This is a genomic window from Prevotella sp. kh1p2, assembly GCF_900111525.1.
In the GTDB taxonomy this organism is placed as follows: domain Bacteria; phylum Bacteroidota; class Bacteroidia; order Bacteroidales; family Bacteroidaceae; genus Prevotella.
Genome location: NZ_FOHY01000013.1, coordinates 57,672 through 110,206 on the forward strand (window position 1 = coordinate 57,672; position 52,535 = coordinate 110,206).

At 54.4% G+C, this 52,535-nt stretch carries 42 protein-coding genes; 29 read left to right on the forward strand and 13 right to left on the reverse strand.

Annotation, left to right across the window (positions count from 1 at the left end; all coding sequences use genetic code 11):
* Nucleotides 1–20: 20 nt before the first annotated feature.
* Nucleotides 21–644 carry a cytidylate kinase-like family protein gene (locus BMW31_RS08920; protein ID WP_091824451.1) on the reverse strand — a complete coding sequence of 208 codons (624 nt, stop codon included), beginning with the start codon at nt 642–644 and terminating at the stop codon, nt 21–23.
* Nucleotides 645–859: 215 nt separating this feature from the next.
* On the opposite strand from BMW31_RS08920, the gene BMW31_RS08925 reads away from it, so the two are divergent.
* A complete protein-coding gene (locus tag BMW31_RS08925; protein WP_091824458.1) occupies nt 860–1,744 on the forward strand; it encodes a KPN_02809 family neutral zinc metallopeptidase in 885 nt (294 codons plus the stop codon).
* A 659-nt stretch (nt 1,745–2,403) separates the two neighbouring features.
* Here BMW31_RS08925 and BMW31_RS08935 read toward each other — a convergent pair.
* A complete protein-coding gene (locus BMW31_RS08935) occupies nt 2,404–4,014 on the reverse strand; it encodes an NAD(P)/FAD-dependent oxidoreductase (protein WP_091824328.1) in 1,611 nt (536 codons plus the stop codon).
* Between the two features lie 235 nt (nt 4,015–4,249).
* Between BMW31_RS08935 and thrA the strand changes: the two genes are divergently transcribed.
* The 9 genes from thrA (at nt 4,250) to lpdA (ending at nt 16,258) form a co-directional block, all read left to right on the forward strand.
* Nucleotides 4,250–6,685 carry a bifunctional aspartate kinase/homoserine dehydrogenase I gene (gene thrA / locus BMW31_RS08940; RefSeq protein ID WP_091824331.1) on the forward strand — a complete coding sequence of 812 codons (2,436 nt, stop codon included), beginning with the start codon at nt 4,250–4,252 and terminating at the stop codon, nt 6,683–6,685.
* A 5-nt stretch (nt 6,686–6,690) separates the two neighbouring features.
* Entirely contained in the window at nt 6,691–7,929 is a 1,239-nt protein-coding gene (locus tag BMW31_RS08945) for a cofactor-independent phosphoglycerate mutase (protein ID WP_091824334.1), read from the forward strand.
* A 34-nt stretch (nt 7,930–7,963) separates the two neighbouring features.
* Nucleotides 7,964–9,283, forward strand: coding sequence for a threonine synthase (gene thrC / locus BMW31_RS08950; protein ID WP_091824337.1), 1,320 nt, complete (start codon nt 7,964–7,966; stop codon nt 9,281–9,283).
* Between the two features lie 371 nt (nt 9,284–9,654).
* Entirely contained in the window at nt 9,655–10,365 is a 711-nt protein-coding gene (locus tag BMW31_RS08955) for a lipoate--protein ligase family protein (RefSeq protein WP_091824340.1), read from the forward strand.
* A 25-nt stretch (nt 10,366–10,390) separates the two neighbouring features.
* On the forward strand, nt 10,391–11,479 hold the full coding sequence (gene gcvT, locus BMW31_RS08960) for a glycine cleavage system aminomethyltransferase GcvT (RefSeq protein ID WP_091824343.1): 1,089 nt from the start codon (nt 10,391–10,393) through the stop codon (nt 11,477–11,479).
* Between the two features lie 30 nt (nt 11,480–11,509).
* A complete protein-coding gene (gene gcvH, locus BMW31_RS08965; RefSeq protein ID WP_091824347.1) occupies nt 11,510–11,890 on the forward strand; it encodes a glycine cleavage system protein GcvH in 381 nt (126 codons plus the stop codon).
* Nucleotides 11,891–12,146: 256 nt separating this feature from the next.
* A complete protein-coding gene (gene gcvPA, locus BMW31_RS08970) occupies nt 12,147–13,469 on the forward strand; it encodes an aminomethyl-transferring glycine dehydrogenase subunit GcvPA (protein ID WP_091824350.1) in 1,323 nt (440 codons plus the stop codon).
* A gap of 13 nt (nt 13,470–13,482) precedes the next feature.
* Nucleotides 13,483–14,940, forward strand: coding sequence for an aminomethyl-transferring glycine dehydrogenase subunit GcvPB (gene gcvPB, locus BMW31_RS08975; RefSeq protein ID WP_091824353.1), 1,458 nt, complete (start codon nt 13,483–13,485; stop codon nt 14,938–14,940).
* A complete protein-coding gene (gene lpdA / locus BMW31_RS08980; protein ID WP_091824356.1) occupies nt 14,927–16,258 on the forward strand; it encodes a dihydrolipoyl dehydrogenase in 1,332 nt (443 codons plus the stop codon). Before gcvPB ends, lpdA begins: the two co-directional genes overlap by 14 nt.
* A gap of 95 nt (nt 16,259–16,353) precedes the next feature.
* Here lpdA and BMW31_RS08985 read toward each other — a convergent pair whose 3' ends face one another.
* Complete coding sequence (locus BMW31_RS08985; RefSeq protein ID WP_091824359.1) at nt 16,354–17,265, reverse strand: helix-turn-helix domain-containing protein; 912 nt, start codon at nt 17,263–17,265, stop codon at nt 16,354–16,356.
* Nucleotides 17,266–17,423: 158 nt separating this feature from the next.
* On the opposite strand from BMW31_RS08985, the gene BMW31_RS13475 reads away from it, so the two are divergent.
* Complete coding sequence (locus BMW31_RS13475) at nt 17,424–17,966, forward strand: cyclophilin-like fold protein (RefSeq protein ID WP_177166299.1); 543 nt, start codon at nt 17,424–17,426, stop codon at nt 17,964–17,966.
* Between the two features lie 417 nt (nt 17,967–18,383).
* Here BMW31_RS13475 and BMW31_RS13480 read toward each other — a convergent pair whose 3' ends face one another.
* Complete coding sequence (locus BMW31_RS13480) at nt 18,384–18,539, reverse strand: hypothetical protein (RefSeq protein ID WP_177166300.1); 156 nt, start codon at nt 18,537–18,539, stop codon at nt 18,384–18,386.
* A gap of 36 nt (nt 18,540–18,575) precedes the next feature.
* Complete coding sequence (locus BMW31_RS08995) at nt 18,576–19,487, reverse strand: RluA family pseudouridine synthase (protein WP_410524442.1); 912 nt, start codon at nt 19,485–19,487, stop codon at nt 18,576–18,578.
* A 212-nt stretch (nt 19,488–19,699) separates the two neighbouring features.
* Between BMW31_RS08995 and BMW31_RS09000 the strand changes: the two genes are divergently transcribed.
* From BMW31_RS09000 to BMW31_RS09055, 12 genes are all read left to right on the forward strand, one after another.
* Nucleotides 19,700–21,322, forward strand: a complete 1,623-nt coding sequence (locus BMW31_RS09000) for an ABC-F family ATP-binding cassette domain-containing protein (RefSeq protein ID WP_091824363.1) — start codon at nt 19,700–19,702, stop codon at nt 21,320–21,322.
* Nucleotides 21,323–21,457: 135 nt separating this feature from the next.
* On the forward strand, nt 21,458–22,093 hold the full coding sequence (locus BMW31_RS09005; RefSeq protein WP_091824468.1) for a nucleotide exchange factor GrpE: 636 nt from the start codon (nt 21,458–21,460) through the stop codon (nt 22,091–22,093).
* Between the two features lie 66 nt (nt 22,094–22,159).
* Complete coding sequence (dnaJ, locus tag BMW31_RS09010; RefSeq protein ID WP_091824367.1) at nt 22,160–23,329, forward strand: molecular chaperone DnaJ; 1,170 nt, start codon at nt 22,160–22,162, stop codon at nt 23,327–23,329.
* 226 nt (nt 23,330–23,555) lie between these two features.
* Nucleotides 23,556–24,842, forward strand: a complete 1,287-nt coding sequence (locus BMW31_RS09015) for a bifunctional folylpolyglutamate synthase/dihydrofolate synthase (RefSeq protein ID WP_091824371.1) — start codon at nt 23,556–23,558, stop codon at nt 24,840–24,842.
* Nucleotides 24,843–24,947: 105 nt separating this feature from the next.
* Entirely contained in the window at nt 24,948–26,039 is a 1,092-nt protein-coding gene (locus BMW31_RS09020; RefSeq protein WP_091824374.1) for an aldose epimerase family protein, read from the forward strand.
* 25 nt (nt 26,040–26,064) lie between these two features.
* The gene (locus BMW31_RS09025) at nt 26,065–27,384 is read left to right on the forward strand and encodes an MFS transporter (protein WP_091824377.1); all 1,320 of its coding nucleotides are present in this window, start codon (nt 26,065–26,067) and stop codon (nt 27,382–27,384) included.
* 25 nt (nt 27,385–27,409) lie between these two features.
* Nucleotides 27,410–28,570: a galactokinase gene (gene galK, locus BMW31_RS09030; RefSeq protein WP_091824382.1), complete on the forward strand. Its 1,161-nt coding sequence runs from the start codon at nt 27,410–27,412 to the stop codon at nt 28,568–28,570.
* Between the two features lie 496 nt (nt 28,571–29,066).
* On the forward strand, nt 29,067–30,218 hold the full coding sequence (locus BMW31_RS09035; RefSeq protein WP_091824385.1) for an aldose epimerase family protein: 1,152 nt from the start codon (nt 29,067–29,069) through the stop codon (nt 30,216–30,218).
* The gene (locus BMW31_RS09040) at nt 30,215–31,771 is read left to right on the forward strand and encodes an alpha-N-arabinofuranosidase (RefSeq protein ID WP_091824388.1); all 1,557 of its coding nucleotides are present in this window, start codon (nt 30,215–30,217) and stop codon (nt 31,769–31,771) included. Before BMW31_RS09035 ends, BMW31_RS09040 begins: the two co-directional genes overlap by 4 nt.
* 35 nt (nt 31,772–31,806) lie before the next feature.
* A complete protein-coding gene (locus BMW31_RS09045; RefSeq protein ID WP_091824391.1) occupies nt 31,807–33,825 on the forward strand; it encodes a transketolase family protein in 2,019 nt (672 codons plus the stop codon).
* 80 nt (nt 33,826–33,905) lie between these two features.
* Entirely contained in the window at nt 33,906–34,355 is a 450-nt protein-coding gene (gene rpiB / locus BMW31_RS09050; RefSeq protein ID WP_091824394.1) for a ribose 5-phosphate isomerase B, read from the forward strand.
* Nucleotides 34,356–34,474: 119 nt separating this feature from the next.
* Nucleotides 34,475–37,096, forward strand: coding sequence for a transglutaminase-like domain-containing protein (locus tag BMW31_RS09055; protein ID WP_091824397.1), 2,622 nt, complete (start codon nt 34,475–34,477; stop codon nt 37,094–37,096).
* Nucleotides 37,097–37,776: 680 nt separating this feature from the next.
* Here BMW31_RS09055 and pyk read toward each other — a convergent pair.
* The 3 genes from pyk to dinB all read right to left on the reverse strand — a co-directional run bounded on the left by pyk (nt 37,777) and on the right by dinB (nt 41,293).
* Entirely contained in the window at nt 37,777–39,237 is a 1,461-nt protein-coding gene (gene pyk, locus BMW31_RS09060; protein WP_091824400.1) for a pyruvate kinase, read from the reverse strand.
* 85 nt (nt 39,238–39,322) lie between these two features.
* Complete coding sequence (locus BMW31_RS09065; protein WP_091824403.1) at nt 39,323–40,072, reverse strand: nitroreductase family protein; 750 nt, start codon at nt 40,070–40,072, stop codon at nt 39,323–39,325.
* 141 nt (nt 40,073–40,213) lie between these two features.
* The gene (gene dinB, locus BMW31_RS09070; protein ID WP_091824406.1) at nt 40,214–41,293 is read right to left on the reverse strand and encodes a DNA polymerase IV; all 1,080 of its coding nucleotides are present in this window, start codon (nt 41,291–41,293) and stop codon (nt 40,214–40,216) included.
* A 218-nt stretch (nt 41,294–41,511) separates the two neighbouring features.
* Between dinB and BMW31_RS09075 the strand changes: the two genes are divergently transcribed.
* The 3 genes from BMW31_RS09075 (at nt 41,512) to BMW31_RS09090 (ending at nt 44,673) form a co-directional block, all read left to right on the forward strand.
* A complete protein-coding gene (locus tag BMW31_RS09075) occupies nt 41,512–41,919 on the forward strand; it encodes a DUF4332 domain-containing protein (protein ID WP_091824410.1) in 408 nt (135 codons plus the stop codon).
* A 596-nt stretch (nt 41,920–42,515) separates the two neighbouring features.
* A complete protein-coding gene (locus BMW31_RS09085; RefSeq protein WP_091824418.1) occupies nt 42,516–42,794 on the forward strand; it encodes an HU family DNA-binding protein in 279 nt (92 codons plus the stop codon).
* A 304-nt stretch (nt 42,795–43,098) separates the two neighbouring features.
* Nucleotides 43,099–44,673, forward strand: coding sequence for an Rne/Rng family ribonuclease (locus BMW31_RS09090; RefSeq protein WP_091824422.1), 1,575 nt, complete (start codon nt 43,099–43,101; stop codon nt 44,671–44,673).
* Between the two features lie 99 nt (nt 44,674–44,772).
* Here BMW31_RS09090 and BMW31_RS09095 read toward each other — a convergent pair whose 3' ends face one another.
* From BMW31_RS09095 to rpsF, 5 genes are all read right to left on the reverse strand, one after another.
* A complete protein-coding gene (locus BMW31_RS09095) occupies nt 44,773–46,911 on the reverse strand; it encodes an alpha-amylase family glycosyl hydrolase (protein ID WP_091824425.1) in 2,139 nt (712 codons plus the stop codon).
* Nucleotides 46,912–47,037: 126 nt separating this feature from the next.
* Nucleotides 47,038–47,925, reverse strand: coding sequence for an ACP S-malonyltransferase (fabD, locus tag BMW31_RS09100; protein WP_091824428.1), 888 nt, complete (start codon nt 47,923–47,925; stop codon nt 47,038–47,040).
* A 201-nt stretch (nt 47,926–48,126) separates the two neighbouring features.
* Entirely contained in the window at nt 48,127–48,666 is a 540-nt protein-coding gene (rplI, locus tag BMW31_RS09105; protein WP_091824431.1) for a 50S ribosomal protein L9, read from the reverse strand.
* Between the two features lie 17 nt (nt 48,667–48,683).
* Nucleotides 48,684–48,953 carry a 30S ribosomal protein S18 gene (gene rpsR, locus BMW31_RS09110; RefSeq protein ID WP_091824436.1) on the reverse strand — a complete coding sequence of 90 codons (270 nt, stop codon included), beginning with the start codon at nt 48,951–48,953 and terminating at the stop codon, nt 48,684–48,686.
* A 2-nt stretch (nt 48,954–48,955) separates the two neighbouring features.
* Nucleotides 48,956–49,300, reverse strand: a complete 345-nt coding sequence (rpsF, locus tag BMW31_RS09115; RefSeq protein ID WP_091824472.1) for a 30S ribosomal protein S6 — start codon at nt 49,298–49,300, stop codon at nt 48,956–48,958.
* A gap of 211 nt (nt 49,301–49,511) precedes the next feature.
* Here rpsF and BMW31_RS13485 point away from each other — a divergent pair, with 211 nt between their 5' ends.
* The 3 genes from BMW31_RS13485 to BMW31_RS09125 form a co-directional block, all read left to right on the forward strand.
* Nucleotides 49,512–49,688, forward strand: a complete 177-nt coding sequence (locus BMW31_RS13485) for a hypothetical protein (RefSeq protein WP_177166301.1) — start codon at nt 49,512–49,514, stop codon at nt 49,686–49,688.
* Nucleotides 49,689–50,129: 441 nt separating this feature from the next.
* Complete coding sequence (locus BMW31_RS09120; RefSeq protein ID WP_091824440.1) at nt 50,130–51,359, forward strand: site-specific integrase; 1,230 nt, start codon at nt 50,130–50,132, stop codon at nt 51,357–51,359.
* A gap of 12 nt (nt 51,360–51,371) precedes the next feature.
* Nucleotides 51,372–52,535, forward strand: a 1,164-nt coding sequence (locus BMW31_RS09125) for a site-specific integrase (protein WP_091824475.1), incomplete at its 3' end; no start/stop codon positions are given.

A 52,535-nucleotide genomic window follows, 5' to 3' on the forward strand; every position in this document is an offset into this window, starting at 1 on the left:
CAAGTACGGCCTCGCGCCGCTCATTCGTCAATGAACTTCATCAGGAAATCCACCGCACCGTTCACGCCAAAGCGCGTCACGTCGAGCGTGAGATCATAGTTGCGGGCGTCGTACCAGTCGTGATGCGTGAAGGTCTTGGTATAAACCTCGCGCGTATAGTCATTGTCCTCTATCAGCAGGCGGGCCTTCTCCTCGTCCACGTGGTAGCGCTGCATGATGCGGCGCACGCGCGTTTCGCGCTCCGAGTGCAGGAAGATGCGCAGCTTGTTGGGATAGTCGCGGAACACGTCGAACCCGCACCGGCCTATGACAATGCAGCTCTCCTGGGCTGCAATCTTCTTCATGGCGGCCGCCTGGGCAAAGAACAGCTGCCGCGATGTGATGTCGCGGGGCTTCACAGTGTACTCGTTGGCACTGATGAAGTTCTGGTAGAACTTCGAGAAGTCGTCCCACCACGCAGGCCGGCGGGCCTCCAACCGCTGGGCTTCCTCCTCGGTCAGGTTGAACTGTCCGGCCACTGCAGCCAGTATCTGCTTGTCTATCAGCTTCACGTCGAGGCGTCGGGCCATCTCGGCGCCTATCTCGTGGCCGCCCGTACCGAACTGGCGGTTGATGGTAATCACAAATTTTTCGTTCCTGTTCATGGCTTTGTGGGTTAAAGTTTCGTATATTCCCGATACCCGAAGCAAGTATCTTTACAGGGCAAATATAATAAAATTCCGGCAAAACGGCAAGCATTTCAAATTTAATTGTTATTTTTGTGCCATGATAGCGCGCTCTGTTGCACCGGTTCCTGTTTTCCGGCTGCCGCCTGGCTACAGCTAAATATCAAGAAAACCAAACAATAATATACAACGCTATGAAATTAGACGGTAGAAGAGAAAGTAACAACGTAGAAGACCGCCGCGGCATGAGCACCGGCGTAAAGGCCGGTATCGGCGGAGGTATAGGGGCCATTCTGGTAATGGCGGTCATGACACTGATGAGCGGCGGAAACCTCGGCGACGTGGTGGGTAATATCGTGCAGCAGCAGTTGCAGGCACAGGTACAGGAACAGCCCACCGGCAAAACCGAGTTTACAGAAGAGGAACAAGAGCTGGCCGACTTCTCTAAACGGATTCTGGCCGGCACGGAGGACGTGTGGACTGACCAGTTCCAACAGCACGGACTCAAGTATGAGTACCCCACTCTCGTGCTCTTTACCGGGGCCGTACAGACGGCTTGCGGCAACGGCTCGGCTGCCATGGGGCCCTTCTACTGCTCCGGCGACCAGAAGCTGTACCTCGACCTGAGCTTCTTTACCAGTATGCGCAGGCAGTTGGGCATACAGGCCAAGGGCGACCTCGACTTTGCCTATGCCTACGTGATAGCACATGAAGTGGGCCACCACATCGAGTACATGCGCGGCATCCTGCAGAAGTGCCACCAGAAGATGGCAGGAATGAGCCAGGCAAATGCCAACAAACTGAGCGTGAAACTGGAGCTCTTGGCCGATTACTACGCCGGATGCTGGGCTCACTACGACAACCAGAAGTACCAGAGCCTGACCGACGGCGACATTGAGGAGGCCATTGACTGCGCCGAGAAGATAGGCGACAACTACCTGCAGGAGAAAGCACGCGGCTATGCACAGCCCGAAACCTTTACCCACGGCACCAGTGAACAGCGCATGTTCTGGTTCAAGAAGGGACTGCAGACGGGTGACTGGGACACTACGACGTTTGCCGAAGGGGATTTGGATTAGGGGAACCTCCCCCCTGCCCCCTCCGAAGGAGGGGGTGAATGGAGACATACTACTATTCAAGATTAGGGGAACCTCCCCCTTGCCCCCTCCGAAGGAGGGGGTGAGTGGGGACATGCTACTATTCAAGATTAGGGGAACCTCCCCCTTGCCCCCTCCGAAGGAGGGGGTGTTTGGGGACATGCTATGAATTAGGATGAACAGAGATGCGGGATTGCGCGTCTCTGTTTTTTTGTTTACTGATGGTTTTCTTGCGGTAAATTGGAGGCTATTTTTGCTGACAAATACGTGCGCTGGTGTTGCGTGAGTTTTGTGTCAGTCCACGCGATGGGCAGAATTTGGGATTTTTCTTCGTTCCGGCAAGCTGCTGATTATCAGCCGTTTGTATTTTTATTGCTGTTTTCCGGGTTTCTTGGAGGTATCGTCCAACGGGCTTGAAGGTATGCTTCAAGGCTGTTGAAGCTATGCTTTAGGGGCATTAAAATGGGCAAACAGCATGCTTGAAAGTGTCCTTCTGAACGTAAAGTGCAGGTATTTCTGCCTCGCAGCCGATAGAAATTGCCTCTCCGCAGGTTGTTTTCTGTCCCGCTGTATGCTTTTTCTTATTTTCCTGCTCTTGCCACAGAGCACTACAAAACACCAAATATGCTGACAGTAACCGCCTACAGCCGCTTCATGTATTCTGCACACATCTCGGCACAACGCTCACCATCAATGCCCGCGGAGACGATGCCTCCGGCATAGCCGGCACCCTCTCCGCAGGGAAAAAGGCCCTCGAGGCGCACGTGCTGCAGCGTTTCGCGGTCGCGCAGAATGCGCACCGGCGAGCTTGTTCGCGTCTCCGTGGCTATGAGCACGGCCTCGTTGGTGAGAAAGCCGTGGGCGTTACGGCCGAATACTTTGAAGCCTTCCTGCAGCCGACTCACCACAAACGCCGGCATCCAGAAGTGCAACGGGCTGGAGATAAGTCCCGGTGCATAGCTCGATGGGGGCAGGTCGTAGCTGAGTTTGCGGTTCACGAAGTCGGCCATACGCTGTGCCGGAGCCGTCTGCTTCCTGTTGCCCTGCTGCCAGCAGTCGCGCTCCAGCGTTTCTTGGAAGCGCATCACGCAGAGCGGGTCGGCAGCATCGGCACCTTCGCTCTCGCCGTTTTCCGGCTTCAACAGTGCCGCTACGTCGTCCGGATGCACTTCAACCACCATGCCGCTGTTGCTCCATCGCGTGCCCCGATTGGCCGGCGACATGCCGTTAACCACAATTTGCTGCGGCCCGGTAGCGGCCGGAATGACGAAGCCTCCGGGGCACATACAGAAGCTGTAGACACCTCTGCCGCCCACCTGTGTAACGAAGGAGTACTCTGCAGTGGGCAGATACTTGCCCTTGCCGTTCTTGTTATGGTACTGTATCTGGTCTATGAGCTGTGCCGGATGCTCCAATCGCACGCCTACGGCAATACCTTTGGCCTCCATCTCTATCTGCTCGGCGTGAAGATACCGGTACACATCGCGGGCCGAGTGGCCTGTAGCCAGTATCACGGGGCCGCGGAAATGCTCCTCTGCCCCTGTGGCCAAGTTAACCGTCTCAACGCCTGCCACGCGCTCATGGTCGAGCATCAGGGCCGTCATCTTGGTTTGGAAGTGCACCTCGCCGCCGCATTTCAGGATGGTGTTGCGCATGTTCTCAATGACGCGCGGCAGCTTGTCGGTTCCTATATGGGGGTGGGCATCGGCCAGAATGCCGGTCGATGCGCCGTGCTGACAGAACACGTTGAGTATCTTCTCCACCGAACCGCGCTTCTTGCTGCGGGTGTAGAGCTTGCCGTCGGAGTAGGCGCCGGCCCCTCCCTCGCCAAAACAATAGTTGCTCTCGGGGTCAACCTGCTGCGTCTTCGTTATCCCGGCCATGTCTTTCTTGCGTTCCCTTACATCCTTGCCGCGCTCTATCACGACCGGCCGGAAGCCCAGTTCGATGAGCCGGAGCGAAGCAAAGAGACCGCCGGGGCCCTCGCCCACCACGATGACACGCGGCCGGTCCGACACGTCTTGATATTCGGTGTGCACGAACTCGTCGTCCTGCGGCAGCTCGTTGATATAGGCCCGCACCTTCAGGTTAACATAGATGGTGCGCTGGCGGGCGTCGATGGAGCGCTTGAGCACCCTCACGCTGTTCACTGTTCGGGCGTCGAGACCTTCTTCCTGGGCCAAATAACTGATGATGTTCTGCTCCGACGAAGCCTGCACAGGCAGCAGTCGCAACTGGTATTCATGTATCATAATATCTCTGTCTAATCGCAGCAAAAAGGGCCTCGGGCTGCTTTAAGCTATCTGCAAAAGTACATAAAAACTTTCGTTTACACCTTTTATGCACTTTTTTTCTTCGGTTTCATCATAAAAACAACAGCTTTTCTTTTCCCGTTTCTCGGTTTTTGGCTATCTTTGTCGCCAAGTTTTGCCATGGCCCTGTTGTTGAAGGGATGGCAGGATAATACCCAAACAAACCGTAAAGGCAATGAAAGTAATGAAATTCGGCGGAACATCAGTAGGTTCCGTGGCAAGCATTTTGAGCTTGAAACAAATCGTGGAGAGCGAGGCAAGGAAGCAACCCGTAATCGTGGTAGTGAGCGCCCTGGGCGGCATAACGGACAAGCTGCTGGCTACCTCGCAGTTAGCACTCAAGGGCGACGAGCACTGGAAGGACGAATTCGACGCCATGCTCGACCGCCACCACAAGATGATAGATACCGTCATCACCGACAACACAAGCCGTGAAATACTCTTCTACAAGGTTGATTCTCTCTTCGAGCAGCTGCGTTCCATCTACTTCGGCGTTTATCTGGTACACGACCTGAGCAAAAAGACCGAAGACGCCATCGTAAGCTACGGCGAGCGGCTCAGCTCGCAGATTGTGGCAACGCTCATCAAGGGCGCCAAGTGGCTCGACGCACGCCAGTTCATCAAGACCGAAAACCGCAACGGCAAGCATATACTGGACAGTGAGCTCACGGCGCAGCTCATTCAGCAGACCTTTGCCGACCTGCCCCGCATCAGTCTGGTGCCCGGCTTCATATCCCAGGACAAGAACACCAACGAGATAACAAACCTCGGGCGGGGCGGCTCCGACTATACTGCATCGCTCATAGCAGCGGCACTCGATGCCGAAATACTGGAGATTTGGACCGACGTGGACGGCTTTATGACGGCCGACCCACGCGTTATCAAGACCGCCTACACCATCAACGAACTGAGCTACGTGGAAGCTATGGAGCTCTGTAACTTCGGCGCCAAGGTCATTTATCCACCCACTATATACCCTGTATGCGTAAAGAACATCCCCATCAGGGTAAAGAACACCTTTAACAGAAAAGGCGAGGGCACCATCATCAAGGACAAAGTTGCCGACGACAACAAGCCCATCAAGGGCATTTCAAGCATCAGCGGAACCACGCTGATAACGGTTTCGGGCCTCTCGATGGTGGGTGTCATCGGCGTGAACCGGCGCATCTTCACCGCTCTGGCCGATGAAGGCATCTCGGTGTTCATGGTCTCCCAGGCCTCGTCGGAGAACTCTACGTCCATCGGCGTGCGCGATGTGGATGCCGCAGAGGCCGTGAGCGTGCTCGACGAAGAGTTCGCCCACGAGATTGAAGACGGCAAAATGTTCCCCATGCACGCCGAGAGCGGACTGGCAACCATCGCCATCGTGGGCGAAAACATGAAGCATACGCCGGGCATTGCCGGCAAGTTGTTCGGCACGCTCGGCCGCAGCGGCATCAGCGTAATAGCCTGCGCACAGGGTGCATCGGAAACTAACATCTCCTTTGTCGTAAGCTCCCAGTCGCTGCGCAAGTCGCTCAACGTGCTTCATGACTCCTTCTTTCTGTCCGAATACAAAGTTCTCAACCTCTTCATCTGCGGTGTCGGCACCGTTGGCAGCAAGCTCTTAGAGCAGATACGCTCACAGTACGAGGAGCTGAAGGAACACTCGAGGCTGAAGCTGAACGTGGTGGGAATAGCCAGCTCCAAGAATGCAATCTACAACCGGGACGGTCTCGACCTCGACAATTACCGTCAGGAGCTGAAGCAATCGGAGCCAAGCAGTCCCGAGAAGCTAAGAAGCAATGTGCTGGGCATGAACATCTTTAACAGTGTCTTTGTTGACTGTACGGCCAGCCAGGAGATAGCCGGGCTCTACCAATGCTTCCTCGAAAAGAACATCAGCATAGTGGCAGCCAACAAGATGGCGGCCTCCTCGCCCTACGACAACTATATGAAGCTGAAGAAAACCGCACTGACAAAGGGCGTGAAGTTCCGCTTTGAGACCAACGTAGGCGCTGGACTGCCCATTATAGGCACCATCAACGACCTGCGGAACTCAGGTGACAAGATACTGAAGATAGAGGCCGTGCTAAGCGGAACGCTGAACTTCATCTTCAACGAGATAGCTGCCGACGTGCCGTTCTCGGAGACCGTGCGTCGTGCTAAGGAGCAGGGATATTCCGAACCCGACCCTCGCATCGACCTGAGTGGTACGGACGTGGTGCGCAAACTCGTCATCCTGACGCGTGAGGCCGGCTACAAAGTAGACCAGATGGACGTGGAGAAGCACCTCTTCGTGCCCGATGAGTGCTTCCAGGGCTCACAAGAAGAGTTCTGGCAGAAGCTGAAGACGCTCGATGCCGACTTCGAGAGCCGGCGGCGGGAGCTTGCTTCGGCCAACAAGCGGTGGCGCTTCGTGGCCACGATGGACCACGGCAAGACTTCCGTAGCCTTGAAGGCAGTTGATTCCTCGTCACCTTTCTACAATCTGGAAGGTTCCAACAACATCGTTCTTCTTACCACCGAGCGCTACCGCGAGTACCCCATGCAGATACAGGGCTACGGAGCAGGCGCCTCGGTAACGGCTGCCGGCGTTTTTGCCAACATCATGAGCATTGCTAACATATAAGGCCCATGAAACATATCATTATCTTAGGCGACGGCATGGCCGACCATCCGGTCAGCCGACTGGGCAACAAGACGCTGCTGCAATACGCCGATACGCCCTATATGGACATGCTGGCACGCAAGGGAAAGACGGGCCGCCTCATCACCATTCCCGACGGTTTTCAGCCTGGGTCGGAAGTTGCAAACACGGCCATCCTGGGCTACGACCTCAACAAAGTGTACGAGGGCCGCGGTCCCTTGGAAGCAGCAAGCATTGGATACGACATGAAACCGGGCGACATGGCCATGAGGTGCAACATCATCGAGACCCAAGACGGGCGCATCAAGAACCACCACGGCGGACATCTTACAACGGAGCAAGGCGACGTACTCATCCGTTTCCTGAACGAGCACTTGGGCAACAAGCGCGTTAAATTCATCACCGGCATACAGTACCGGCACCTGCTCATCATCAAGGGCGGCAACAAACACATTGAGTGTGCACCGCCCCATGACCATCCGAACGAAGAGTGGGCGAAGCTGATGGTGAGACCTGCGGCCGGAAAAGCAGACGAGGACGAGCCCCGCTCGGGCAGGATGACTCCGCAGGAGACGGCCGACTTGCTCAACAACCTCATCCTGCAGTCGCAGCAACTGCTCGCTTCGCACCCCTTCAACCAAGGCCGCAAGGAGCAAGCCAACAGCATCTGGCCCTGGAGTCCGGGCTACCGACCGGAGATGAAGACCCTGCACGAACTCTTTCCGCAAATCAAGAGCGGCTCCTGCATCTCTGCAGTAGACCTGATAAGGGGCATCGGACGCTATGCAGGACTGGACATCATCAAGGTTCCCGGAGCCACCGGACTGGCCAATACCAACTATGAGGGCAAGGCGCAGGCTGCCATCAGCGCGCTCGAAAGGCAGGACTTCGTCTTCCTCCACTTGGAAGCGAGCGACGAAGCAGGCCACGACGGCGACCTGGAACTCAAACTACGCACCATCGAATACCTCGACCACAGGATTGTGGAGCCTATATATAATAAGGTGAAGGAATGGCAGGAGCCCGTCTGCATTGCCGTACTGCCCGACCACCCCACACCCGTGGAGATACGGACGCACGTCAAGGAGCCCGTGCCTTTCCTGATATGGCACCGCGGCATAGAGCCCGACGAGGTGCAACTCTTCGACGAGACGAGCTGCGTTAGGGGCAGTTACGGCCTCCTGAAGCTCCATGAATTCATGGAGGAGTTCATGAAGATTCGATAAACTCCATGCCGTTTCAACCAATCCTTTTTACATGATGAGATACTACAGCACAAACTATCAGGCCCCGCAAGCAAGCCTCAAGGAAGCCGTTGTAAACGGACTGGCTCCCGACAAGGGGCTCTACATGCCCGAACACATCAACCCACTGCCGCAACAGTTCTTCGACCACATCAGCGAACTTACCTTTCAGCAAATTGCCTGCAAGGTTGCGGATGCCTTCTTCGGCGAAGACGTTGCCGCCGAGGACCTGCACCGGATTGTCTGCTCCACGCTGTCGTTCGACACGCCGCTGGTTCGCGTAACCTCCAACATTTACGCGCTGGAACTCTTCCACGGCCCCACGCTCGCCTTTAAGGATGTAGGAGCCCGGTTCATGGCACGCCTGCTGCAATACTTCATCAGGCAGGAGAGGCCGGCAGAACGTAGCAGCAGGGTCAATGTACTTGTTGCCACATCGGGCGATACGGGCTCGGCTGTGGCCAACGGGTTCCTCTGCGTCGACGGCATTCACGTCTACGTGCTCTACCCCAAGGGTAAGGTAAGCCCCATACAGGAGAGCCAGTTCACCACGCTTGGGCAGAACATAACCGCCATAGAGATAGATGGAACGTTCGACGACTGCCAGTCTTTGGTCAAAAACGCTTTCATGGATGCCGACCTGAAGCGGCACATGAGCCTTACGAGCGCCAACTCCATCAACGTGGCCCGCTTCCTGCCGCAGTCTTTCTACTACTTCTATGCCTACGCACAGTACCTGAAGCTGCACGCCGGCAACCCCGGCCGGCTGGTGTTCTGCACGCCTTCGGGCAACTTCGGAAACATCTGCGCCGGGCTCTTTGCATGGCGAATGGGGTTGCCGGTGGAGCGTTTCATCGCCGCCAACAATGCCAACGACGTGTTCTACCGGTATCTCCAGTCGGGCAATTACAAACCCAAGCCGAGCAGACAGACCATTGCCAATGCCATGGATGTAGGCAATCCGAGCAACTTTGCACGCATACAAGACCTCTTCGGAGGCTCGTGGGAGGCCATCTGCAAGTCAGTAAGCGGAGCAACCTACACCGACAGCCAGATAGCCGAAACCATCCGCGCCTGCCACGAGCGCCACCACTACCTGCTCGACCCGCACGGAGCCTGCGGCTACAGGGCGCTGGAGGAGAACCTGAAGGACGGAGAAACGGGCATATTCCTTGAGACCGCCCACCCTGCCAAGTTCAAGGACACCGTAGAATCCATTGTAGGAGCACCGGTAGAAATGCCCGCCAGGCTGGCCGCTTTCATGCAGGGAAAGCGCCGGAGCATTGCCCTGGGCAACGACTTCGCCGGGTTCAAGAATTTCCTGCTCAGCCGGTAACCTGCCCCCAACATGCTTTTTGCAGTCCCGCACATGCCCGTTGGGAGTGTTAAAGATATCTTTCGTGAACTTTCGACACTTGTCGCACGATTGTTCGACACTTGTCACACGATTATGTGACAAGTGTCGAAACTTCCCGCTTGCCGTTTCCCGCACCTTAACCGTCAGCATCTATCACCCCGTGTGCAGGCTTTTTGCGCCGCTCCTTCCGGGCAGCGCAAACCGTTGCCGCATGCAGGTGCAGCGGTGCCGGCCGGCTGTCCTGTCGGCGGGTCTTACCGTCTCTTAATTTAAAAAAGTCAGGATAATTTTCTTTTATCTCAAAATAATTAGTATATTTGCAAGCGTCGGAAAACCTGAAGACGAATGCTATGACTTATATCGACCTGCCCGAAGGAAACACAAGGAAACTCAGCTTCTACCTGGCAATGGAAGAATACGTTGCCCGCAGCCTGCACCAGGGCGGCGACTGCTTCTTTATGTGGCAGGTGGAGCCTTCGGTCATCTTCGGCCGGAACCAGGTTGCAGAGAACGAAGTCAACATAGCCTACTGCCGGCAGCACGGCATCAGGATGTTCCGCCGCAAGAGCGGAGGCGGCTGCGTTTATGCCGACATGAGCAACGTGATGCTTTCATACATCACAGAGGAGGGGAGCGTGGACGATACTTTTGCCAGATACATGACCATGATAACCGAGGCGCTGAACCAAATGGGCATAGCAGCCTGCAAGAACGACCGCAACGACATCATGATAGGCCAGCAGAAGGTGTCAGGAAACGCCATTTACCACCTCTCGGGCAAGAACATTGCCCACGGCACCCTACTCTACGACACCGACATGGAGCACATGCTGCAGGCCATCACGCCCTCGCGACAGAAGCTGGACAAGCACGGCGTGGAGAGCGTAAGGCAGCGCATAGGCCTGCTCAAGGACTACACGCAGCTGCCCTTTGCCGACATCAGGCAACAGCTGCGCCACCACCTGTGCAGCCGCACTTACGGGATGACGGCGGAAGACATACGCCGCACGGAGGAAATAGAAAAGGAATATCTGGACGAAAGGTTCATCTTCGGAAAGTAAAGTTAACTCTTTAAACTCAAAATACATGGAAAATAAAAGAACCTGTCTGTACGACAAACACGTGGCAATGGGCGCACTCATCCAGCCTTTCGGCGGTTTCGACATGCCCATTCAGTACACTTCTATCATAGAAGAGCACCAGGCAGTGCGCCAGCACTGCGGCGTCTTCGATGTTTCTCACATGGGTGAGGTTTATGTAACGGGCAAGGATGCCGAGCGATACGTTAACCACATCTTCACCAACGACGTGAAAGGAGCCCCCGTGGGCAAGATTTACTACGGCATGATGCTCTACCCCGACGGCGGAACCGTGGACGACCTGCTGGTGTACAAGATGGGTGAGAACGAATACTTCATCGTCATCAACGCTGCCAACATCGACAAGGACGTGGAGTGGATGCGCCGGCACACCGAGGGGTTTGACGTTACGCTCGACCATTGTTCCGACTACTACGGCCAGCTGGCCGTACAGGGGCCCGAAGCAGAAGGCGTGGTCGAAGAGGTTCTCGGCCTGGCCTGCAAGGAGCTGGAGTTCTATACATGCAAGACGATAGACACCGCCGGCGAGACCATCATTATCTCCCGGACGGGCTACACGGGCGAAGACGGCTTCGAGATTTACGGCTCCCACGCGTTCATCAACGGCGCCTGGGATGCCCTCATGGCCAGCGGACGCTGCAAACCCTGCGGCCTCGGCTGCCGCGACACGCTGCGTTTTGAGGTCGGCCTGCCGCTTTACGGCGACGAACTCTCGCAGGACATCTCGCCCATCATGGCCGGTCTGGGCATGTTCTGCAAGCTGGAAAAGGAGGAATTCATCGGCAAGGACGCCCTTGTGGAGCAGAAGGCGAACGGCGTGGCCAGGCGTCTGCGCGGCATCGAGCTGCAGGCACATGCCGTTCCACGCCACGGCTACAAGGTTCTGAAGGACGGACGAGAAGTGGGCGAGGTTACTACCGGCTATCGCCTCATCAGCACCGACAAGAGCTGCGCCGTAGCTCTGGTAGACAGCAACGTGAAGTTGGGCGACCGCGTAGACATTCAGATACGCAAGAAAAACTTCCCCGGAACGGTCGTCAAAAAGAAGTTCTACGACAAGCATTACCATAAATAGCATAACAAAACAATCTAAAAAAAGAACAATATGGCTAAAGTTATTGAAGGACTCTACTACAGTGAGTCGCACGAGTTTGTAAAGATAGAAGGCGATTTCGGCTACATCGGCATAACCGACTTTGCTCAGCATGAGCTGGGAAACATCGTTTATGTAGACATGCCCGAGGTTGACGACGAGCTTGCTGCCGGCGAAGAATTCGGCGCAGTGGAAAGTGTAAAGGCCGCATCCGACCTGAATGCACCCGTATCGGGTACCGTCGTTGAGGTGAACGAGGCCCTCGAAGACAATCCGGGGCTCATCAACGAGGATGCTTTCGGCAACTGGATGGTCAAAGTGCAGCTATCTGACAAGGCCGAACTGGACAGCCTCATGGACGCCAAAGCCTACGAGGCATTCTGCCAGAAATAACGAAGAAGAGCCGTAATACATGCCGGCAAGCGTCTGGTTAACAGCTTCTTACTGTTATAGCAGAAACCAATGCACGGCATGCAGGCATTCTTTCCTACCTTTCTTTTGGGGAGGTGTGGCCAACGGCTATAAGCTGCCATCGGCCAGGTTTCCCCAAAAGAGCTTCTAACAGTACACACTATATCAAGAAAAAACAGCAATTACGGAAATGCGGGAGCCGTCACGGTCTCCATTCCCTCATTTGTTTACCTTAGTTATGACCTACAAATATTTCCCACATACAGAAGCAGACACCAAGGAGATGCTTGCCAAAATCGGCGTCGGATCTCTCGAAGAGCTCTATGCGGAGGTGCCAGACAGCGTGAAACTGCATCGCGACTACCAGCTTCCTGACGCCATGAGCGAGGTGGAGATACGGCAACTTTTTGCCCAACTGGGCAAGCAGAACCGGCAGCTCACGTGCTTTGCCGGCGCCGGAGTGTACGACCATTACACCCCGGCCGTAATTCCGGGACTCGTAGAGCGCTCTGAATTCAGGACCAGTTATACCCCCTATCAGGCCGAAATCTCACAAGGCACCCTCCATTATATATTCGAATACCAGTCCATGATGGCCGAGCTGACGGGCATGGACATCTCTAACGCGTCCATGTACGATGGCACCACGGCCACTGCAGAGGCCGTGCTGATGGCCAATGCCGTAAGCAAGAAGTCGCATAAGGTGCTTGTCTCAGAGACTGTTGACAAGAAGACACTGGCCGTAATCAACACTTACGCCCACTTCCACGGCGTAGACATTGAACTCATAGCAGCCCTCGACGGCGCTACCAGCAAGGCTGACCTCGACCAGAAGCTAAGCCTGGGAGATGTTGCAGGCGTGGTTGTGCAGCAGCCCAACTGCTATGGCATCGTTGAAGACTTTACAGGCTATGCCGATGCCTGCCACCAGCAGAAGGCTCTCTTCATCGTGAACGGCATTGCGGCCGACCTTGCCTTGCTGAAGACTCCGGGCGAATGGGGAGCCGATGTGGCCGTAGGCGACGGCCAGTCGCTGGGCATTCCGATGAGTTTCGGTGGTCCCTCCGTGGGCTACATGTGCTGTACGGAGAAGCTGATGCGCAAGATGCCGGGCCGCATTGTTGGCAAGACGCTCGACCAGAACGGGCAACGCGCCTTCGTGCTCACGCTCCAGGCCCGCGAGCAACACATCCGCCGGCAGAAAGCAACGTCAAATATATGCTCCAATGAGTCGCTCATGGCGCTGTGGGTTACTATCTACATGAGCCTCTTGGGCAAAGAAGGAATAAAGGAAGCAGCCCAGACTTCCTACGACGGAGCTCACTATCTGTACGACCGACTGCTGCAATCAGGCAAATTCGAGGCAGCCTTCAACCGGCCGTTCTTCAATGAGTTCTGCGTCAGATATCATGGAGACGTCGACTCCCTGCTGGCCAAACTGCAGGCCAACGGCATCATGGGCGGCGTCAAAGTTGCTGACAATACGCTCATGGTTGCCGTAACCGAGAAGCGCACTAAAGATGAGGTAGACCGTTACATCAAACTTACGACAGAAAACTAAGACCCCTACGACTATGAACAGAACATTATATGGCAATTTAATTTTTGAGCTCTCGCATCCTGGCCGCAGAGGCTATTCCCTGCCAAAGAACAACTTCGGCCATCACGAAGTTCCCGCCGAGGAGAGACGACAGGCTGACGCAGCCCTGCCCGAGTGCGATGAGATGACGGTTGTTCGCCACTACACGAACCACAGCGGCAACAACTTTGGCGTCGACAACGGCTTCTATCCGCTCGGCTCCTGCACCATGAAATACAATCCCTACATCAATGAAGAGATGGCAAACCTGCCCGATTTTGCGGCTCTGCACCCCCAGCAGCCTGAAGACACCGTGCAGGGAGCGCTGGCGGTGGAATACAATCTCCGGCAAAGTCTGGCCGAGCTGACTGGCATGAGCGACTTTACGCTCAATCCGTTTGCCGGCGCCCACGGCGAACTTACTGGCCTCATGATTATACGCAGCTACCATCAGGCACGCCATGACGACAAACGCATCAAGGTGATTGTGCCCGACTCGGCGCACGGAACCAACCCGGCTTCGGCCGCGGTATGCGGACTTGAGGTGGTTGAAGTGAAGAGTACGCCCGACGGACTGGTTGATGTAGAAGACCTGAAACCGCTGCTCGGCGACGACATTGCAGCCATGATGATGACCAACCCCAACACTCTCGGCCTCTTCGAGAAGGACATTCCCGAGATTGCCAAGCTGGTTCACGGCTGCGGAGCACTGCTGTATTACGACGGAGCGAACCTCAACCCGCTGCTTGGAGTTTGCCGTCCGGGCGACATGGGGTTCGATGTAATGCACGTGAACCTGCACAAGACCTTCTCTACTCCTCACGGCGGAGGCGGTCCGGGAGCCGGACCGGTGGGCGTACGCAAAGGGTTGGAGGAGTTCCTGCCCAGTCCCCACGTTGTCAAGGAGGGCGACCGCTACTCCGTTTGCTATGACCACGCCTGCCATGTTGGCGCCTATTTGGGCAACTTCGGCGTCATTCTGCGGGCCTACACCTACATTCTGAGCCTGGGCAAGGAGAACATCAAGATGGTTGGACCGCTCGCCACACTGACTGCCAACTATGTAAAGGAGTGCCTGAAAGATGCCTACGAGCTGCCTATCGGCGGACTTTGCAAGCACGAGTTCGTGTTTAATGGCCTGCGGGACAAGAGCACCGGCGTTACCACCATGGACGTTGCCAAGCGTTTGTTGGACTATGGATACCACGCGCCGACCATCTATTTCCCGCTTCTCTTCCACGAGGCGATGATGATAGAGCCAACAGAAAACGAGAGCAAAGACACACTCGACGGCTTCATTGACGTGATGCACCGCATTGCCAAGGAAGCAGCAGAGCAGCCGGAGCTCGTGAAAACGGCTCCGCACAATGCTCCCATATCGCGCGTTGACGACGTGCTGGCGGCCAAACATCCAATAGTAACCTACAAGCAACTCATCAATGACAACGACTGACCTCATCATCATCGGGTGCGGACCCGGCGGCTACCAGGCCGCTCCCTACGCAGCAAAGCACGGACTGCAGGTAACCGTCATCGAAGAAAGCCACGTTGGCGGCACCTGCCTGAACGTGGGCTGCATACCGACCAAGGCCTACTGCCACGAAGCCGAGGTGATTGAGCAGGCCCGCCGGGCTGCCGAACACGGGCTCGACGGCCTCTCCTTCAGCCTCAACTTCGCCAAGATACAGGAGCACAAGAACCAAGTTGTGCAGCAGCTGCGCAGCGGCATCGAGACCCTTATGGCCGTGCCGGGCATTAACTTCGTACAGGGCAAGGCATCATTCAAGGACGCCCACACGGTTGTTGTTGGCAACGAGGAATACCAGGCCAGGCATATCATCATTGCAACAGGCTCACATCCCAAGATGCCTCCTATCGAGGGCATCGACAGCCCCGGCGTAGTAACCTCTACCGAGCTGCTCGACATCGACCACGTTCCACCGCGGCTGGTCATCGTGGGCGCAGGAGTCATCGGACTGGAGTTCGCCTCCGCCTTCAACACCTTCGGCTCGCAGGTTACCATCATCGAGTTTCTGAAAGAGTGCCTGCCGGCCATGGACAGCGACATAGCCAAGCGGCTGCGCAAGCAGTTGGAACGAAGAGGCGTGCAGTTCTTCATGCAGTCGGGCGTGAAAAGCATCGACAACGGCACCGTTACCTTTGAGACAAAAGGCAAGGAGAACACCGTCGGGGCCGACACCATACTCATTGCTACCGGCCGCGGCGCCAATACCGACGGGCTGAAACTGGAAAACGCCGGCATAGAGTACGACCGCCAAGGCATCAAGACCGACGAGAACATGCAGACCAACGTAAAGGGCATTTATGCCATAGGCGACGTAAACGGCCGCATAATGCTGGCTCACGCTGCCTCGTTCCAAGGCTACAGGGCCGTGAACCACATTCTCGGACTGGCTGACGACATACGGCTCGACATCATGCCGGCCGCCGTATTCACCAATCCCGAGGCCGCCTCGGTGGGCAAAACCGAAGATGCACTGAAGGCGGAGGGCACGGAGTACAACGCCCACAAGGGCTACTACCGCGCCAACGGCAAAGCTGTGGCCACCGGCGAGACCGAAGGCATGGTGAAGATACTGGCCGACCAGGCCGGCCGCATCATAGGTTGCCACATCCTGGGAGCCCACGCCTCGGGCATGGTTCAGGAGATAACGGCGCTCATGAACCGCGATACAACGCTGCAGCAGCTGGGCAACATCATCCACACCCACCCCACGCTGGAAGAAATACTGCACGATACGGCACACTAAACAGCAAGCCCGGCTCCACTGGAACCGGGCTTTTCGTTTGTCTTTTCACTGCCTGCGGGCCTGCTGCTGCCAACAACCGGCACCCGTCGGGGGCTCTATGAATCCTTGTACTCCTTAGGCGACATGCCCACGTGGGTCTTGAAGAAACGGGAAAAATGCTGCGGATAGAGGAACCCGAGATAGGCTGATACCTGGTTGATGGTGTAACGGCTGTCGAGCAGGAACTGCTTGCTGAGGGCCACGAGCTTGTTCTGAATGAGCTGCTGGGCCGTGAGTCCCGTCTCCTTCTTGATGAGATCGCCAAAATAACCGGGCGTAAGAAAAGCCTTGTCGGCAAAATAGGCCACCGTCGGCAGCCCGCTTCGTTCGGCCTCGCCGCTGTTGAAATACTCCTTGAGGTTCTGCTCGAAGGCCGTAAGCACATCGGAGTTGACCTTGTGGCGCGTAATGAACTGCCGGTCGTAGAACCGTTGGCAGTAGTCGAGTACGAGCTTGATGCGGTCAACCAGAATGGTTTGCGAATGCCGGTCGACTGGCATCTCGAGCTCGCTGTTGATACTTCCCAGCACATCAACTATCACTTGCTGCTCCCGAACCGAAAGATGAAGGGCCTCGGCCGAGTCATAATCGAAGAAGTGATAGTCGTCTATACACTTTCCGAGCACAGTTCCGTGGATGATGTCGGGATGGAACAAGAGGCCAACAGCATCGGCCTGCTCCACATTCTCCGCCATCAATACCTCTACGGCCTGCCCGGGAGCGAAGCTGACGATGGTGCCTTCCTGGTAGTCATAGTTCTGTCGGCCGTAGCGGATGGAGCACTGTTGGCCGTGCTTGAGCCAAAGTGCGTAAAGCCCATAGTTAAACCGCACGTGGTTCACGGATGTTGTAGCCTTCCGTAAATCAACCACCGCCACCAGCGGATGCCGGGTTTCAAAACCGTACAGCTTATTATATTTATCAACGCTGTCGAGCCTGATAACCGGCTCTTCTGTCTTCTCTTCCATTTGTTGCATGTTCTTTTGCGCAAAAATACAACTTATTTCTGAATCTGACTCTATTCTATACTAAGAAAAGGGAATAGAGGTAAGTATCACCCCAACCATGATAAGCGCACCGAAGAATATTAGCCGTAACTTTGCCTCGTACAAAACAATCATGCAATATGAAAAAACTGACAACCATCATCCTCATAACTATGACAACCATTTCTGCACTTGCACAGCAGCAAAACATTCTGCTTACGGCCGGCGGCCGCACCTTCACCGTACTGACTGACGACAACGCCACGGCCCGAGCCTTTGCCGGCATGCTGCCCCTGACGCTCAACATGAGCGAACTGAACGGCAACGAGAAGTACTGCTACATTGACCGCAGCCTCCCAACGGCCACCTACCGGCCCGGAACCATACACGCCGGCGACGTGATGCTGTACGGCTCGGCGTGTATCGTAGTGTTCTACAAGACCTTCATGTCAAGTTACGCGTACACCAAGATTGGCCATATTGACAACCCGGCCGGCCTGCAAGAAGCCTTGGGCAGCGGCAGCGTGAGCGTGGCTTGGAAGCAGCAGGTAAGCGACGGAATAGAAAGGACGAAGGCAACCGCTGCCCACGGCGGCTCCTACTACGACCTGCAGGGCAACCGGACGACACGTCCCGGCAAAGGTGTCTATATACACAACGGGAAAAAGGGAATAAACAAGTAACCCCACTCAGGCCGCAACGGCCCCAAAGATATGTAAAAGCAGAGAGCAGCAAACACCTATCAGGCAAGAACCCAACCCCATTCTCCCAAGGGATTGAGGGCTGAAAGCATCCGGAAAGCACTGCCGGCAGGGTTTAACTCCATTCTTTTGGGAGTGCCGGAGCAGGCTTCCATCAACTTTCGACACCTGTCAAATATATGTGCGACACTTGTCAAACAATCGTGCGACAAGTGTCGAAAGTTCGTGAAGCATAGCTTCAGCACGAAAATTCATAAAACTCAAGCACCCATGTAGCGTGAGGCAAGCCCCCTTGCATCATGAGCCGGGCACGATAGTTAACGAAGAATAAGACACAGCACTCACTTTGCGCCCATCATCATGCGGGCCAGCTTGCCCCAAAGTAGTAGCAAGGGCGGCCTACGCTGCGTAGTAGTTGAGGTAAACGTACACCAAAGCAGCGATGATGAGGAGCAGGATGACGCTCCTGATAAGGCAGCTGGCTATCTTCTTGACCACAACAACGCCCACGAAGACAGCAATAAGAATGAATATGAAATACGAAAGATTGCTCATCTGATTGAATATGTTTGGATGGTTCTAAGTTCCTGATTACTTGAAAAGATGCCTGAACGAAGGCGGTATGGGGGTTTCAAACTCCATGCGTTCGTGCGTTACCGGATGGTAGAAACACAGCACATAGGCGTGCAGACAGAGGCGGTGCAGCGGGTCGTCGCCATTGCCGTACTTGGTGTCTCCACACACGGGGTGCCCCATGTCGGCACTGTGCACGCGTATCTGGTTCTTCCTTCCCGTCTCCAACCGGTACTCCACCAGCGAGTGGTCGACTGTACGGTCGAGCACGTGGAAGTGGGTCACGGCGTATTTTCCGCCGTTGTCAACGGGCGAACTGTAGGTAACGTAGGCCTTGTTGTCCTGCAGCCAGTTGGCTATCGTCCCCTCGTCGTCCTCCATCTCGCCCGATACAACGGCCACGTAACGGCGGTCGTACACTATGTGATGCCAGTCGTGCTCCAGCAACTGCTCCGTCTGCATGTCCTTGGCATAAATCATCAGCCCCGATGTCTCGCGGTCCAGGCGGTGCACTACATGCGCGGTACACTTCTGGCGGGTCTTGCCGAAATAGTCGTCGAGCACCGCCTTCACGTTCAGTGATGAATGCCCGGCCGCCATTGACAGTATGCCGACGTTCTTCTCCACAACAACAAGAAAGCGGTCCTCATACACCAGCCTCAAGTAACGGCTGTGGAAAGTGTCGTTCTTCTTAGACCGACTCACGGAAATCCTGTCGCCCGGCTTGAGCGGATAGTCGAAGCGGGTAACCTGCTTGCCGTTAACGCGGATGCCGCGCCCCTTGAGCGTGGCCTTGACCTTGGTCCTGCTTTCGCCTTTGAGATTGCCGAGCAGCCACTCCAGGAGCGCACTATCTTCGCTTACCTCGTAGTAATCGTAATCGCCCGGATGGCTGGTATGGTTTGTCTTCATCTGTTTCAGTCCTTTCATTTGCGGCATGACGTCGGCTGGCTCACGGACTTCATGTCCACAATCAGCATCAATCAGACCGTCTGCTTAAGATTTTGCAAAGGTAAACAAAAATGCCGGTTGGGGCAACGAGGCGGCCTGTTTTTTGTTGATTTTCACGCTCTTACCCCCTCGCCTTTCATTTTTATTTTGTACCTTTGCACAAAATTTAGATAAAATAGGTATTTAGCAGAATGATTACACTCACCAACCTCGCCATTCAGTTTGGCAAGAGAGTTCTTTACAAAGACGTAAACATCAAGTTCACCCGCGGCAACATATATGGCGTTATAGGTGCTAACGGAGCCGGAAAGTCGACCTTGCTGCGCGCCATCAGCGGCGACTTGGAGCCCAACAAAGGCACAGTAGAGCTTGGACCGGGCGAAAGATTGAGCGTGCTGGAGCAGGATCACTTCAAATACGACGACTTCTCAGTCATGGATACCGTACTTATGGGCCACCAGCCTCTATGGGAAAACATGAAGGAACGCGAGCGCCTGTACGGCAAAGCAGAGATGACAGAGGAGGACGGGAACCGTGCCGCCGACCTTGAACTCAAGTTTGCAGAGATGAACGGATGGGAAGCAGAGTCGAATGCAGCCCAACTTTTGCAGAACCTCGGCATCAAGGAAGAGCTGCATCAGAAGCAGATGGCCTCGCTGGCCAATAACGAGAAGGTTCGCGTAATGCTTGCCAAGGCGCTCTTCGGTCATCCCGAGAACCTGCTCCTCGATGAACCAACCAACGACTTAGACCTCGACACCGTTGAATGGCTGGAGCAATATCTGAGTGAGATAGATGAACACCAGACGGTACTCGTGGTGAGCCACGACCGCCACTTCCTCGATGCAGTGAGCACACAGACCATAGACATCGACTTCGGAAAGGTTACCGTCTTTTCCGGTAACTACAGTTTCTGGTACGAGAGCTCGCAGCTGGCACTGCGGCAGGCACAGAACCAGAAGCTGAAAGCCGACGAGAAACGCAAGCAGTTGGAGGAGTTTATCCGCCGCTTCTCTGCCAATGTGGCAAAGAGTAAGCAGACCACGTCGCGCAAGAAGATGCTGGAGAAGCTGAATGTGGACGAAATACGCCCCTCAAGTCGTAAGTATCCGGGCATCATCTTCCAGATGGACCGCGACCCGGGCAATCAGATACTGGAAGTGGAAGGGCTCAAGGCAACCGATGCTGACGGCACTGTACTGTTCGACAACATAAACTTCAACATCGAAAAGGGCCAGAAGGTGGTGTTCCTTTCTCACAACCCAAAGGCCATGACGGCACTTTTCGAAATCATCAACGGCAACCGCGAGGCCGCCGCAGGCACCTACAAGTGGGGCGTTACCATCACTACGGCCTACCTGCCGCTTGACAACACCGCCTTCTTTGACAGCAACCTGAACCTGGTAGACTGGCTTTCGCAGTACGGAGCAGGCAACGAGGTGGCCATGAAAGGCTACCTGGGGCGCATGCTCTTCTCCGGAGAAGAGGTACTCAAGAAGGTCAGCGTGCTCTCCGGAGGCGAGAAGATGCGCTGCATGATAGCACGCATGCAGCTGCAGAACGCCAACTGCCTCATTCTTGACACGCCCACCAACCACCTTGATTTGGAAAGTATTCAGGCCTTCAACAACAACCTGATTGCTTTCAAGGGCAACATTCTCTTCTCTTCGCACGACCATGAATTCATCCAGACCGTGGCCGACCGCATCATCGAACTCACCCCATCGGGCGCCATAGACAAGCTGATGCCCTACGACGAGTACATCTACGACGAGGGCATCAAGGAGCAGAAGGCCAGAATGTACAACGTATAAGAACCCTTACAGCATCCACAGATTTCCATCTCCCGGCACCGATTTCACTTCCGGAAACCAACATCGGGCGGCATGAAAATCTGTGGATGCTTTTTTGGCAAGGTTTTTGCTGACTACAATATAAAACTTATTATCATGAGCAATAAAGAGAACAAGGAACAAAACATAAACGTAGAAGAAGGAGCTACGGAGAAAGAAGTGAACACGAAACAGACGGAACAGGCAGCCAGTGCCGATAACGAACAGGCTGAAACACAGCCCGAAACGGCCGACAACACCACCGCGGAAACAGCCAAAGAGGCCGAAGAAGCACCTGCTGCCGACCCTCTGGCAGAAGCCAACAAACAGTTGGAAGAGCTCAAAGACAAGTATCTGAGGACCGTAGCCGAGTTTGAGAACTACAAGAAACGCACGCTCAAGGAGAAAGCCGAACTCATTCTCAACGGCGGAGAGAAGACAATTACTGCCATTCTGCCCGTATTGGATGACATGGAACGTGCCATGGCCAATGCCGACAAGGCCGACTCGATGGAGAAACTGGAGGAAGGCTGGGAGCTCATTTTCAAGAAGTTCCAGACTACCCTGGAAGGTCTCGGGGTCAAGAAGATAGAGACCGAGGATGCCGACTTCAACGTCGACTACCACGAAGCCATAGCCATGGTGCCCGGTATGGGCGACAACAAGAAGGGCAAAGTAATAGACTGCGTGCAGACCGGCTACACGATGAACGACAAGGTCATACGCCACGCCAAGGTTGCCGTAGGCCAGTAGGATGCCCGCGCCACGCATCGGCTACAGACAAAAGACAGGAACAGCAAAACATAACGAACAATTTGAATGGCTAAACGTGATTATTATGAGGTCCTTGGTGTAAGCAAGGACGCCTCAGAAGACGAGATAAAGAGAGCATACCGCAAACTGGCAATCAAGTATCACCCCGACCGCAACCCGGGCAACAAGGAAGCCGAAGACAAATTCAAGGAAGCAGCAGAGGCCTACGACATTCTGCACGACCCGCAGAAACGCCAGCAGTACGACCAGTTCGGGTTTGATGGACCGCAGGGAGGAGGCTTCGGCGGCTTCGGTGCAGGTGGCATGGACATGGACGACATCTTCTCTATGTTCGGCGACATCTTTGGCGGTCACAGCGGCTTTAGCGGCTTCGGAGGCTTCGGCGGGGGCGGAGGAAGACAGGCGCGCCCGCAGTATCGCGGCTCCGACCTGCGCCTCAAGGTCAGCCTCTCGCTGCAGGAAGTAGCCACGGGCGTTACCAAGAAGTTCAAGGTTCACAAGGATGTAACCTGCTCCCACTGCCACGGAAGCGGCGCCGAGGCCGGCAGCGGTTCCGAGACATGCCCCACCTGCCACGGCAGCGGCGTAGTTACGCGCACCTCGCGCACCGTGTTCGGCATGATGCAAACGCAGAGCGAATGTCCTACCTGCCACGGCGAAGGCACCGTAATCAAGAATAAATGCCACGAATGTGGCGGCACCGGCGTCGTTAAAGGCGAGGAGGTTGTCGAGATAAAGATACCCGCAGGCGTGGCCGAGGGCATGGTCGTAAACGTGCCGGGCAAGGGCAATGCCGGCCGGCACAACGGTATAGCGGGCAACATACAGGTATATATAGAGGAGGAAAAGGACGAGACGTTCGTCAGAGACGGGCAGGACGTTATCTACAGCCTGCTGCTCGACTTCCCCACCGCAGCCCTGGGAGGCGAGGTGGAGATACCTACCATAGAGCAAACCAAGGTGAAGATAAAGATTGACCCGGGCACGCAGCCCGGCAGAACGCTCCGCCTGCGCGGCAAGGGTCTGCCTGCCGTGCAGGGCTACGGTAGCGGCAAGGGCGACCTGGTGGTAAACATCAGCGTCTTCGTGCCCAAGACACTCACCAAAGAAGAGCGCAAAGCCATCGAAGAACTGCGTGAAAGCGAGAACTTCAGAGGCGACTCCTCGACCAAGAAAAGCATCTTCGAGAAATTCAAGAACTACTTCAGCGAATAGCCCCCAGCGGGCACCGGCCGTGCGCGTTTTTTGGAGCAGGCGCGGCAGAGCTATCGTTCAAGGCCGTTGAAGCATAGCTTCAAGAGCCTTGAACGATAGCTTCAACAACGCTGAACGACAGCTCTGCCGGAGCCGGGCCGTACAAACAAAGACAACCATCAGATACTCAAGGGCTTACACCGCTGGCTGCACGCCTCATTGCAACAACCTTTATTCTCCTGCCGACATGACCTATCAGGAAACAGTACAATACCTTTTTAACAGCACACCCATGTTTGAGCACGTGGGGGCTACGGCCTACAAGGAGGGCCTTGACAACACCCTGGCGCTGGACGAACACTTCCATCATCCGCACACGCACTACCCGACCATCCACGTAGCCGGCACCAACGGCAAAGGTTCGTGCTCCCATACGCTGGCCTCCATCCTTCAGAGCGAGGGATACAGGGTGGGTCTCTACACTTCTCCGCACCTTGTAGATTTCAGAGAGCGGATTAGGGTTAACGGACAGGTTATCAGCAAGAAACAGGTTGTTGACTTCGTAGAGCGCGAACGCCATTTCTTCGAGCCCCTGCATCCCTCGTTCTTCGAGCTCACCACGGCCATGGCATTCAACTACTTCGCTGAACAAGAGGTAGACATTGCCGTCATCGAAGTCGGTCTGGGCGGCCGTCTCGACTGCACCAACATCATCTCCCCCATCCTCTCCGTCATCACCAACATCTCCTTTGACCACACCCAGTTCTTGGGCAACACGCTGGCAAAGATTGCCGGCGAGAAGGCCGGCATCATCAAAAGCCACACTCCAGTGGTTATCGGAGAAACTGTAGCCGAGACGAGGCCGGTATTCGAGCAGAAGGCTGCTGCCCTGCAGGCTCCCGTGTACTTTGCCAAGGACGAGGCGGAAGTTATCGGAACGCAGGCAACCGACGGCCACCAAGGCCTCGTGTACAGCACGCGCAGCTTCGGCAAGCTGGCTGGCGAGCTCGGCGGAAGCTATCAGGAGAAGAACGCCAACACGGTTCTCTGCGCCGTGAAGCGGCTCATGGAGGCCGGCATCATCAAGCACGAGAGCAGCATAAACGAAGGTTTTGCCCGGGTGACGGAGCTCACCGGACTGCAAGGACGCTGGCAGCAGTTGCAGTCGAACCCCACAGTGGTGTGCGACACCGGCCATAACGCAGGCGGATGGCAGTATCTGGCACCGCAGCTACGGGCACAGGAATGCCGGCAGCTCAGGATTGTTTTCGGCATGGTTGACGACAAAGACATTGACGCGGTGATGCAGATGCTGCCACGCCGGGCCGTATATTATTGGACGCAGGCATCCTCCAAGCGGGCCTTCCCCGTAGAGCGGGTGGCCGAATTGGGCCGCAGCCACCAGCTCTCGGGCGGCATTTTCCACACTGTCCGGGAGGCTTATCGGGCCGCGCTCGGCGATGCCGGCAAGGATGATTTCATCTTCGTGGGTGGCTCCAGTTATGTAGTTGCCGACCTGCTGGCTTCGGTTTAATAGTTTTTAACATAACAGTCCGCCTGTTTTTTAAATCATTCGTTTGCCCCTTTCGTTTTTTTTCAGTTACTTTGCATCAATATAAAATAACTAAAGACTTATTATCTGATGAACACAACTGAAACTGAAAACATCTGTGGTTTGAAGAAAGAGGACTTTCAGACCACAGTAGACGGCAAGAATACAGACTTGTTTTTTCTCACAAACAGTAAAGGCAACGAGGTTGCCATTACCAATTACGGAGGCGCCATAGTAGCCATCATGGTGCCTGACAGGAACGGCAACTACGCAAACGTTATCCAGGGACACGACAATATCCAAGATGTAATAAACAGTCCGGAGCCCTATCTCTCCACTCTCATTGGCCGGTATGGCAACCGCATCTGCAAAGGACGCTTCCAGCTGCACGGCAAGGAGTACCGGTTACCTGTCAACAACGGCCCAAACAGCTTGCATGGAGGCCTCAAAGGCTTCAACGCCAAGGTTTGGGATGCACTGCAAATGGACGCCCAGTCGCTGGTTCTGAAGTACGTGAGTCCATACGGAGAAGAAGGCTACTCCGGCGAAATGAAAGTGACGGTTGTCTACACTTTCAACGATGACAACGAACTGGTTATCGACTACATGGCAACCACCAACAAGAAAACTATCATCAACCTTACAAGCCACGGCTTTTTCTCACTGGCTGGCATAGCCGACCCCACCCCCACCATCGACAACTTGATTTGCCAAATCAATGCCGATTTCTACATTCCCATTGACGAGACAAGCATCCCCACGGGCGAAATCAGGAAGGTAGAAGGTACACCCTTCGACTTCCGCTCACCCAAAACAGTGGGCCAGGATATCAATGCCGACGATGAACAAATTAAGAACGGAGCCGGCTACGACCACTGTTTCGTGCTCAACAAGAAGGAAGAAGGCGAGCTGAGCTTTGCCGCCAAGATAACCGAACCCGTGAGCGGACGCACCATGGAAGTGTTCACGACCGAACCGGGCGTACAGGTCTATACCGACAACTGGGCCGACGGCTACAAAGGCCAGCACGGGGCAACCTTCCCGCGCCGCAGTGCCATCTGCTTCGAGGCACAGCACTTCCCGGACAGTCCCAACCATCCGTACTTCCCCTCGGTGGTACTCAAGGCCGGCGAACAATACAAGCAGAAAACTATCTATCAATTTGGAGTAGAACAATAAAGTACAAATAAAAATAATAACTGAAATGGAAAATCAAACTAAACAGAATGCGAGCATAATCGCCATCATAACTATGATGTTCCTTTATGCCATGATTTCGTTCGTAACTAACCTCGCCGCACCTATCGGAGTGATTTGGAAAAGCCAGTTTGGCGGTGCAAGCGCCAACACGGTAGGCATGCTGGGCAACGGCATGAACTTCCTGGCTTACCTCTTCATGGGCATTCCCGCCGGTAAACTTCTTACCAAGGTAGGCTACAAGAAGACTGCCATGATTGGCATCGCCATTGGTTTCATCGGCGTGTTTACACAGTTCTGCTCCGGCTTCTTCGACCCCGAGACATCCAAGTTAGCCGGTTTCGTAGTCTATCTGCTGGGCGCTTTCATCTCCGGATTGTGCGTCTGCATCCTCAACACCGTTGTAAACCCCATGCTGAACCTGCTTGGCGGCGGCGGTAACAGAGGCAACCAGCTCAACATGATTGGCGGAACACTGAACTCACTGACCGGAACCATCACCCCGCTCTTTGTCGGCGCGCTCATCGGTACCGTGACCGCATCAACCCAAATGGTAGATGTTAACATGGTGCTCTACATCGCCATGGCCGTGTTTGCACTCACCTTCATCATCCTCGGCTTCATTCCAATCTCCGACCCCGAGAGAGGCAAGGTTACTGCCGACACCGTTTTCGAGCGCAGCCCATGGGCTTTCCGCCACTTTATGCTGGGTGTGATTGCCATCTTCGTTTATGTTGGCGTTGAAGTGGGCATACCCGGAACGCTGATTTACTACCTTTCTGACCAGACCGACAAGGGTGCCGGCCTTACCGGTAACGCCATGGCAATAGCCGGCTCGGTAGCTGCAACCTACTGGTTCCTGATGCTGGTAGGCCGTTTCTGCTCCTCATTTATTGCCAACAAGGTTTCGAGCAAGACGCTGATGACCATTGCCACCTTCGGCGGTATGGTGCTCATCATCCTCGCCATGATATTGGGCAAGGCAACAACCGTATCCATGCCGGTGTTTAACGGCACCTCCTTCGACACCGTTGTCGTGCCTATCGCTGCCCTGCTGCTGGTTCTCTGCGGTCTGTGCACATCGGTAATGTGGACCTCCACCTTCAATCTTGCCACCGAGGGTCTGGGCAAATACACTGCTGCAGCATCCGGTATCTTCATGATGATGGTTGTAGGCGGTGGCGTACTGCCGCTTATCCAGAGCTCCATTGCTGACTACGTAAGCTACATGGCCTCCTACATTGTGCCTCTGATAGCTCTTGCCTACATGTTCTTCTACGCCGTTGCAGGCAGCAAGAACGTGAATAAGGACATCAAGATTGACTGATTTCACACCTAAAATCATAAAAACCATGGATATTGAAAAAGTAAGAAGCCGCTTCATCAAGCATTTTGACGGCAAGACCGGCAACATCTACATGTCGCCGGGACGCATCAACCTCATCGGCGAACACACCGACTACAACGGCGGATTTGTTTTCCCCGGCGCCGTTGACAAGGGCATCATGGCCGAGCTCCGGCCTAACGGAACCAACACGGTGATGTGCTACTCCATCGACCTGAAAGACAGAGTGGAGTTCAAAGTCGACGACCCCGACGGCCCGCGCGCCACATGGGCCCGTTATATATACGGTATTGTGCAGGAGATGCGCGCCCTCGGCGTTGACGTCAAAGGGTTCAACACCGCCTTCTATGGCGACGTGCCATTGGGAGCCGGCATGAGTTCATCGGCCGCGCTGGAGAGCTGCTTCGCCTTTGCCCTTAACGACCTGTTTGGCGACAACAAGGTTTCCAAGTGGGATCTCGCCCTCGCCGGCCAGGCCACCGAGCACAAGTACGTAGGCGTAAACTGCGGTATCATGGACCAGTTTGCCTCCGTCTTCGGGCAGCAAGGCAAGCTGATGCGCCTCGACTGCCGCAGCCGCGAGTTCGAATACTACCCCTTCGACCCGCAGGGTTACAAGCTGGTGCTGCTCGACTCCAAAGTAAAGCACGAACTGAAGGGCTCGCCCTACAACGACCGCCGCAACAGTTGCGAGAACATAGTGAAGCACATTGCCGCCAAGCACCCCGAGAACAAGTTCGAAACTCTGCGTGACTGCACCTGGGAACAGCTCGAGGAAGTCCGCCAGGAGGTGGGAGAAGAGGATTACAAACGTGCCCACTTCGTGCTCGGAGAGAAGGACAGAGTGCTGGCTGTATGCGACGCTTTGGAGAAAGGCGACTACGAGACAGTAGGCCAGAAGATGTACGAAACCCACGAAGGACTTAGCAAGGAGTACGAAGTATCGTGCGAGGAGCTGGACTACCTGAACGAACTGGCCAAGGCCAACGGCGTTACCGGCAGCCGCATCATGGGCGGAGGCTTCGGCGGATGCACCATCAATCTGGTCAAGGAAGAACTCTACGACAAGTTCATAGCAGACGCAAAGGCCAGGTACAACGAAAAATACGGCCACGCACCGGCAGTTTATGAGGTAGTCATCAGCGACGGTTCTCATAAGGTCTGCTAACCTGCAGCACCCTCTACACGGCTCATCCGCTAAACGCACCGACGCCTGTCGCGAGACCCGAGTCAGCTTCCTGACACCTTGGACACGCTTCCGCCCACCGCAGAATTGCATATTCCGCCCAGCGTGAAGAATGCCTACGGACAGGAAGAAGACTTCGCTACCGGCATCCTTGCATTTAGCGGGTGAACTCATTTACCTGAACATCGAGACACGCAAGCAGTAAGCCCGGGTGCTCGAACATGCCTTTTGACGTGCCGAAGTTATGCTTCGGGAACTTTCGACAAGTGTCACACGATTGTTCGACAAGTGTCACACGATTGTACGACAGGTGTCGAAACTTTCCATCCACGGTTTTCGGCACCGTTGGGTCAACCGTCTTCCAACTCTAAAAATACACTTCGTAACGCAGCGTCTGTCTTTTTTCAGGTCCAAGATTTCCTGTCATCCCTTACGGATAACAGATTTTTATACACAAACCAAACACATTTTACCAGTAATGAAGAACTTAACACTTATTGCAGGCCTCGCCATGTTGATGCTCAGTGCCTGCACCCAGAACAAGAACTTAACAGAGTCGGGGCTTGACCCGGCCGCCTTCGACACCACCATTAACGAGAAGCCCGTGCAGCTCTACACGCTTAAGAACAGCAAGGGCATGGAAGTAAGCATCACGAACTTCGGAGGCAGAGTGGTCTCTATTATGGTTCCCGACAAGAACAACCATCCTACCGACGTGGTGCTGGGCTACGACAACATTGCGCAATATGCCGACTCGGTGAACAGCCCGAGCGACTTCGGCGCTGCCATCGGCCGTTATGCCAACCGCATCAATAAGGGTCAGATTACCGTAGGCGGCAAACTGATACAGCTGCCGACCAACAACTACGGCCACTGTCTGCACGGCGGCCCCTCCGGATGGCAGTACCAGGTGTACGACGGCAAGCAACTGAACGACACGACCCTGCAACTCACCCTGCTTTCTCCCGACGGCGACAACAACTTCCCGGGCAATGTAACGGCCCATGTAACCTATACGGTGAAGAGCGACAACACGCTCGACATGCGTTTTGAGGCCACTACGGACAAGGAAACCGTTGTCAACATGACCAACCACTCGTACTTCAACCTCAACGGAGACCCCTCCAAGCCGGGCACTGACATGGTGCTGTACATCAATGCCGACAGGTTTACGCCGGCCGATGCCACCTACATGACCACCGGAGAGATACTTCCGGTGCAGAACACGCCGATGGACTTCCGCAAGGCTCATGCCCTCAACGAGACCATTAACGACACTACATTCCAACAAATCAAGAATGCAACGGGCTACGACCATAACTGGGTGCTCAATACTTACAAGGACGGCAAGGGCGATGACACTACGGTGGCAGCCAGCCTCTACTCCCCCGGCACCGGCATCCTGCTGGAGATGTTCACCAACGAGCCGGGTGTACAGGTCTACACCGGCAACTTCCTGGGTTCCGGAGTCAAGGGAAAGAAAGGCATCGCCTATCCTCGGCAGGCCTCGGTGTGCCTCGAGAGCCAGAAATATCCTGACTCCCCGAACAAGAAGAACTGGCCTTCGCCCTATCTGAAGCCGGGAGAAAAGTACTACAGTCACGTGGCTTACAAATTCAGTGTGAAATGAGAAAGAAAATCATATCAACCACATTGGCATTAATCGCATGCCTGGGTAGCTTTGCCCAGGATGCGATTATTTCAGTTTATCCCGAACAGGGAAAGCATAAAATAGACAAAGAAATCTACGGACAGTTCGCCGAACACCTGGGCACCTGTATCTACGGCGGACTGTGGGTAGGTCCGGAGTCAGGCATACCCAACATTAACGGCTACCGCAAAGACGTTTTCGAGGCGCTCAAGAGGCTGCATGTTCCGGTGCTGCGCTGGCCGGGCGGCTGTTTTGCCGACGACTATCACTGGACGGACGGCATAGGCCCCAAGAACCAGCGGCCGTCACTTCGCAACAACAACTGGGGCGGAACGATTGAGGACAACTCATTTGGAACGCACGAGTTCCTGAACCTTTGCGAGATGCTGGGCTGCGAGCCATACGTTACGGGCAACGTGGGAAGCGGCACGGTGAAGGAGATGGCGCAGTGGATAGAGTACATGACGTCTGACGGTGATACGCCTATGGCCAAGCTCCGCAGGCAAAACGGACGCGAAAAGGCCTGGCGCGTGAAGTACTTCGGTATCGGTAACGAGGCCTGGGGCTGCGGCGGAAACATGCGGCCCGAATACTACAGCGACCTCTATCGCCGCTACACCACCTACCTGCGCGACTATTCTAACAACACGCTCTTCAAGATTGCCAGCGGTGCCAATGCCGGCGACGTTCACTGGACGCAGGTTCTCATGGACCGCATAGGCAACGGCATGCAGGGCATCTCGCTACATTATTATTATGTAAGGGACTGGAACCACAAGGGTTCGGCCACCCGCTTCAGCGACGCGGAATACTATCAGACGCTCGGCTCCTGCGTTTACATGGACACACTCATCAGCAAGCACGAGGCCGTAATGGACAAGTTCGACCCGCAAAAGAAGATAGCACTGATGGTAGACGAATGGGGAACGTGGTGGGATGAGGAACCCGGCAGCGTTCCCGGCCACCTGTACCAGCAGAACTCGCTGCGAGATGCCATCGTGGCTGCCATGACCCTCAACACGTTTCATAAGCACACCGACCGCGTTCGCATGGCAAACATCGCCCAGCTGGTCAACGTTCTGCAGTCTATGATACTCACCGACACCAAAGGAACGGGGCACATGGTGCTCACGCCCAACTACTACGTGTTCGAAATGTACAAGGAGTTTCAGGATGCAATCAACATTCCGGTACAGACGCAATGCACCATGCTGCACGATACCGATAACCGCCAGATACCCCAAATCAGCGCTTCCATGGCCCGCAAGCAGCAGGGCGGCTACGTGCTTGCACTCGTTAACACCTCGCTAAGCAAAGATGTGGAAACGGAACTCCGCCTGGGCAGCATCGCTCCCAAGCAGTTGTCGGGCAGGATTCTGACAGCTCCGCGCATCAATGACTTCAACGATTTCAGCCATCCAGAGACCGTCAAGCCGGCTGAATTCAGGAATATCAGGAACGCGAAGACCCAGAAAAACACCGTCAGAGTGAAAATCCCAGCCAAATCTATCGTTGTTTTGGATATAAAATAGTACATTTGCATTATCACTTAAAATCAGTTATAACAATGAACGATAAGAAATTGATGAACCTTGCTGCCGACAATATCCGCATCCTGGCGGCCTCTATGGTAGAGAAAGCCAAGTCGGGACATCCGGGCGGAGCTATGGGCGGAGCTGATTTCATCAACGTACTTTTCTCTGAATACCTCGTTTACGACCCCGCTGACCCTGAATGGACAGGGCGCGACCGCTTCTTCCTGGACCCTGGTCACATGTCACCCATGCTTTATGCTGCACTCTGTCTGCAGGGCAAGTTCACCCTCGACGAGCTCCGGCAGTTCCGTCAGTGGGGCTCACCTACCCCGGGTCATCCGGAGCGTGACGTCAAGCGGGGCATCGAGAACACATCAGGACCACTCGGACAAGGCCATTCCTTTGCTGCCGGAGCTGCCGTTGCAGAGAAGTTTCTGCAAGCTCGGCTGGGCTCAACCATGATGCAACACAAGATTTATGCGTACATTTCAGACGGTGGAGTGCAGGAGGAAATCTCCCAAGGCACCGGTCGGCTGGCCGGACTTTTGGGCCTCAACAACCTCATCATGTTCTACGATGCCAACGACATCCAGCTTTCTACCGAGGTAGGAGCGGTGATGAAGGAAGATACTGCAGCCAAATACAAGGCCTGGGGCTGGAATGTAATGACCATCGACGGCAACGATGCCGACGCCATCCGCCAGGCTTTGGACGATGCGCAGCATGAAAGCAGCCGGCCGACACTCATCATCGGCAAGACCGTGATGGGCAAGGGAGCCTTGAAAGAAGATGGCTCAAGCTACGAACACAGCATCAAGACCCACGGCGCACCGCTGGGTGGCGAGGCCTACCGCAATACCATTACCAATCTGGGAGGCAATCCCGACAATCCGTTTGTGGTGTTTCCAGAGGTTGAAAAGCTCTATGCCAACCGCAGGGAGGAGCTGAAGAAGATTGTTGCAGCCCGCAGAGAAGAGGAAGAAAAGTGGAAACTGGAACACCCGGAGAAGGCCCGCGAGATGGAAAAATGGTTCTCCGGACGGGCGCCGAAGATAGACTGGACCAAGGTGCAGCAGAAAGCCGGCGTGGCTACTCGTGCCGCCAGCGCTGCCTGCCTGTCGGCTTTGGCCGAGCAGGTGCCCAACATGATTTGCGCTTCTGCCGACCTTTCCAACTCCGACAAGACCGATGGCTTCCTCAAGATGACACACAACATCACCAGGAATGACTTCAGCGGCGCCTTCTTCCAGGCCGGAGTAAGCGAGCTGACCATGGCCTGCATGTGCATCGGCATGATGCTCCACGGCGGCGTAATCACCGCTATGGGCACGTTCTTCGTGTTCTCCGATTATATGAAACCGGCCATCCGGCTCGCTGCCCTGATGGAAGTTCCCGTCAAATTCATCTGGTCGCACGACGCCTTCCGCGTGGGCGAAGACGGCCCAACCCACGAACCGGTAGAGCAGGAAGCCCAGATACGCCTGATGGAAAAGCTGAAGAACCACCACGGCAAGGACAGTGTGCGCGTCTTCCGGCCGGCCGATGCCGAGGAGACAACTGTCTGCTGGGCCATGGCGATGGAAAATACGGCAACCCCGACAGCACTCATCTTCTCGCGCCAGGGTGTCGAGAACCTGCCTGCGGGCAATGACTATGGGCAGGTGCGCAAGGGCGCCTACGTCGTAAAAGGCTCTGATAACGACTTCGATGTCATCCTGCTGGCGTCGGGTTCCGAAGTCTCCACGCTCGAGTCCGGTGCTGCCCTGCTCCGCAACGACGGCATCCGAACGCGCATCGTGAGCGTTCCTTCCGAGGGTCTTTTCCGCTGTCAGCCCCACGACTATCAGCAAACCGTCCTCCCCAAGGGGGCTAAGATATTCGGCCTTACGGCCGGGCTGCCCGTCACCTTGCAGGGACTTGTGGGCGCCGAGGGCCGTGTCTATGGCCTCGAGACCTTCGGATTTTCAGCTCCGTACACAGTGCTCGACGAGAAGTTAGGCTTCACCGCCGAGAACGTTTACCGCCAAGTAAAATCGTATCTGAATGAATAAGTAAACATATTGGCCGCCGACGGGTTTCTCCCCCACAGTGAGAAAGCCCGCAGACCCTAATCTTTAAATTGTTAAAGCCTATGGAAATCAAGACAGTAGGAATAGCTTGCGACCACGCAGGTTATCCATTGAAGCAGTTTGTTGTAGATTACCTTGAGAAGAAAGGTTATCCGTTCAAGGACTTCGGAACCTATAGTGACATGAGTTGTGATTATCCCGACTTCGCCCATCCGCTTGCAGCAAGCATCGAAAGCGGTGAAGTTTATCCCGGCATTGCCATCTGCGGAAGCGGCGAAGGCATGTGCATCACGCTGAACAAGCATCAGGGCGTGCGCGCCGGACTGGCCTGGAACAAGGACATAGCCGGGCTTATACGCCAGCACAACGATGCCAACGTAATCTGTCTGCCAGCCCGTTTCATTGACAACAAGACAGCAGAAGGCATTCTGGACGCATTCTTCAAAGCCACCTTTGAGGGCGGGCGCCACGAGCGCCGGGTAAAGAAAATACCCGCAGAAGCCAAAGCCTGAAATCTTTAGAGTCATATCATGCCACGAATTTTCGCAGGTACCGGCAGCTTTCTCATTATATATATTGCTGCCGACTGACCCGTGGAAATTCGTGGTTTACTGAATGTAACAAACCAAACATGAACAAACTATTCCTCACCCTCCTGCTTTCGCTGTCGTTTCAGCTAAGCAACGCCCAGCAGCATTTTATCACCGACGCGCAGTTCCGCGATACTGTAGAGCAGGCGTTCAGGGCCAAACTGCCGCTCATTCAGCCATTGCGGATGTACATCATCGACCCTTTCCGCAAGCTCAAGGCCACACCCAGGGAAATTGAAGCGCTCAAGTTCCTCTATGCCTACATGCCCACGGCCGATGGCACCGACTATTCTGTCGAGTTCTACCTGCAGAACGTGCGCCAGACTTTCAAGACCCAAGCGGAGATGCCGTGGGGAGCAAAGGTGCCCGAACTGCTCTTCCGCCACTTCGTACTTCCGCTGCGCGTGAACAATGAGAACCTGGACTCCGCCCGCATGGTGTTCTACCGCGAGCTGAAAGAGCGCGTGCGCGGCCTCAGCATGAAGGATGCAATCCTCGAAGTGAACCACTGGTGCCACGAACATGTTACCTACACACCCTCCGATGCCCGCACCCTTTCGCCCTTGGCCTGCATGCGCAACGCCCTCGGACGGTGCGGAGAAGAGAGCACCTTTACCGTAGCAGCCCTCCGCTCGGTAGGTATTCCGGCCCGGCAGGTGTACACTCCGCGCTGGGCTCATACCGACGACAACCACGCCTGGGTAGAGGCATGGGCCGACGGAACCTGGTACTTCCTCGGTGCTTGTGAGCCCGAAGCCGTGCTCAACCTTGGTTGGTTCAACGCGCCGGCATCACGTGCCATGCTGATGCACACCCGGGCGTTCGGCAACTACCAAGGTCCGGAGGAGGTGATGCTGCGCACTTCCAACTACACCGAAATCAACCTCATCGACAACTACGCAGCTACGGCCCGCGTCGACTTCCGCGTCGTGATGCCCGACGGCACCCCCGCAGACCGCGCCCGCGTAGAGTTTAAGATTTACAACTACGCCGAATTCTACACCGCTGTGAACAAGTACACCGACGACAAGGGCCAAACCTTCCTCACCGCAGGCAAGGGCGACATGCTGGTTTGGGCCTCCAAGAACGGCCGCTACGGCTTTGCCAAGGCCTCGTTCGGCCGCGACAAGCTCGTTACCATTACCCTTAACCACGACGAAAAGACGGATAAAGCCCAACAGGTGTTCGACGCCGAACAGCTTGACATTGTGCCCCCGGCCGAACATGCCGTAATGCCGGAAGTGACGGACGAGCAGGCCAACCGCAACAAACAGCGCTTTGCACAGGAAGACTCCATACGCAAAGCCTACGAGGCCACCTTCTTCAAGGCTTCAAACTACCCCGGACTCTCAGAAGAGAAGGTGCGGTTGCTCACGCTCTCACGCGGAAACTGGCGCACGATACTGGCTTTCCTCGAGAAACACAAGGACAACGAGGCCCGCGCCATCAGTCTGTTGCAGAGCATCAGTACCAAAGACCTGCGCGACATGCCCATGCCCATACTCGACGACAGCTACCTTGCCACCAGCAACCAGCTCTCGCCACGCGTGGAAGATGAAATGATAATAGCCCCCTTCAAGCGATATTTTGAGAAGCATGCCTTCATAAAATCGTTCATCAAAGAGTGCCAGAACGATCCTTCCAAACTTGTAAAATGGGTGAAACAAAACATCCGCATCAACCCCGACAAGGGCTCCCTGCGCATCGCACAGACGCCGGTTGCCGTGATGAAAACCTGCATCACCGACACGCGCAGCCGCGACATCTTCTTTGTTGACCTGGCCCGGAGCCTCAACATCGAAGCCCGCAAGGACGTGGTAACGTCGAAGGTGCAGTACAAACACAATGGTCAATGGATTGACGTGAACTTCGACGCCACCGAGCAGAAGCCAACTCCAACCGGCACCCTCGTGCTGAAGTACACGTCCACGCCCCAACTCGACGCCCCGAAGTACTACAGCCACTTCAGCATCAGCAAGATAGAGAACGGCAGCGCCACGTTGCTGAACTTCGATGAGGGCGAAGTCGACATGGGCGGCGGACAAAGCCTGCAGGCCTTCCGCAAAGGAGTAACCCTCGACGAGGGCACCTATCTGCTCGTTACCGGCACCCGCCTGGCCAACGGCACCGTGCTGGCAACCCACCGCACGTTCAACATCAGGGCCGGCCAGACTACCGACGTAGACCTCACCATGCGCACTTCTGCAACCGAGGTGAGCGTCATCGGCAGCTTCAACAGCGAGGACAAGTTCCTCAAGGAGGGCCGCGAGGTGAGCATCCTCTCGCAGACAGGCCGCGGCTACTTCGTCGTCGGCATCCTCGGCGTGGGCCAGGAGCCTACCAACCACGCCCTGCGCGACATTGCGAAGATGAAGACCGAGCTCGACAAATGGGGCCGCCCGTTCGTTCTCCTGTTTGAGAGTGAGGCCGAGGCCCGCAAGTTCAAGGCCGATGAATTCGGCCAGTTGCCCCGGAACACCATCTTCGGCATAGACCGCGACGGCGCCATCAAGCGGGAAATCGTTACGGCCATGAAGCTCAGGAACGACCGCTTGCTGCCCGTGTTCATCATTGCCGACACCTTTAACCGCATCGTCTTCTCCTCGCAGGGCTACACCATCGGCCTGGGAGAACAGATAAAGAAGGTAGCCGACAAGCTCTGATTCAGCCTCCGGAACATAATTACCAACTTTTTACCGCATGCTGGTAACACCTTTACCAGTATGCGGTAATTGCATTACCAGATAGTGGTAAAGGCATTACCAGATAGTGGTAAAGGCATTACCAGATAGTGGTAAAGACATTACCAATATGTGGTAAACATACGGTAATTATGCAGCTATGTGCCGGATGGCGCCCTCCCGGCCCCTCGGAGCAGTGTAATGATGAAAAAAAGCATGGTCGGAGTGTAGGATTAGAGCCTGAAATGCTTTGCAGAATGCAAACTTTTTAATACCTTTGCACTTAGTTTAGAGAGTCGGGCATATACTTAACATGCCGATAAAAGCAGGAAATCCAACAAGCAAGAACTTATATTGGTTTAACAAACATAAAGCTTTTCATTTTTTAAGTTGTACTGATTCTACAATCAGGGTGTCAATAACAAGTAGGGATACTTGGATACATATTATATAAAATTGTAGTAAGTAGAACAACATAGCACGGAGTCGTGAGACCCTGTGCTATTGTTTTTTCAGGCCCACACGCCTGCCGGTGCGCTGCCGGCGGCGGGCTTCACGGTTGCCGCCTGCAGTGTACAGACCCCCCACTCCCCTTCTCCGGCACAAAAAAATGCCCGCGGCCGTAGCTGCGGGCATCATCGGCCGGGCGGTTGCCGGCGTGGTTATTCGGCCGTTTGCTTGGCCGTATGGTCGGGCAGATGGAACTGGTAGCTCTGGTCGAACACCTGACTAACCTTGTTAATCTCCAGGAACGTGGTGCCTCCACCTTCTCCGAAGCTGCCGCTCAGGTAGGCAATCTTGTCCTCGGGGCGCAGGTATCCTTTCTGCAAGAGCATGCGCAGGGAGGCCGTGAAGAGGTATTGAGAGCTCACGTGTTCCTTCTGGTAGATGGGTATAATGCCGTAGCTGAGGTTCAGCCAGCGCTGGGTTTTCTCGTTGTAGCAGATGGCCAGCACGGGCGTGGGGCCGCGGAAGGCGGCTATGTCGCGTGCCGTCTGGCCGGTTTCGCTGGCCGTGATGATGCCTGCCACGCCCAACTTGCGGGTGGAGTCCATGGCTGCGTGGGCCAGAAACTCCTTCTGCGTGCAGTTGGCACTTAGCGGAATTTCAACTTCCTGGTCACGTTGGCGGTCCTTTTCTGCCTGCTCGGCGATGGCTGCCATCGTCTGCACGGCCTCCAGGGGGTACTTACCCGAGGCGGTCTCGCCGCTCAGCATGAGGGCATCTGTGCGGTAGTAGATGGCGTTGGCAATGTCGGTTACCTCGGCGCGGGTGGGCCTCGGGTTGCTTATCATGGTGTGCAGCATCTGCGTAGCCACAATGACGGGCGTCTTGCGGACAATGCACTTGCGGATAATTCGCCGCTGTATGCCGGGTATCTGCTCAATGGGCACCTCGATGCCGAGGTCTCCGCGGGCTATCATAATGCCGTAGGAGGCCTCTATAATCTCATCAATGTTGTCCACGCCTTCCTGGTTTTCAATCTTCGATATTATCTTGATGTCGCTTCCGTGCTCGTCAAGTATCTTCTGTACGGCCTGCACGTCGGCCGCACTCCGCACGAAGCTGTGGGCTATGAAGTCAATATCGAGCTCGATGGCGAGCAGGATGTTGCGGTAGTCTTTGTCCGTTATGGCTGGCAGCTCCACGTGTACGCCGGGCACGTTCACGCTCTTGTGGGCTCCCAACAGGCCGTCGTTCATCACTTCGGCCACCAACATGGGGCCGTCGGCCTCCACTACCTTCATGTCTAAAAGTCCGTCGTCAAAGAGCATGTGGTCGCCTACATGCACGTCGGTGGCAATGTCGGAGTACGAAACATTGAGTATATCGTGGGCCGAATCCATCTCCGGACGGCCGAAAATCTTCACCATGTCGCCCGTATGATAGGCTATCGGGGCCTTTACATCGGTGGTTCTGATTTCCGGTCCCTTGGTATCAATCATGATGCCGATGTGGGGCGACACGGCGCGAACATTGCGCACGATGGTGCGGATGCCGTCGGGCTTGGCGTGGGCCGTATTTATGCGCACCACGTTTACACCCGCAAAGAAGAGCTTACGGATAAAGTCAACGTCGCATCTCAGGTCACTGATGGAGGCTACTATCTTTGTTTGTTTCATCTTTTCTATATATAACGCTGTTCTATCATTGGTTCATAACAACAAGCGAAGCATCGTGCTGCTTCGCCCCTGCGCTGGTTCGGGGTTACTTCATGTCGATGATGTCGTTGCCGGACTCGCCCTGCTGCGGAGCTGCGGCAGCGGAACTGTCAGGCTGCTCCACCACTTCGAACTTGAAGGGCAGCTTCTCCCGCTTGGCCGGTGTCTTGTCCCAACCCACGGGATGGTTCAGTTCCAGCACCTGGTCGTCGGCCAACTGCAGGGCTTTCTGCAAGGTCTCGCGATCCATGGTCTCGCGTGCAACGGTGCCCAAGCCCAGCGCCGTGCAGGCCAGATAGATGTTCTGCGACACGTAACCGGCATCCATGGCGCCCAGTTTCTCGCCTGTCTGGCGGCCTCCGAACTTGCTCTGGTCGCTCACCAGCAGCAGGCAGAGCGGCACGTTGGTAGTAAAAGTCTGCCTACCGGCCACCGCCGGGCGCAGGTCTTTGCTGCTCTTCCGGGTCAGCGTGTTGTTGGCGGGGTCGTAGAGGTAGGCTCCCTCCTTGCGGATAACGTAGACCCTGATGTCCTGGGCATTGATGGCAGAAGGCGCGGTAATCTTGGATTCGGCCGGCCGGCTGATGCCGCAGGCAGCCCACAGCAACTGTGACAGCGTGGCGTTGTCTACCTCGCGTTGCTCGTACTCACGCACCGAGCGCCGCTGCTGCAGTGCACCGTAAAGGCTCATCTCCACGTTCTTGGAGGGTGCGGGCAGCGTTACCACGTCCTGGGCCATAGCTCCGCCTGTCAGCAACAGGGCAAAAGCCACTGAAAACAGTATTCTTTTCTTCATTTCGGTATATACTTTTAGTTGCTACAAAGTTAGTAAAAAAAGGAGGAAAGACGGAACGAAAGGACGAAAAAAACATTAAATGAAGATTTTATACAGCGCGGAACAGCGCCCTTGCAGCCCGCAGCGGGAAACCTGGTGCTGCTAAAACTCGAAGTCGAAGTACAGCTGCACCCACTCGCCCCGGTGCATTTCGTCGCTGCGCGGATTTGATACCGACAGCCCCATGAGCCTCACGCGCCTGCCCGGCGAGCAGCTCACCTGCTCCAGCAGCTTGCGGGCAAGGGGCAGGATGTCGTCCTTCGTCCTCAACACCTGCGTGGTTGTAAGGCTCCGGGTTATCTGGGTAAAGTCGTGGAACTTGATTTTCAGCGTCAGCGTCTGCCCCTCGAAGTGCGATTTCTGCAGCCTTCCTTCCAGTTCCAGAGCGGTATGGCAGAGCGCCGCCTGCAGCTGGCCAGGCTCGAAAAGGTCTTCCTCGAAGGTGCGCTCGCAGCCAACCGACTTCCTTATCCAGTCGGTTTCAACCGGCCGGTTGTCGATGCCGCGGGCGAAGTTGTAATATATCTGCCCCATCTTGCCGAACACTTCGCGCAGGTGTTGCTGCGAGCAACGGCGCAACTGCAGACCCGTGAAGATGCCCATGCGGTGCATCTTCTCCGCCGTCTTGGGCCCCACGCCCCAAAAATCCTCAACAGGCAGGCCCGCGATGAAGTCCATCGCCCTGTCGGGATGTATCACGCAGAGGCCGTCGGGCTTGCGATAATCGGACGCTATCTTAGCCAGAAACTTGTTGTACGATACTCCGGCCGAGGCCGTAAGCTGCAACTCCTCGCGTATGCGGCGCTTGATGTCGCGCGCGATGTCCACGGCCAGCCCGATGCCTTTCTTGTTCTCGGTCACGTCGAGGAACGCTTCATCAATGGAAAGCGGCTCGATGAGGTCCGTATAATCGCTGAAGATGCGGTGCACAGCCTGCGAAACCTCCTTGTAGACGGCGTAACGCACGGGTACGATGATGAGCTGCGGGCACAGCTTCTTGGCTATCTGGACCGACTGCGCCGAGTGAACGCCGAACCTGCGGGCCTCGTAGCTGGCCGTTGTCAGCACGCCCCGCTCCGAGTCGTGGCCCACGGCAACGGGCTTGCCCCGCAGTTCGGGATTGTCTCTCTGCTCGACCGAAGCAAAGAAAGCATCCATGTCAACGTGTATAATCTTGCGCATGCTCACCTCCTGCAAAAGTAATCAAAAACCCGCAGAACGGCAAACATTGCCGCCGGGTTTTCGCTCCGCCGCCGCCCCCTGCCCCTACCTTATATATAATAGGGGGCATGCGGCGGCGCATTCTTTTTGTTAAAAATTTACAATACGTGGCATGACATAAAGATTTTTACCTATATTTGCAGCTACAAAGCAATGTTTTTTATTAATACCTAAACACTATGGCTTATAAAATTGTTGACGTCGAGGGTATCGGCGAAGTTTATGGAAAGAAATTAGTTGAGGCAGGCATCAAGACCGTTGATGATCTGTTGGAGAATTGCAAGAAGCCGGCAGGACGCAAGGCACTGGAAGAGAAGACGGGTATCAACGGCAAGCTGATACTTACCTGGACCAACCATGCCGACCTGATGCGTATAGACGGCGTTGGCCCACAGTTCTCCGAACTGCTCGAAGCCGCCGGAGTTGACACCGTGAAGGAGCTCAAGCACCGCGTGGCAGAGAACCTGCAGCCCAAGCTGGAGGAAGTGAACGCACAGAAGAACCTGGTGAACCGCGTGCCATCTCTTAAGGAAGTGCAGAAGATGATTGACCAGGCCAAGGAGCTGCCTACCGTGGTGGAGTACTAACCCGGCGGGCTGCAACAACGCAGTTAAGGCCGTGACGAGGGTGGAGAACGGGCAGACAGTCTGCCGGTTTCGCATCTTCGTCATGGCCTTTGTCGCTTTCTTGGCCCACCATCTCACAGCTTCCGTAAGGCGCTGGCAGCCAAGGCGTTTTGGCGGAGGTGTCGTTCAAGCCTCTTGAAGATGCCCTTCAAGCCCCTTGAAGCATAGGTTCAAGGGGCTTGAACGATACGTTCAGGGAGCTTGAACCATAGCTCCGCCAAAACCGCCAGCCCACGGCACCCTCCCGCCCTCGGCTCTCCCACCCTGCCCCAGGCCCCATTCTGCCGCCCTGCTGCCCTCAACGGGCAAAGCTGAAACAGAGTGGTAAGGAAGAGAAACGGACTCTCTTTTCTTGACAAAAGAACCAACACGAGTTGCCGAAACACGTGAGTTTCGGGATATAACGAACTGAAAATTAAGCACTTCTACAACATTTTTAGAGCTTAATATGCAAAAAACAGCCAATAAATTTTCATTTGAAACAAAAAAACCTTATATTTGCAATCCGAGTTTAAGACTAAAGTAAAATTATGCAACATCAATAATAACAAAGTATAATGACTAAGGCAGAAATTATAAACGAGATTGCTCAGAACACAGGTGTGGCCAAAAAAGAAGTGGCCGTGGTAGTAGAGAGCTTCATGGATTCCATCAAGGACAGCCTCCTTGATAAGAGAGAGAATGTGTACCTGCGCGGATTTGGCAGCTTCATCATCAAGCATCGCGCCGCCAAGACCGCCCGCAACATTCTCAAGAACACTACCATCACCATTGATGCGCATGATTTGCCCAGCTTCAAGCCGGCAAAGAGCTTCATCGAGCAGATGAAGGGATAATCGCCTCCGCGTGCAGGAGGCTTCGGGAATGACTCTTCTGGCAAAGAAAAGAAACTATAACATTATCACATAACGATTTAAACATTAACAGCTATGCCAAACGGTAAGAAAAAGAAGGGTCACAAGATGGCCACGCATAAGCGTAAAAAGAGATTACGTAAGAACAGACATAAGAGCAAGTAAGGCTTTGCTCTGTAGCCTATTCAAAAGACTAATGGGGCGTGTCTTCCGACATGCCCCAATTTATTTAAGTATGAGGAAATCCCCCGCAGGCGGGATTTCGACTAAGTAAAGTAACAAGAAGATGACCAGCGAAGTAGTAATTGACGTCCAACAGAAGGAAATATCAATAGCCCTCCTGGAAGACAAGAAACTGGTGGAGTACCAGAACGAACCCCGTTCGGCTTCATTCTCGGTTGGAAACATCTACATAGCAAAGGTGAAAAAGCTGATGCCGGGCCTCAATGCCTGTTTCGTAGATGTAGGTTATGAGCGCGATGCCTTTCTTCATTATCTTGACTTAGGGGGCCAATTTAACTCTTATCAGAAGTACCTCAAGCAGGTACAAAGCGACAGAAAGAGACTTTATCCATTCTCCAAAGCATCGCTCCTACCCGATATCAAACGCGACGGCAGCGTACAGCAAACGCTCACCACGGGGCAGGAAGTTCTGGTGCAAATCGTAAAAGAACCCATTTCCACCAAGGGTCCGCGGCTTACTGGCGAGCTCAGTTTCGCAGGACGTTTCCTGGTGCTTATCCCTTTCAGCGATAAAGTCTCCGTCTCTTCTAAAATCAAAAGCGGCGAGGAGCGCGCCCGCCTCAAGCAACTCATCCACAGCATCAAGCCCAAGAACTGCGGCGTCATTGTGAGAACCGTGGCCGAAGGCAAACGTGTGGCCGAACTGGACGCCGAGCTGAAGATACTGAACAAGCGCTGGGAAGACGCCATCGCCAAGGTGCAGAAAACCCAGAAGCGCCCGCAGCTGGTGTTCGAGGAAACAGGCAGGGCCGTTGCCATGCTGCGCGACCTCTTCAACCCGAGCTACGAGAACATCTACGTGAACGATGAGGAAGTGTTCAAAGAAGTGCAGCATTACGTGGGGCTCATAGCTCCCGAGAAGGCGGGCATCGTGAAGATGTACACCGGTAAGGTGCCTATCTTCGACAACTTCAACATCACCAAGCAGATAAAGGCTAGCTTCGGCAAGACCGTAAACTACAAGCACGGCGCCTACCTCATCATTGAGCACACCGAGGCCATGCACGTGGTCGACGTGAACAGCGGCAACCGCTCCAAGCAGGGCAACGGACAAGAGGCCAACGCACTAGATGCCAACCTCGGTGCTGCCGACGAGCTGGCTCGCCAACTGCGCCTGCGCGACATGGGAGGCATCATCGTTGTAGACTTCATCGACATGAACCTGGCCGAAGACAGGCAGATGCTGTACGAGCGGATGTGCAAGAACATGCAGAAAGACCGCGCCCGCCACAACATTCTACCGCTGAGTAAGTTTGGCCTCATGCAGATTACAAGGCAACGCGTGCGCCCGGCCATGGATGTAAATGTAGAAGAGAACTGCCCTACCTGCAACGGTACGGGCAAGATAAAGTCAAGCATTCTGTTCACTGACCAGCTTGAAGGTAAGATTGACCGCTTAGTAAACAAGATTGGTATCAAGAAATTCTATCTCCACGTTCACCCGTACGTGGCCGCTTACATCAATCAAGGTGTACTCTCCCTGAAGCGTAAATGGCAGCTGCAATACGGACTCGGAGTGCGGATTGTGCCTTCTCAGAAACTCGCTTTCTTGCAGTATGAATTCTATGACGACAAGAAGCAGTTCATTGACATGAAGGAAGAAATCGAAACAAAATAAAGCAAGGGTGAGCCAAACGGGTTCACCCTTGCTTTTTAATACTTTAACCCAACGAATTGTTACTGGCTTTCAGGCATCGCAAACGCTGCTTTACAGCCGCTACTGCACAACCTTATAACGGATGCGGAAGCTGTGTTCCTCCTCGTTCCAGTTGGTTCCCAGGATTTCAAAGCGCCCTATCTGTGCCGTGCTGCGCACATGCTTGCCGATGCAGGGACACACGTCGAAGTCGCCTATCCGCACCAGTCGGATGGTTTCAGAGCTGTCTTCGGGCAGCCTGTCCAGCTGCACGCCGGCCGGCAGATGGTTGCGGTCCACGAACTCGTAGGTAACAGGCAGGTCGGCTTCTATGAGCTCATTCATCTGCTGTGCTATCGCCTTCTCTTCCTGCCGCGTGGGCTTGTGGTCGATGATGTAGCTTATCTTGCTTTTTTTACGCTCAATGTGGGCATTGCGACTGCGCTCGCAGCCAAACATGCGGACCATGACCTGGTTGAGCAGATGTTCCGCCGTGTGAGCCGGCGGGAACTCGTCTTTGTTGTGCTCGTTGAGCACGTAGCCGTTTGTTTCTGTTTTCATGTTGAACTTAATGATTCTTCCACTGTGTGGTCTTAATTCAGTTTGCACCGTTCCATCTCTGCGCATAGCGAACACTTTCTGCTCGCCGGTGAGCAAATCGGTGCCCTCCACCTCCTTTTCCTGCAGCTGCAGATAGTCGAAAGCGTGGCCTGGAATAACGATGTTGATGTTTACCCGCCCGCTGCCAAAGTTCACTGCCACCAGCAATACATCGTCATCGCACTTGCGCAGGAAGGCGAACTGCCGCCGCGGGTTGAACTGATAGGATTGCGGATTGACGTACATCAGGTCGAAACTCTCACCCTCCCTGACTGCTTTCTCACGGTTGGCAATGCGCAGCACCTGCTGGTACTTCAGCGCGAGGCGTTTCTCCTCCTTGGTTAGTTGCGCCCGGTCAAAGAAGCCACGGTAAATAGCATCGACTGTCCAGTAGTCGAAGATGGTCGTCCGTCCGTCCCTTCCGGAGAAGCCCTCGGCATCCATGCCGCGCTCGCCGAACTCCTGTCCGGCGTAAAGCATGAAGGGATTTGCCTTCAGCAGCACGCTTACGATAAGGCCGGGCAGGGCCTTGAAGCCGTCTGCACAGAAGAAGTCGGACGCTATGCGCTGCTCGTCGTGGTTCTCCATGAAGTAGAGCATGTGGTCGTGAATATCGTCGGTCGACTGCCACTGGTAGGTAATGGACGAGGCCGGACGGCGTCCGCAAATCACGTCGCGTATGCAGTTGTACATGCCGACTTTATCGTACAGATAATCGAAGCCGCTCTGCACGTAGATCCGGTACTGGCTGGTGTCGTACACTTCGCCAATGAACACGATGTCCGGATAGCGCTCCTTGACGATGCGGGTGGCATAAGTCCAGAACTCATGGGGCACCATTTCGGCCATGTCACAGCGGAAGCCGTCAACTCCCTTGGCTGCCCAGAAGAGCAAAATATCGGTCATCTTGCCCCATGTGTTGGGTATGGGGTCAAAGTGGCGGCCGTTTCCGGAAGCGTCACTGTAATCTATTCCGTAGTTCAGTTTGATGGTTTCGTACCAGTCGTTCTGCCCCGGGCGGTTGTCGAAGCGGTCGTTTCCGGTTGCCCGGGCAGGCATTTCCTCGTAGTCGTCCTTGTCGAAATAAGGGTCGAAGGGCTGGCCCGGACAATAATAAAAGTTGTTCTGGGGCGAAAAACGGCGGCTGGTGTCATCGCCTTCACCGAGATCCTGTACGCCTGCCGGCTTGCAAACGGAGCGGTACTGGCGCGCCACGTGGTTGGGAACAAAGTCCATGATGACCTTGAGTTGGGCCTTGTGGGTGCGCTCCACCAACTGCTCAAACTCCTGCATGCGATGCTCCACGTCCGTTGCCAGGTCGGGGTCGACGTCGTAGTAATCGGTAATGGCGTACGGAGAGCCTGCCCTGCCCTTGACGACATGCGGGTTCTGCCGCGGAATACCATAGCCCGTGTAGTCCGTCTGGGTAGCATGACGGATGATGCCCGTGTACCAGATGTGGGTAGCTCCCATGTCGCGGATGCGGCCGAGCACGGCAGTGTCGAAGTCATTCATCTTCCCCACGCCGTTCTCCTGCAACGAGCCGTTGGGCTGTCGGGTGAGATTGCGGTTGCCGAAGAGTCGTGTCAGGACTTGGTAAATGATTATTTTGCTTTTCACTTTTTGCTGTTTCCAAACAAAAAAGAGCCGAAGGAACCCCACTGCCCCATGAGGGCTGTCTGCTGCCTGTCCTGCGGCCAATGGGCCGGATGCGGCAGAGCGAGAGGTTCCTTCAGCTCTTCAATACTATGCGATGCCGTGAGCGGCAACGGTCTTGTCTATACGTGCTATCATGCCTTGCAGTGCCTTGCCCGGTCCGCACTCCGTAAAGTCGTCGGCGCCGTCGGCTATCATGTTCTGCACTGAGCTTGTCCAGCGAACGGAACTCGTAAGTTGAGCAATCAGATTGGCCTTGATTTCGGCTGCATCAGTATGCGGCTTGCCGTCTACGTTCTGGTAAACGGGACACTTGGGAGCTTTGAACTCGGTCTGTTCGATAGCCGTCTGGAGCTCGTCCTTGGCCGGTTTCATCAGCGGAGAGTGGAACGCTCCGCCCACGTTAAGCGGCAAGGCGCGCTTTGCTCCGGCAGCTTTCAGCTTTTCGCAAGCCTCGCCGATGCCCTCTGCATCGCCTGAAATAACCAGCTGGCCGGGGCAGTTGAAGTTGGCGGCAACCACCACCTTGCCCGTTGCACTTACCTCGGCACAAACTTCCACCACCTTTTCGTCCGGCAGGCCGATGATGGCTGCCATCGTACCGGGATTGGCTTCGCAAGCCTTCTGCATGGCCATGGCACGGGCATGAACGAGCTTCAGTCCGTCTTCAAAGCTCAACGCACCGGCTGCAACGAGTGCAGAGAACTCGCCGAGCGAATGGCCTGCCACCATGGCGGGCTTGAAGTCGGCGCCCATGCAGAGTGCGGAGATAACGCTGTGCAGGAACACTGCGGGCTGTGTAACCTTGGTTTGCTTGAGTTCCTCGTCGGTTCCGGCAAACATGATGTCGGTAATCCTGAAGCCAAGAATATCGTTGGCCTTGTCGAAAAGCTCCTTAGCGAGCGCGTTGTTATCGTAGAGGTCCTTGCCCATACCTACGAACTGCGAACCCTGTCCGGGAAATACAAATGCTTTCATACTGTGAAATATTTTATTTGAATGATTATTTTTGCAAAGATACTAAAAAAAACGCGTAATCGCTCTCAGTAGCAATTAAAAAACAACTCCTGGCCGCCTTGCCTGCCGCCGGGCACGAAAAAATCCCTGTCGCCATTGCGGCAACAGGGATTTCTATATAGACTTGCTTTACAGTGCAATAATATATATCTGTACGGAGTTTTACTCTGCAGCGGGTGCTGCTTCTTCCTCTGCCTCTACTTCGGCCTTGGGAGCCTCCTCTGCGGGAGCTTCCTCCTGGGCAGGAGCTTCTGTTACGGCATTCTCGGCAACAACCTTTACGGGAACCTTTACCTCTACATCCTTGTAAAAGTGAACGGTTGCCTCGTAATCACCCACCTTCTTGATGTCGTGCATGGTGATAATCTTGCGGTCGATATCAAAGCCGAGCTTCTTCAGCTCTTCTGCTACGATAGCCGCATTCACGGAACCATAGGTTACGCCTGTTGCCGAAACCTTGGCCGAAATCTCCAGAGCAACGTCCTTGAGTGCTTCGGCCTTCTTCTCGGCCTCGGCCTTGAGCGCGGCCAGCTTGTGGGCCTGCTGCTTCATGTCCTCGGCGAGCACCTTCAGTGCACTGGGTGAAGCGATAACGCCTTTGCCCTGGGGGATGAGGTAGTTGCGGCCATAGCCGTTCTTTACAGTTACAATATCGTTCTTGTAACCCAGTCCGATAATATCTTCTTTCAGTATAATCTTCATTCTGTTTCCTCCTTTAATTATTTCATCAAATCGGTTACGTAAGGAAGCAGAGCTATCTGGCGGGCACGCTTGATGGCCTGAGCTACGCGGCGCTGGTACTTAAGCGAAGTGCCGGTGATGCGGCGCGGGAGAATTTTACCCTGCTCGTTCAGGAACTTCTTGAGGAACTCGGGGTCCTTGTAGTCGATATACTTGATGCCGCTCTTCTTGAAACGGCAGTACTTCTTCTTCTTTGTGTCGATAGAAGGAGCTGTCAAATAACGGATTTCTGATTGCTGTGCTGCCATAATTAAGCCTCCTCTTTTTTACCAAGTTTGTTTCTACGCTTCTCTGCATACTGTGCAGCATACTTGTCGAGGCGTACTGTCATGTAGCGAATAACTTTCTCATCACGGCGATAGCCAGTCTCGAGCGTGTTGATAACTGACGGCTCTGCCTTGAATTCCAACAAGCAGTAGAAGCCCGTGGATTTCTTCTCGATAGCATAAGCCATCTTCTTCAGTCCCCAGGCCTCTTCGTTCAGAATCTCAGCACCGTTGTCGGTGAGCAGCTTCTTGAATTTAGCGACCGTTTCCTTCATCTGTTCATCAGACAAAACGGGAGTCAAAATGAAAACGGTTTCGTATTGATTCATACTTTTAAAATGATTGATATAAATAATTACTTTTGCCTTCGATACCGACGCCTCTTGTGGCTTCTTCACGAAATGCGGTGCAAAATTACGAATAAAAGTCGAGATATGAGAACATGACATGGGAGTTTTTCGGCTTTTAACTAATTTTTACGAAAATACCGGTAACCTGAACCGGCTTTTCTCTAAATCTTTTCTTACTTTTGCCGTTGCAATGAAGAAATACGTGAAATACCTGGGGCTGCCCCTTGTTTATGCCGGAGTGCTGCTGCTCGCTATCAGCTACGTGGCCCGCACAACGAGCAACCTGCTGCTCTTTACAGGCCTGGGCTGCATCGTGGCCGGCATCATTGGCTACGTGTACTCAGTCCGCCACACTTCCAAATACTGATTTTTCCTGCTCCCGCCAACGGCAGCCTGAGTTGCCGGCAGGCTGATTTGAGGATGCCGAAGGCTCTTGGCATGAACTTTCGACAAGTGTCGCACAATCGTTCTACACTTGTCGCATAATCGTGCGACACTTGTCGAAAGTTCGCGACGCAACTAATCAAAGAAAATGAAGAAAGGCAGAAGTTGTTGCAAACTAACTGATAATGAGGAAGAAACGGTATGATTTGCGTAAAGCTGCACCATTTATAAAGGGCAGTAATATGCAGATTTAGGCAGAAGTTCAGTTACCAAACCGTTACCCGATTTGGGGATAGGTAACGATGGAGTAATATTCGGTAACTGAATTATTTTCGCTCGTGTGGCTGTTGCTACGGTCGGCAGTTTTCTGCATAACTGAGGAACGCTTTAATTCGGGTAACTTTGCCCACAAATATTAAAGCGTATGAAACACGAGAAAATGAAGGTGTTGCTCTACCTCAAAAAGAGCGGTCTTGACAAGTCGGGGAAAGCTCCGATTATGGGACGTATTACCATTGGGCGTTCCATCGCCCAGTTCAGTTGCAAGCTCTCCTGCAATCCCGACCTGTGGAATCCCCGTGAGAGCCGAATGGACGGAAAGAGCCGTGAGGCGGTGGAAGTGAACGGCAGGTTGGAAAACCTGTTGCTGTCCGTTCAGTCGGCTTATCAGTCCTTACTCTCCAAAGGTTGCCTGTTTGACGCAACCGACGTGAAGGAGCAGTTTCAAGGCAGCGTGCAGACACGGTGTATGCTCATTGAGAGGCTGGATATGCTCATCAAGGAAAAGGAAAACCATGTAGGTATAGACATCAAGGAAGGAGCCATACACGGCTACCACTCCGCCCGGATACATTTACAGAAGTTTATTCAACGGAAGTACAAGGTCTCGGACTTGGCATTCTCTCAACTCACCGAGAATTTTATCCAAGAGTTCCGGCAGTATTTCTTAGGTGAGTGCGGTTTTCAGGAAAGCACGTTCTATAATGTAGCCGCGCATTTGAAGACTGTATGCAGACTGGCTTACCGTGAAGGATTAGCTGATGTGCTACTTTTTGACAAGGTTAAGATATCAAAGGGGGATAAGAAACTGCCAAAGGCACTTGACAAGGCAGCATTGGACAAACTAAAAGCACTCCGCTTTGATGATTTGGAGGAGGATTTGGAAACGGCAAGGGACATCTTTCTCTTTGCATGCTATGTTGGTGCGGCCTATTGCGATTTGATGGAACTGAACAAATCCCATCTTGTCCGTGATGATGAAGGCAGTCTGTGGCTGAAGTTCAACCGCCAGAAGACAGGCGTGCTTTGCCGTATCAAGCTGCTGCCCGAAGCCGTTAGGCTAATAGCGAAGTACCGTAGCGATGAAAGGGAAACACTGCTTCCCTACATCAAGTACAAAACCTATCAGACCTGTTTGAAAGCCCTTCGGCTTCGTGCAGGCATATCGTTTCCTTTTACCACGCATACTGCAAGGCACACCTTTGCAACGCTCATCACGCTCGAACAGGGCGTACCCATCGAAACGGTGAGCAAGATGCTGGGACATTCCAATGTAAGCATGACGGAACGCTATGCCAAAGTAACCCCTCAGAAACTCTTTGAGGAATTCGACCGTTTCCTCTCTTTCACCGAAGATTTACGTTTGACCATATAAATGACAACCATTATGAGAAGTACATTCAAGATACTATTCTATATCAACAGACAGAAGACAAAGGCAGACGGAAGGACAGCCATTCTCTGCCGTATTACCATAGACGGAAAAAGTGCAGTCATTACCACAGGCGAAGAATGTAAGCCCTCCGAGTGGAACGTCAAGCAGAGCTTGACGACTGACAGAAAGACCAATCAAAGACTCCATGAGTTCAGGGAACTTGTGGAAAAGACCTATCGGGATGTTCTTGTTAGGGACGGGGTGGTAAGTGTCGAATTCATCAAGAACCACCTGCAAGGCATTGCCACCCATCCTACAACTCTCCTTGCCATGAGCAGGGCGGAACTGCAAGCAGTCAAGGAAAGTATTGGCAGGTCAAGAGCGGAGGGAACTTTTCTGAATCTGTCCCATTCTGACAGAAATCTCCGTGAGTTTGTCAAAGATAAAGGATTGCAGGACATACCCATTTCCACCATTACGGAGGATTTGTTTGAGGAATACCGTTTCTTTCTCAAAAAGCGTGGATTGAAGGGAACGACCATCAACAACTATCTCTGCTGGCTGAGCCGACTGATGTTCCGTGCGGTTAGTCAAAGGATTATCCGCTGCAATCCCTTTGAGAACGCCAAGTATGAGAAAGAGGAAAAGAAGATACGCTTCCTGCAAAAGAGTGAAGTCGCTAAACTTGCGACAATGAAAATGAATGACAGGGAAGCGGAACAGGCAAGACTGATGTTCGTCTTCTCCTGCTTTACGGGACTGGCAATCGCCGATATGGAACACTTGCTATATAAGCATATCCAAACAGCAGCGGACGGGAGGAAGTATATCCGCAAGGAACGCCAAAAGACAAAGGTGGAATTCATTGTACCGCTGCATCCGATAGCAGAAACCGTCATCCGCTATTGTTGGGAAGAACAAGAAGGGAACGAAGAACAGCAGACGGTGAAAGAAAAGGGCGACAGCCTTGTTTTCCACAGCGATTGCAGTCGCAGTGTAATGGGCAAGAACCTGTGCATTGTGGGCAAGGCTTGCGGCATCCGTGAAAGTCTTTCCTATCACATGGCACGACACACGTTCGCCACGATGAGCCTTAGTGCAGGAATACCTATTGAGAGTATAGCCAAGATGATGGGACACGCCTCCATATCAAGCACACAGATTTACGCGCAGGTG

Bases quoted from the DNA above. Each gene is read 5' to 3' on its own strand.
- BMW31_RS08920 (WP_091824451.1), bottom strand. From the start codon at position 644: ATGAACAGGAACGAAAAATTTGTGATTACCATCAACCGCCAGTTCGGT.
- BMW31_RS08925 (WP_091824458.1), top strand. From the start codon at position 860: ATGAAATTAGACGGTAGAAGAGAAAGTAACAACGTAGAAGACCGCCGC.
- BMW31_RS08935 (WP_091824328.1), bottom strand. From the start codon at position 4,014: ATGATACATGAATACCAGTTGCGACTGCTGCCTGTGCAGGCTTCGTCG.
- thrA (WP_091824331.1), top strand. From the start codon at position 4,250: ATGAAAGTAATGAAATTCGGCGGAACATCAGTAGGTTCCGTGGCAAGC.
- BMW31_RS08945 (WP_091824334.1), top strand. From the start codon at position 6,691: ATGAAACATATCATTATCTTAGGCGACGGCATGGCCGACCATCCGGTC.
- thrC (WP_091824337.1), top strand. From the start codon at position 7,964: ATGAGATACTACAGCACAAACTATCAGGCCCCGCAAGCAAGCCTCAAG.
- BMW31_RS08955 (WP_091824340.1), top strand. From the start codon at position 9,655: ATGACTTATATCGACCTGCCCGAAGGAAACACAAGGAAACTCAGCTTC.
- gcvT (WP_091824343.1), top strand. From the start codon at position 10,391: ATGGAAAATAAAAGAACCTGTCTGTACGACAAACACGTGGCAATGGGC.
- gcvH (WP_091824347.1), top strand. From the start codon at position 11,510: ATGGCTAAAGTTATTGAAGGACTCTACTACAGTGAGTCGCACGAGTTT.
- gcvPA (WP_091824350.1), top strand. From the start codon at position 12,147: ATGACCTACAAATATTTCCCACATACAGAAGCAGACACCAAGGAGATG.
- gcvPB (WP_091824353.1), top strand. From the start codon at position 13,483: ATGAACAGAACATTATATGGCAATTTAATTTTTGAGCTCTCGCATCCT.
- lpdA (WP_091824356.1), top strand. From the start codon at position 14,927: ATGACAACGACTGACCTCATCATCATCGGGTGCGGACCCGGCGGCTAC.
- BMW31_RS08985 (WP_091824359.1), bottom strand. From the start codon at position 17,265: ATGGAAGAGAAGACAGAAGAGCCGGTTATCAGGCTCGACAGCGTTGAT.
- BMW31_RS13475 (WP_177166299.1), top strand. From the start codon at position 17,424: ATGAAAAAACTGACAACCATCATCCTCATAACTATGACAACCATTTCT.
- BMW31_RS13480 (WP_177166300.1), bottom strand. From the start codon at position 18,539: ATGAGCAATCTTTCGTATTTCATATTCATTCTTATTGCTGTCTTCGTG.
- BMW31_RS08995 (WP_410524442.1), bottom strand. From the start codon at position 19,487: ATGAAAGGACTGAAACAGATGAAGACAAACCATACCAGCCATCCGGGC.
- BMW31_RS09000 (WP_091824363.1), top strand. From the start codon at position 19,700: ATGATTACACTCACCAACCTCGCCATTCAGTTTGGCAAGAGAGTTCTT.
- BMW31_RS09005 (WP_091824468.1), top strand. From the start codon at position 21,458: ATGAGCAATAAAGAGAACAAGGAACAAAACATAAACGTAGAAGAAGGA.
- dnaJ (WP_091824367.1), top strand. From the start codon at position 22,160: ATGGCTAAACGTGATTATTATGAGGTCCTTGGTGTAAGCAAGGACGCC.
- BMW31_RS09015 (WP_091824371.1), top strand. From the start codon at position 23,556: ATGACCTATCAGGAAACAGTACAATACCTTTTTAACAGCACACCCATG.
- BMW31_RS09025 (WP_091824377.1), top strand. From the start codon at position 26,065: ATGGAAAATCAAACTAAACAGAATGCGAGCATAATCGCCATCATAACT.
- galK (WP_091824382.1), top strand. From the start codon at position 27,410: ATGGATATTGAAAAAGTAAGAAGCCGCTTCATCAAGCATTTTGACGGC.
- BMW31_RS09035 (WP_091824385.1), top strand. From the start codon at position 29,067: ATGAAGAACTTAACACTTATTGCAGGCCTCGCCATGTTGATGCTCAGT.
- BMW31_RS09040 (WP_091824388.1), top strand. From the start codon at position 30,215: ATGAGAAAGAAAATCATATCAACCACATTGGCATTAATCGCATGCCTG.
- BMW31_RS09045 (WP_091824391.1), top strand. From the start codon at position 31,807: ATGAACGATAAGAAATTGATGAACCTTGCTGCCGACAATATCCGCATC.
- rpiB (WP_091824394.1), top strand. From the start codon at position 33,906: ATGGAAATCAAGACAGTAGGAATAGCTTGCGACCACGCAGGTTATCCA.
- BMW31_RS09055 (WP_091824397.1), top strand. From the start codon at position 34,475: ATGAACAAACTATTCCTCACCCTCCTGCTTTCGCTGTCGTTTCAGCTA.
- pyk (WP_091824400.1), bottom strand. From the start codon at position 39,237: ATGAAACAAACAAAGATAGTAGCCTCCATCAGTGACCTGAGATGCGAC.
- BMW31_RS09065 (WP_091824403.1), bottom strand. From the start codon at position 40,072: ATGAAGAAAAGAATACTGTTTTCAGTGGCTTTTGCCCTGTTGCTGACA.
- dinB (WP_091824406.1), bottom strand. From the start codon at position 41,293: ATGCGCAAGATTATACACGTTGACATGGATGCTTTCTTTGCTTCGGTC.
- BMW31_RS09075 (WP_091824410.1), top strand. From the start codon at position 41,512: ATGGCTTATAAAATTGTTGACGTCGAGGGTATCGGCGAAGTTTATGGA.
- BMW31_RS09085 (WP_091824418.1), top strand. From the start codon at position 42,516: ATGACTAAGGCAGAAATTATAAACGAGATTGCTCAGAACACAGGTGTG.
- BMW31_RS09090 (WP_091824422.1), top strand. From the start codon at position 43,099: ATGACCAGCGAAGTAGTAATTGACGTCCAACAGAAGGAAATATCAATA.
- fabD (WP_091824428.1), bottom strand. From the start codon at position 47,925: ATGAAAGCATTTGTATTTCCCGGACAGGGTTCGCAGTTCGTAGGTATG.
- rplI (WP_091824431.1), bottom strand. From the start codon at position 48,666: ATGAAGATTATACTGAAAGAAGATATTATCGGACTGGGTTACAAGAAC.
- rpsR (WP_091824436.1), bottom strand. From the start codon at position 48,953: ATGGCAGCACAGCAATCAGAAATCCGTTATTTGACAGCTCCTTCTATC.
- rpsF (WP_091824472.1), bottom strand. From the start codon at position 49,300: ATGAATCAATACGAAACCGTTTTCATTTTGACTCCCGTTTTGTCTGAT.
- BMW31_RS13485 (WP_177166301.1), top strand. From the start codon at position 49,512: ATGAAGAAATACGTGAAATACCTGGGGCTGCCCCTTGTTTATGCCGGA.
- BMW31_RS09120 (WP_091824440.1), top strand. From the start codon at position 50,130: ATGAAACACGAGAAAATGAAGGTGTTGCTCTACCTCAAAAAGAGCGGT.